Annotated in this window: 43 protein-coding genes and 2 pseudogenes (1 of these 45 running past the window's edge); 20 read left to right on the forward strand and 25 right to left on the reverse strand. The window is 61.7% G+C overall.

The features are described 5' to 3' along the window. From NWI01_RS06765 to NWI01_RS20060, 3 genes and pseudogenes are all read left to right on the forward strand, one after another. Nucleotides 1-54 carry the final stretch of a copper chaperone PCu(A)C gene (locus NWI01_RS06765; protein WP_181410401.1) on the forward strand. Its footprint begins 456 nt before the window's first position, so only the last 54 of its 510 coding nucleotides appear in the window; the start codon falls outside the window, past its left edge; the stop codon is at nucleotides 52-54. A gap of 31 nt (nucleotides 55-85) precedes the next feature. Further along, nucleotides 86-427 (forward strand): cytochrome c oxidase assembly protein, encoded by a 342-nt coding sequence (locus NWI01_RS20055; protein WP_253356581.1) that lies wholly within the window; start codon nucleotides 86-88, stop codon nucleotides 425-427. Between the two features lie 61 nt (nucleotides 428-488). After that, nucleotides 489-887: pseudogene (locus tag NWI01_RS20060) on the forward strand (cytochrome c oxidase assembly protein); the annotation flags it as partial. A 401-nt stretch (nucleotides 888-1,288) separates the two neighbouring features. Here the strand turns inward: NWI01_RS20060 and NWI01_RS06775 are convergent. Further along, nucleotides 1,289-1,774, reverse strand: a complete 486-nt coding sequence (locus NWI01_RS06775; protein ID WP_141383130.1) for an ArsR/SmtB family transcription factor — start codon at nucleotides 1,772-1,774, stop codon at nucleotides 1,289-1,291. Nucleotides 1,775-1,831: 57 nt separating this feature from the next. On the opposite strand from NWI01_RS06775, the gene NWI01_RS06780 reads away from it, so the two are divergent. The 3 genes from NWI01_RS06780 to NWI01_RS06785 all read left to right on the forward strand — a co-directional run bounded on the left by NWI01_RS06780 (nucleotide 1,832) and on the right by NWI01_RS06785 (nucleotide 3,121). Beyond that, nucleotides 1,832-2,533 (forward strand): cation transporter, encoded by a 702-nt coding sequence (locus tag NWI01_RS06780; protein ID WP_244613674.1) that lies wholly within the window; start codon nucleotides 1,832-1,834, stop codon nucleotides 2,531-2,533. Then, nucleotides 2,506-2,724: a hypothetical protein gene (locus tag NWI01_RS19575; RefSeq protein ID WP_244613675.1), complete on the forward strand. Its 219-nt coding sequence runs from the start codon at nucleotides 2,506-2,508 to the stop codon at nucleotides 2,722-2,724. Before NWI01_RS06780 ends, NWI01_RS19575 begins: the two co-directional genes overlap by 28 nt. 190 nt (nucleotides 2,725-2,914) lie before the next feature. Then, complete coding sequence (locus NWI01_RS06785; RefSeq protein ID WP_244613680.1) at nucleotides 2,915-3,121, forward strand: WGR domain-containing protein; 207 nt, start codon at nucleotides 2,915-2,917, stop codon at nucleotides 3,119-3,121. Here NWI01_RS06785 and NWI01_RS06790 read toward each other — a convergent pair. Genes NWI01_RS06790 through NWI01_RS06800 form a run of 3 tightly spaced genes read right to left on the reverse strand, consistent with a single transcriptional unit; the run spans nucleotide 3,085 to nucleotide 8,219 of the window. Continuing rightward, nucleotides 3,085-6,282: an efflux RND transporter permease subunit gene (locus NWI01_RS06790; RefSeq protein ID WP_141383132.1), complete on the reverse strand. Its 3,198-nt coding sequence runs from the start codon at nucleotides 6,280-6,282 to the stop codon at nucleotides 3,085-3,087. The two genes, NWI01_RS06785 and NWI01_RS06790, sit on opposite strands and share 37 nt — an antisense overlap. 8 nt (nucleotides 6,283-6,290) lie before the next feature. Continuing rightward, the gene (locus tag NWI01_RS06795; RefSeq protein ID WP_141383133.1) at nucleotides 6,291-7,445 is read right to left on the reverse strand and encodes an efflux RND transporter periplasmic adaptor subunit; all 1,155 of its coding nucleotides are present in this window, start codon (nucleotides 7,443-7,445) and stop codon (nucleotides 6,291-6,293) included. Nucleotides 7,446-7,490: 45 nt separating this feature from the next. Continuing rightward, complete coding sequence (locus NWI01_RS06800; RefSeq protein ID WP_244613676.1) at nucleotides 7,491-8,219, reverse strand: cation transporter; 729 nt, start codon at nucleotides 8,217-8,219, stop codon at nucleotides 7,491-7,493. 64 nt (nucleotides 8,220-8,283) lie between these two features. Between NWI01_RS06800 and NWI01_RS06805 the strand changes: the two genes are divergently transcribed. The 6 genes from NWI01_RS06805 to NWI01_RS06825 all read left to right on the forward strand — a co-directional run bounded on the left by NWI01_RS06805 (nucleotide 8,284) and on the right by NWI01_RS06825 (nucleotide 14,420). Beyond that, entirely contained in the window at nucleotides 8,284-8,697 is a 414-nt protein-coding gene (locus tag NWI01_RS06805; RefSeq protein WP_141383135.1) for a MerR family transcriptional regulator, read from the forward strand. A gap of 612 nt (nucleotides 8,698-9,309) precedes the next feature. Continuing rightward, nucleotides 9,310-9,906, forward strand: a complete 597-nt coding sequence (locus NWI01_RS06810) for a DUF6338 family protein (RefSeq protein WP_141383136.1) — start codon at nucleotides 9,310-9,312, stop codon at nucleotides 9,904-9,906. Nucleotides 9,907-9,918: 12 nt separating this feature from the next. Beyond that, a complete protein-coding gene (locus NWI01_RS06815) occupies nucleotides 9,919-10,101 on the forward strand; it encodes a hypothetical protein (protein ID WP_141383137.1) in 183 nt (60 codons plus the stop codon). A gap of 98 nt (nucleotides 10,102-10,199) precedes the next feature. Then, the gene (locus tag NWI01_RS06820; protein ID WP_141383138.1) at nucleotides 10,200-13,295 is read left to right on the forward strand and encodes a DEAD/DEAH box helicase; all 3,096 of its coding nucleotides are present in this window, start codon (nucleotides 10,200-10,202) and stop codon (nucleotides 13,293-13,295) included. Between the two features lie 13 nt (nucleotides 13,296-13,308). Continuing rightward, the gene (locus NWI01_RS20065; protein WP_253356583.1) at nucleotides 13,309-13,488 is read left to right on the forward strand and encodes a DUF2235 domain-containing protein; all 180 of its coding nucleotides are present in this window, start codon (nucleotides 13,309-13,311) and stop codon (nucleotides 13,486-13,488) included. Further along, nucleotides 13,461-14,420: a phospholipase effector Tle1 domain-containing protein gene (locus tag NWI01_RS06825; RefSeq protein WP_253356586.1), complete on the forward strand. Its 960-nt coding sequence runs from the start codon at nucleotides 13,461-13,463 to the stop codon at nucleotides 14,418-14,420. Before NWI01_RS20065 ends, NWI01_RS06825 begins: the two co-directional genes overlap by 28 nt. On the opposite strand, the gene NWI01_RS06830 is transcribed toward NWI01_RS06825, so the two are convergent. The 6 genes from NWI01_RS06830 to NWI01_RS06855 form a co-directional block, all read right to left on the reverse strand. Further along, the gene (locus tag NWI01_RS06830; RefSeq protein ID WP_141383139.1) at nucleotides 14,397-16,637 is read right to left on the reverse strand and encodes a DEAD/DEAH box helicase; all 2,241 of its coding nucleotides are present in this window, start codon (nucleotides 16,635-16,637) and stop codon (nucleotides 14,397-14,399) included. The two genes, NWI01_RS06825 and NWI01_RS06830, sit on opposite strands and share 24 nt — an antisense overlap. Then, complete coding sequence (locus NWI01_RS06835) at nucleotides 16,606-17,937, reverse strand: ATP-binding protein (protein ID WP_141383140.1); 1,332 nt, start codon at nucleotides 17,935-17,937, stop codon at nucleotides 16,606-16,608. Before NWI01_RS06835 ends, NWI01_RS06830 begins: the two co-directional genes overlap by 32 nt. Next, the gene (locus NWI01_RS06840; protein ID WP_141383141.1) at nucleotides 17,934-20,330 is read right to left on the reverse strand and encodes a TerB N-terminal domain-containing protein; all 2,397 of its coding nucleotides are present in this window, start codon (nucleotides 20,328-20,330) and stop codon (nucleotides 17,934-17,936) included. The genes NWI01_RS06835 and NWI01_RS06840 overlap by 4 nt, the downstream gene beginning before the upstream one ends. A gap of 181 nt (nucleotides 20,331-20,511) precedes the next feature. Beyond that, nucleotides 20,512-24,321, reverse strand: a complete 3,810-nt coding sequence (locus NWI01_RS06845; RefSeq protein WP_141383142.1) for a hypothetical protein — start codon at nucleotides 24,319-24,321, stop codon at nucleotides 20,512-20,514. 126 nt (nucleotides 24,322-24,447) lie between these two features. After that, complete coding sequence (locus NWI01_RS06850; RefSeq protein ID WP_141383143.1) at nucleotides 24,448-27,780, reverse strand: UvrD-helicase domain-containing protein; 3,333 nt, start codon at nucleotides 27,778-27,780, stop codon at nucleotides 24,448-24,450. Next, the gene (locus NWI01_RS06855; RefSeq protein ID WP_244613677.1) at nucleotides 27,777-30,404 is read right to left on the reverse strand and encodes a PD-(D/E)XK nuclease family protein; all 2,628 of its coding nucleotides are present in this window, start codon (nucleotides 30,402-30,404) and stop codon (nucleotides 27,777-27,779) included. Before NWI01_RS06855 ends, NWI01_RS06850 begins: the two co-directional genes overlap by 4 nt. A gap of 418 nt (nucleotides 30,405-30,822) precedes the next feature. Here NWI01_RS06855 and NWI01_RS06860 point away from each other — a divergent pair, with 418 nt between their 5' ends. The 3 genes from NWI01_RS06860 to NWI01_RS18830 are packed head-to-tail and all read left to right on the forward strand — an operon-like array spanning nucleotide 30,823 to nucleotide 31,833. After that, on the forward strand, nucleotides 30,823-31,317 hold the full coding sequence (locus NWI01_RS06860) for a hypothetical protein (RefSeq protein WP_141383145.1): 495 nt from the start codon (nucleotides 30,823-30,825) through the stop codon (nucleotides 31,315-31,317). Further along, nucleotides 31,314-31,508, forward strand: a complete 195-nt coding sequence (locus NWI01_RS06865; protein ID WP_141383146.1) for a hypothetical protein — start codon at nucleotides 31,314-31,316, stop codon at nucleotides 31,506-31,508. The genes NWI01_RS06860 and NWI01_RS06865 overlap by 4 nt, the downstream gene beginning before the upstream one ends. Continuing rightward, nucleotides 31,426-31,833, forward strand: coding sequence for a hypothetical protein (locus NWI01_RS18830; protein WP_181410403.1), 408 nt, complete (start codon nucleotides 31,426-31,428; stop codon nucleotides 31,831-31,833). Before NWI01_RS06865 ends, NWI01_RS18830 begins: the two co-directional genes overlap by 83 nt. Here the strand turns inward: NWI01_RS18830 and NWI01_RS06870 are convergent. From NWI01_RS06870 to NWI01_RS06940, 15 genes are all read right to left on the reverse strand, one after another. Then, entirely contained in the window at nucleotides 31,728-32,003 is a 276-nt protein-coding gene (locus tag NWI01_RS06870; RefSeq protein ID WP_141383147.1) for a transporter associated domain-containing protein, read from the reverse strand. The two genes, NWI01_RS18830 and NWI01_RS06870, sit on opposite strands and share 106 nt — an antisense overlap. A gap of 161 nt (nucleotides 32,004-32,164) precedes the next feature. Continuing rightward, on the reverse strand, nucleotides 32,165-34,309 hold the full coding sequence (locus NWI01_RS06875; protein WP_141383148.1) for a type IV secretory system conjugative DNA transfer family protein: 2,145 nt from the start codon (nucleotides 34,307-34,309) through the stop codon (nucleotides 32,165-32,167). Beyond that, complete coding sequence (virB11, locus tag NWI01_RS06880) at nucleotides 34,287-35,345, reverse strand: P-type DNA transfer ATPase VirB11 (protein WP_141383149.1); 1,059 nt, start codon at nucleotides 35,343-35,345, stop codon at nucleotides 34,287-34,289. The genes NWI01_RS06875 and virB11 overlap by 23 nt, the downstream gene beginning before the upstream one ends. Beyond that, nucleotides 35,308-36,657, reverse strand: coding sequence for a type IV secretion system protein VirB10 (gene virB10, locus NWI01_RS06885; RefSeq protein ID WP_141383150.1), 1,350 nt, complete (start codon nucleotides 36,655-36,657; stop codon nucleotides 35,308-35,310). The genes virB11 and virB10 overlap by 38 nt, the downstream gene beginning before the upstream one ends. 6 nt (nucleotides 36,658-36,663) lie before the next feature. Continuing rightward, nucleotides 36,664-37,467: a P-type conjugative transfer protein VirB9 gene (gene virB9, locus NWI01_RS06890; RefSeq protein WP_141383151.1), complete on the reverse strand. Its 804-nt coding sequence runs from the start codon at nucleotides 37,465-37,467 to the stop codon at nucleotides 36,664-36,666. After that, nucleotides 37,464-38,180, reverse strand: coding sequence for a virB8 family protein (locus NWI01_RS06895; RefSeq protein ID WP_141383152.1), 717 nt, complete (start codon nucleotides 38,178-38,180; stop codon nucleotides 37,464-37,466). Before NWI01_RS06895 ends, virB9 begins: the two co-directional genes overlap by 4 nt. Beyond that, entirely contained in the window at nucleotides 38,177-39,307 is a 1,131-nt protein-coding gene (locus tag NWI01_RS06900; protein ID WP_141383153.1) for a type IV secretion system protein, read from the reverse strand. Before NWI01_RS06900 ends, NWI01_RS06895 begins: the two co-directional genes overlap by 4 nt. A gap of 8 nt (nucleotides 39,308-39,315) precedes the next feature. Next, entirely contained in the window at nucleotides 39,316-39,504 is a 189-nt protein-coding gene (locus tag NWI01_RS06905; RefSeq protein WP_244613682.1) for a hypothetical protein, read from the reverse strand. Nucleotides 39,505-39,506: 2 nt separating this feature from the next. Further along, on the reverse strand, nucleotides 39,507-39,695 hold the full coding sequence (locus NWI01_RS06910; RefSeq protein WP_141383155.1) for a hypothetical protein: 189 nt from the start codon (nucleotides 39,693-39,695) through the stop codon (nucleotides 39,507-39,509). A gap of 19 nt (nucleotides 39,696-39,714) precedes the next feature. Beyond that, nucleotides 39,715-40,431, reverse strand: a complete 717-nt coding sequence (locus NWI01_RS06915) for a type IV secretion system protein (protein WP_141383156.1) — start codon at nucleotides 40,429-40,431, stop codon at nucleotides 39,715-39,717. A 10-nt stretch (nucleotides 40,432-40,441) separates the two neighbouring features. Further along, complete coding sequence (locus NWI01_RS06920; RefSeq protein ID WP_141383157.1) at nucleotides 40,442-41,338, reverse strand: hypothetical protein; 897 nt, start codon at nucleotides 41,336-41,338, stop codon at nucleotides 40,442-40,444. Further along, nucleotides 41,335-43,746, reverse strand: coding sequence for a VirB4 family type IV secretion system protein (locus NWI01_RS06925; RefSeq protein WP_141383158.1), 2,412 nt, complete (start codon nucleotides 43,744-43,746; stop codon nucleotides 41,335-41,337). The genes NWI01_RS06920 and NWI01_RS06925 overlap by 4 nt, the downstream gene beginning before the upstream one ends. A 9-nt stretch (nucleotides 43,747-43,755) precedes the next feature. Then, nucleotides 43,756-44,052 carry a type IV secretion system protein VirB3 gene (locus NWI01_RS06930; protein ID WP_141383159.1) on the reverse strand — a complete coding sequence of 99 codons (297 nt, stop codon included), beginning with the start codon at nucleotides 44,050-44,052 and terminating at the stop codon, nucleotides 43,756-43,758. Then, nucleotides 44,049-44,351 carry a TrbC/VirB2 family protein gene (locus tag NWI01_RS06935; protein WP_141383160.1) on the reverse strand — a complete coding sequence of 101 codons (303 nt, stop codon included), beginning with the start codon at nucleotides 44,349-44,351 and terminating at the stop codon, nucleotides 44,049-44,051. Before NWI01_RS06935 ends, NWI01_RS06930 begins: the two co-directional genes overlap by 4 nt. A gap of 12 nt (nucleotides 44,352-44,363) precedes the next feature. Further along, complete coding sequence (locus NWI01_RS06940) at nucleotides 44,364-45,104, reverse strand: lytic transglycosylase domain-containing protein (protein WP_141383161.1); 741 nt, start codon at nucleotides 45,102-45,104, stop codon at nucleotides 44,364-44,366. 100 nt (nucleotides 45,105-45,204) lie between these two features. On the opposite strand from NWI01_RS06940, the gene NWI01_RS06945 reads away from it, so the two are divergent. The 5 genes and pseudogenes from NWI01_RS06945 to NWI01_RS06965 form a co-directional block, all read left to right on the forward strand. Next, a complete protein-coding gene (locus tag NWI01_RS06945) occupies nucleotides 45,205-45,705 on the forward strand; it encodes a hypothetical protein (protein WP_141383162.1) in 501 nt (166 codons plus the stop codon). 1 nt (nucleotide 45,706) lies between these two features. Then, nucleotides 45,707-46,315: a thermonuclease family protein gene (locus NWI01_RS06950; RefSeq protein WP_141383163.1), complete on the forward strand. Its 609-nt coding sequence runs from the start codon at nucleotides 45,707-45,709 to the stop codon at nucleotides 46,313-46,315. Nucleotides 46,316-46,348: 33 nt separating this feature from the next. Further along, nucleotides 46,349-46,687, forward strand: a complete 339-nt coding sequence (locus NWI01_RS06955; RefSeq protein WP_141383164.1) for a single-stranded DNA-binding protein — start codon at nucleotides 46,349-46,351, stop codon at nucleotides 46,685-46,687. Next, nucleotides 46,674-47,264 carry a thermonuclease family protein gene (locus NWI01_RS06960; protein WP_141383165.1) on the forward strand — a complete coding sequence of 197 codons (591 nt, stop codon included), beginning with the start codon at nucleotides 46,674-46,676 and terminating at the stop codon, nucleotides 47,262-47,264. Before NWI01_RS06955 ends, NWI01_RS06960 begins: the two co-directional genes overlap by 14 nt. Further along, a pseudogene (locus NWI01_RS06965) lies at nucleotides 47,261-47,576 on the forward strand (hypothetical protein); the annotation flags it as partial. The gene NWI01_RS06960 and the pseudogene NWI01_RS06965, both read left to right, overlap by 4 nt.

Genomic DNA, 47,576 nt, shown 5'->3' on the forward strand with positions numbered 1-47,576 from the left:
TCCGGCGATATGAAATCAATGATGCACGGAGCGGGCGGCCCAACGAAGAAATAACCTTATCGAAACCGACCTGCGAAAGACCGGAATGAGCCCAACGCGCCGCAAGAATCTCAAGATCATAGTCCCGTGCATTGCCGTCATCGGCATCATGCTCGGCCTCGTTGCTTATTCGCCGACGCTCTACCGGCTGTTCTGCGCGGCCACAGGCTATGGAGGCACAACGCAACGGACGGCCTCCGGCTCGGATGCGGGATCGCAGCGGATGATCACGGTGCGGTTCGACGCAAATGTCGCTCCGGGCTTGCCGTGGCGCTTTGAGCCGGAGCAGAATGAGGTGAAGGTCCGGCTGGGAGAAACAAACTCGTGTTTTTCTCGGCCGAGAACTTCGGCGATCAAGCGATCGTCGGTCACGCGACCTTCAACGTGACGCCGGGAACTGCTGGCATCTTTTCAACAAGATCCGGTGTTTCTGCTTCGACGAGGAGCGGCTGGACGCGCGCCAAAAGGTCGATATGCCGGTCGTGTTCTTTGTCGATCCGGCTCTGGCGACCGACCGAGACACGCGGGACATCAATACGAATACGCTTTCTTACACGTTCTTCCGCTCAACGAACCCCGGCAACGCGAAAGACTTGTCCCGGTTCGTCGCAAGCGCCGAACCCAATCCGGTGCGGGGGCAGCAGCTCTTCAGTGAAACATGCGCCGCCTGCCATGGGCTCGACAAGAATAAGGCAGGCCCGAACCTCGCTGGCGTCTTTGAACGGAAGGCGGGATCGGCTGCCCGATACAAGTACTCTTCGGCATTGGCGCAATCGGGCATCCACTGGTCCGCTGACAATCTCGATCGGTGGCTTACCAATCCGCGCAAATTCATTGCTGGGGTAAGAATGCCGGCCCGCGTTCCGAACGCTTCGGCTCGGCGGGACATCATCGCCTTTCTGAAGCAGGAAAGCCTGGCGCGAACGCGGCCGTGGTCGGCATTCTCGGCGCCGCCCTCTACAACCCGGTCTGGACGAGTGCAGTCCTCACGCCACGCGATTTTGCCCTGGCGCTTGCCGGAGTTCTCCATCCCGTCGGCAATCCGATACGAGCTATTCGAGCCACCAGAAAATCGATGGATGCGCAGAGTCGAAAACGGTGCGAACGCCGACGCAACGCCTCAACTGCTGGCAAAAGACTGGCGTGGCTCCGTCAGAGCTCGCTACCATTTCGGTGTCGCGCGCTAAAGCTCCGACTCCCGGTCTGCTTTTGGAGGAAAGGCTTTACCGAGGTCGTTCTTACGAACGCCTCAAGCCGGCATCTCAGGCGCGTGATGGTTCAAACGGGAGCAGGTGGGGGCCCGGTCGGCGCCTCTGACGTCGTAAGAACTAAATTGCCTTTGCCGCGAGCTGGAGCGTCCGGTAGAGCAAGCTGCGACGACAAGCGCGCCTCGCCATGGCAAAGGCAATGCGCGTGGTGAACAACCCCGCTTTCCTCTGCTCGTTACAACGGTGTAGTTCTGGCACGGAGTAATACCTTGCGCTGTATCCTTCAGTAGATCGTCGGCAAGCGCCAGTAAGTGAGCAATTCGGGGGTCGCTCAGGCGGTAGTGGACGAAGCGCCCGAGTTGCTCGCCCGTAGCGAGGCCACACTCGCTCAGACAGCGCAGATGGTTTGAAGCGTTAGGCTGAGTAAGCCCGGTCGCCGCGACGATCTCTCCGACGGCCAGTGTTCTCCGCGTGGAGCGTTCAGGATTGAGAGGATGATATCTTTCTCGGTAAGGAAAGATGGTCATGAATGTAACGGCTTCGACGGACAAGCCTCAAGGACAGCGCGATATCGCGTCACCGGCATGGACTGCGCCTCGTGTGCCGCCGAGATTGAGAAAGCGGTTCGGTCGGTCGGCGTGGATGGCGTGGATAATGTGAAGGTCTCGACGGCCACCCAGATCATGACCCTGCATACCGTCACGGCGCGGTTGCGGGAGGTTGAACGGGCTGTGAACGGGATCGGCTACAAGCTCGAGCGGCTGGACCGACCAGAGGCGGAGACCGGAGACGATGACGACGATTTGCCAAAAGACTTGTCCCACATCACCTCGGCCTACAAGCGGGCGCTCTGGATCGTTGTGCTACTCAACGTAGGTTATGGCGTGGTGGAGATGGTCGGGGGCTTTATCTCGGGGTCGCAGGCCTTGAAAGCCGATGCGCTCGACTTCGCTGGCGACGGTCTGATTACCTTACTCGGCCTGCTGGCGGTCGGCTGGAGTCTGCTCTGGCGCGCCCGGTCGGCGCTTATTCAGGGCCTGTTCCTCGGTGCGCTCGGGCTGGGCGTCGTCGTCCCGACGGCCTACCGGGTGCTTGTTCTGAAACAGCCCGAGGCAGAGTTGATGGGCCTGTTCGGCGTGATCGCATTGGTGTTCAACGTGGCGGCGGCGCTCGTGCTGATCCCGCATCGGAGGGGGATGCGAACGTGCGCGCTGTCTGGCTGTTCTCGCGCAACGACGCTATTGGCAACGCTGCGGTCGTGGCTGCGGCCGGTCTGGTCGCATTGACCGGCACCGCATGGCCTGATCTGGTCGTGGCGTTCGTGATCGCCGTTGATTGTTCTGGATGCGAGGGCCGATTTGCGGGAGGCTGCGTGAACGGTCGCCGCATCGGTATAGTCTCCGCTATGGTGGCGTTCGCTCTCGATCACGGCACGAAGGCGCTCGCCCTGAACGCCTCGCGCTCGCCAGGGCGTTGAAGTCCTGCCGGTTTCTGAATTCGTTCTCGTACCCAATCAGGGGGGCAACAACGCCGCTAGGCCTTGGCTCGTCTTGAAGCCGCCGAACCGCATCGCGAGATCGCCCGCACGTTCAATATTGCTCGCAGCACGATAGCGAGACTCGCCAATGGCCGCTGAATTGCTTTATCGGATCGATGCTGATCGCAACATGGCAACCTTCTATAAGCTCGATGTAGAGCCTACGTTGTTTGGTGAATGGGCTTTCGTCGGAGAGAGAGGTCGCATTGGCCGTGCTGACACGTTCGCAGCACACTATGATACTGTCGCCGCCGGTCAGGTTGCGCGTTCCAAGCAAATCCAACTCAAAGAGCATCGGGGCTACTCTGCTGCGTGGCGCAGTGTCGTCTCATCTTGAGCAGCGTCCGTCTGATTGCTTTGGCCGAATCGCGCGAACAGTGCTGGCAGTACAAACAATGTCAGCAGAGTCGCGCTAATCAGCCCGCCGATCACGACCGTGGCGATCGGACGCTGGACCTCGGCGCCCGTGCCCGTTGCCAACGCCATCGGCACGAAGCCCAGCGATGCGACCAGTGCCGTCATGCTTACCGGACGCAAACGGGTTAAGGCACCCTCGCTTATCGCTTCAAGCTTCCCGTAGCCCCGTGCCATCAGTTGTTTGATGTAAGTAAGCATGACCAGACCGTTTAGAACGGCGATGCCGGATAAGGCGATAAAACCCACTGCCGCCGAGATCGAAAACGGCAAGCCGCGCAGCCAGAGCGCCAAAACGCCGCCTGTCAGCGCCAGCGGCACGGCGCTGAATACCAGCAACGCATCGCGCGCCGAGCCCAGGGCGCCCATGAGCAGAAGAAAAATCAGCACGAAGCATGCCGGCACCACCAGTAAGAGCCTCTGCCGCGCCGCGATCAGGTTTTCAAATTGTCCGCCCCAGGTCATCCAGTAGCCGGCCGGTAGCTTCACCTGCGCTTCAATTTTCGCCTGCGCCTCGTTTACGACAGAGGCGATATCCCGGTCGCGCATATTGGCGGTTACGACGATCCGTCGCTTGCCGTTCTCGCGGCTGATCATATTTGGACCTTCACCCAGACTCAAGGCTGCCAGTTCACCGAGTGGTACTGTTGAGGCAGCATTCCCGGCGCCGGGCAGCGCAACCGGCAGAGCGCGGATCGCGTCTAAGTCATTGCGTTTGGACTCCGCCAAGCGCACCACTATTTCAAAGTAGCGGTCTCCGTGGAATACCACGCCGGCATCCCGGCCGCCTATCGCCGTGCCGATGACATCCTGCACGGCCGCCAGGTTCAAGCCGCGGCGAGCGATAGCTGCCTTATCCACGCTGATCTCGAGAACCGAAAGGCCGCCCGCCTGCTCGACTTTGACGTCAGCTGCCCCTTTCGTGCTGCGCAGGATCTCCGCGACCTGGTTGGCCGCGCGCAACAACGGCTCGAACTCTTCGCCGAAAACTTTAACGGCTATATCGCCTCTGACGCCGGCCAGCAGCTCGTTGAAGCGCATCTGGATCGGCTGGGTGAATTCATAATTGTTGCCGGGCAGTTCACGCGCTTTGGCTTCGATTTGCTCGAGCAGCTCGGCCTTGGACAAGTTCGCGTCGGGCCACTGCGAGCGCGGCTTGAGAATGACGAACGTATCGGATTGGTTGGGGGGCATCGGGTCGGACGCAATTTCGGCCGTGCCGGTCTTCGAGAACACCAGGGCCACCTCGGGCAGGACGCCGATCTTCCGCTCAAGTTCGAGCTGCATCGCCTGCGCCTGCCCAAGGCTTGCGCTGGGAATGCGAATGGCCGTCAGGAGGACGTTTTTTTCGTCCAGCGTGGGGATGAACTCCTGGCCCAAGCGCAAAAACAGAAAGATGGCGGCGACAGACAAGGCGAGCGCGCCGGCAAGCGATGGGAGGGGTCGCCTAAGGACGCTGGCCAGTGCGGGCCGGTAGACGGCCTTTAATCGCCGCATAGCGACGTTGTCGCCTTCGCTCACGCGTCCTGTAATGCATATCGCAAGCAAAGCCGGGACGAAGGTCAGCGAGAGCACGAAAGCCGCCATAAGCGCCAGAATGACGGTCAGCGCCATCGGCTCGAACATCTTGGCCTCCATCCCGCTGAAGGTCAGGAGCGGCACGTAAACCAAGATGATGATGGCCTGGCCGTAGACGCTGGGCCCGATCATCTCCTCAGCGGCTTCCTGTACGGCTTGCAGCCGGTCCGCAATAGTAAGGCCTCGTCCGGCGGCATGCTGCTTTTCAGCCAAATGCCGTAAGGTGTTTTCCGTGATAATCACTGCACCATCAACGATAAGTCCGAAATCGAGCGCGCCGAGGCTCATCAGGTTGGCGCTCACGCGTGCCTGGAGCATACCCGCCGCGGTCATCAGCATTGTCAGCGGGATCACCAGCGCCGTGATGAAAGCCGCGCGGAAATTGCCGAGCATGGCAAACAGCACCATGATCACCAGCAGGGCGCCTTCTCCGAGGTTAGTGGCGACGGTTTCTACCGTCTCCTCAACCAGCTGGGTCCGATCGAGGACGGTCTGTATCTGAATGCCGGGCGGCAAAGTCCGACGAACCAAGTTCATCCGGGCATCGACTGCCTTGGCAACGATGCGGCTGTTGCTGCCGATCAGCATCAATGCCGTGCCGACCACTACTTCACGGCCGTTTTCGCTGGCGCTGCCGGTCCTGATCTCCCCTCCGACTGCTACTTGCGCGACGTCGCGGATATAAATCGGCACGCCTCCACGCGTGCTGACCACCACTGCGCCGATATCAGAAAGGCTTTCGAGCCGGCCGCCTGTCCGGACCACAATGCCCTCGCCGTTCCGCTCAATCACGCTGGCGCCACGGCTGGCATTGTTGGCCTCGAGCGCCTTGCCCACTTCGGCGAAGGACAGCCCGAAAGCGATGAGTTTCATTGGGTCGGGCTGGACTTGATACTGCTTGACATATCCTCCAATGGAATCGACGCCGGCGACGCCCGGCACGCTCTTGATCTGCGGCTTTACGATCCAATCCTGGACCGTGCGCAAGTAGGCGGAGCGCTCTAGCTCGCTTGTGAGTTGGGCGCCTTCCGGCGTGAAATAGGGGCTTTCTTTCAGCGCCTCGGCTGTGAACATTACGGACCACATGTAGATTTCGCCGAGGCCTGTGGCTACTGGCCCCATTTTGGGATCGACGCCAGGCGGCAGCCGAGGCCGTAGCTCGAGCAGCCTTTCATTCACCTGCTGGCGCGCGAAGTAGATATCGGTTTTTTCCGAGAAAACCGCAGTAACCTGGGAAAAGCCATTGCGCGAGATCGAGCGGGTGTTCTCAAGGCCTGGAATCCCGGCAAGAGCGGTTTCGATCCGGAAGGTCACCTGCTTTTCTATTTCCGCCGGCGACAACGCCAGGGCCGTCGTATTGACCTGCACCTGGTTATTGGTGATGTCCGGCACGGCATCGATCGGCAGGCTCGCCATCGACCAGACACCCAGCGCGATGATGGCAAAGCCCGCCAAAACGACCAGCCAACGCTTCCGGATGGAGAAGGCGAGAACGCGGCTAATCACGTTCGCTCTCAATCGTCATGGTCGATCTCGGCTTTGCCGAGCTCGGACTTGAGCGTGAACGTGTTGAAGGTTGCGACCCGTTCCCCCGCGGTCAGGCCCGAAAAGATTTCCGCCATCCGCCCATCGCGGCGGCCGACGCTGACCTTGCGTGCTTCAAAGCCTTCCTTGTTGCGCACGAACACCACGGGCTCGCCTTTGATTGATTGCAATGCTGTGACCGGTACGACCAAGTCGGCCCGCTGCTGATCGATCGGAATATCTGCCGTGACGAAGGCACCAGGCCGCCACCTACCGGCGGCGTTGTCGACCGAGGCAATGACTCGGGCCGCTCGCGTGTCTTTGTCCAGCAATGGACTGATAAACATGATGGTGGCCGGCGCGGGTTCAGCACCCGTGCCGGCGCTGATCGTGATCTGCTGGCCTTCTTGGATGTTGGCTAGTTGGCTCGTTGGGATGGCTAGATCCGCCCACATCACGCCGAGGTCTGCGATGACATACAGCTCGCTTTCCTGGCCTTCGCGGCCGACCAGCGAGCCAATCTCCACGCGGCGTTCCGCGATGCGGCCACTGATAGGCGCGCGCAGCTCCTGCAAGCGGAGGGTTTCGACAGGCTGTTGAGGCAGGGCCTCGATTTGCTCAGCATTGAGGTTCAGGGCGAACAGCTTTTGGCGGGCTGTTTCAAACTTGACGCGCGCATCCTCAAAGGTGGTACGCTCCCGCAGATAATTGTTTTCGCTAAGCACCTTGCCCTCGAATAGCTTGGTGGCGCGGTTGAACAGGGTTTGCTGCAGGTCGAAGACCAGGCGCGCCGCCAAATATTCACTATTTGCATCGGCGACCTCGCGGCTCTCAATCACCGCCACGACCTCGCCCGCTTCCACGCTGTCGCCCAAGCGCTTGCGTAGCTCCCGGACCGTGCCGAGCAACTTCACGGCTACGCGGGCGATGCGATCGCCGCTCGGGATGATCGAACCCGGCACCTTGATGCGCTTGCTCAGATCGCCAGGATGCGCGTCGTGGACCCCAAAGCGGCCGGCCTCGACCTGTTCGTCTGAGAGCTTGACCGTGGCGTTTGCTGAGTCCGCGTCTTTCTCTTCATGCGCGACGGCAGAGAAGCACAGCCCGAGCGTCAGCACGACAACGACTGGAAACAGCCGGATCATTGCAATGGTCCTTGGCGGCCCTCGGTCGGCCGTCGCTGCGGCGACTTAGCCGCGCATTCCGATATCTTTGAGCGCAATGCGCGGTTGGGCTGAATTTTGGCTGTACTCCGCCCGGGCTTGCCGCAGGATCTGCGCCGAAGACATCAGGAAGATACCCACCATGAAGCCGGCAACGGCGAGGTCAGGCCAGGGGCTTGCCGTACCCCAGACCGCAACGGCCGCCCCTATCACCACGACGTTGCCGATCGCGTCATTGCGCGAGCACAGCCAGACCGAGCGCACGTTGGCGTCGCCGTCCTTGTAGCGCATCAGCAGCAACACAGATGAAAGGTTGGCGGCAAGTGCAAGGAAGCCGATTGCGCCCATCAGGTCGGCCCGCGGAAGCCCCAGCATGAGCGTTTGATAGACGGTTGAGCCGAACACCCACAGCGACATGGCGCTCAGCGACATCCCCTTGAACAACGCAGCGACAGCGCGGGTTTTCAGGCTAGCGCCAATGACAGCCAGGCTGAGGCCATAGGTGACGGTATCGGCAAGGAAGTCGAGCGCGTCGGCTTGCAGAGCCTGCGAGCCGGCGACTTGGCCGGCGAACATCTCAGCCAGGAACATCAGGCCATTGATGCCGATCACGGTCCACAGCACCCGCTTGTAGCGCGGGTCTATGCCATCAAACAGCGGCAAGTCGCCTGAACAACAGCTTTCCGCGCACCCGGCAGCAGCGAGCGCGATGTGTTCTTTGAGGTGGTGGCTTGAGCCGCAACACTGATCGGACATCGGAGGCTTTCCCATTTTCTCGAAAGAGGCTACAACCTCTAGCGACTAGAGGTTCAAGCGAAAAATGGATGTATCGATAGGAGAACTGTCGCGGCAAACCGGCGTGAAGGTGCCAACCATCCGCTATTACGAGCAGGTAGGTCTACTTCCAGCTCCTGTCCGCACTGAAGGCAAGCAGCGACGCTATGGTCCTGGCGACATTATGCGGCTCAATTTTATCAAACATGGCCGCGAGCTGGGTTTCGAAGTCAATGATATTCGGGAGCTTCTTGCCTTGAGCGCCCAGCCTGAACGCCCTTGCGAGAACGCCGACAGGATTACCCGACGCCATCTGACCGCGGTCGATCAACGAATTGCGCAGCTGGCCGCGCTGCAGGCTGAACTGACGCGCATGCTTGGCTCTTGTAGCGGCGGCTGCGTGGCAGATTGCCAGATCCTTGAAAGCCTGAGCACGCCAACCGGCGAGAAGGTTCCATAAGATACATTATGCGAATTTAAATTCTTCAATTTGTACAATATGTTGTGGCGTTCGGCCTATTTCGAGTCTGCTTCAGTCTATTTTGAGTCCCGCGTTTAGATTTTGAGTCCCGCAGGCCCCACTTGTGAGGCACTTAGGGTCCAGTCTGGCGGTTTGTATTTGTCCAATGACGGGCACGCGTCTCCGATAGCAACAAGGCTGGCATTTTCGCAAGATGGCTGCAATTCAGTCCTGAATCGCGCCGCCTCAGAGGATGACGATTTCGAAGAACGGCACGACGGTGAAAAACCGGTGCAAGACGCCGATACCGACTAGACTTTTGTTCCCCTTACGTTTCGTATGGTCGCTCGGGTATATTGAAACCGCAGATTGATTTTGCTTTTGTGATTGCGAGCGCGCCGCTCGATTTCGCGACGGCAGACCTCTTCGACGTCTCCCGAGAATTATCAAATCGCCGCGCGGGTTCCTGATGTGATCAGATCGCCATGCGGAGAGAGTGAAAAGACAGAACGAACGTATCGTGAATCAATCACGGACGAGCATTCACGCTATGAAGTTCATGCGGTTCTGCGCAGCCCATTCGGCAAAGAATCAAGGCAGTGATGGTGAGAAATGCCGGACCTAAAGAACATCGAGTCGATCTATCTGGTTCTCGGTTTCGTCGTGCCGGGGATGATCGTCGCCTATGTCCGCGCCCAATTCTTGACCGGCCGCATCCGAACGTTGAGCGAGAACGTTCTCGCCTACATAGTGCTGACGGTCCTCTATTACGGCGTCGCCGCCCCGTTCGTGGAGTTTGTCCTCACATTCCGCGAGCCCGGCCGCCCGAAGATCTTCGCATGGCTCGGACTGATCATCGTCCTGCCGGCGTTCGTCGGTCTGGTTCTTGGAATTCTCGGACAGAACGAGTTCTTCCGAAGATTCCTGCAGTTGTGCAGGACCAACCCCATTCACGCCACGCCATCCGCCTGGGACTACACGTTCGCCAAGATCCGAGGCGACCAATTCATCATGGTCATTCTTTCGGACGGCGCGACCGTCTCCGGCATCTTCGGCAGTCAGTCGTTTGCATCTTCGGACCCGGCTGAACGCGATCTGCTCATCCAGGAGGTCTACGACGAGGAATGCGGCTCCTGGACGAAGCGTACCGAACAAACCGCCATCCTCATTCCCGCGAAAGAGATCAAGCACGTCCAGATCTGGACATAAAAGGAGTCCGACATGACCCGCACCAACGATGGATACAAGCCGCCTACTCCTCCCAACATCAGCAACAAGGGCTATCAGCCCTCGTCGATCCATCAGCCGCTCAAGCCGCAAGGCGGGCACCAGCCGACTGGCGGCTCAAGCCCCAAGGTGCCGACGACCGGAAGCGGCGTGAAGCCGCCGCCTTCGAAACCGTGATCGGTCCAAGAATTCCCGCTGCCTATGAGTGATGGCGCAGCGGGCGCCAGTCCGAGGCCTCGCAGAAAGCTTGCTTATCGAATTTCAGGGACGAGAACATGTCTTTCCGAGGATTGTTCGTTGGCATCGACCGCTATGAATCGCCGACGATCAGCGATCTGAGTTGTGCGCGGCGCGATGCCACCACGCTGGACGCGCTGTTCGCCGATACACTCGGCGGGGCGTCCCGGCTGTTGACGGAAGACCAAGCCACGCGAGCGAACATCGAAGCTGAGTTCGCTGCCTTGGCCGGCTGCGATCCCGAGGACACGGTGGTGATCGGCTTTTCCGGGCACGGTTCCGAAACCCACGAACTCATCCCGTTCGACGCCGACCCCGCGAACCTCGGCACGACGGCGATCCCGCTCGATCTGCTTCAGGATTGTTTCACGCGGATTCCCGCAAAGCGGCTGGTGTTCTTTCTCGACTGCTGTTTTTCCGGCGGGTTGGGCTCGAAGGTGCTGCAGACGGAGGTCAAGCCGCGTGATCTGAGGTCGGCCGAGGCGAAGTTGGAAAGCATTGCCGGCAACGGCCGGCTGATCTTCACGGCATCGCGCGCCGACCAACCGGCTTTCGAGAACACCAAGCAGGGACACGGCTTCCTCACATTGTATCTGATCGAGGCACTGAGGGGCGCCGAGGAAGTCGTCCAGGCGGCGCGTATTCCGATATACCGCCTGCTCGAACACGTCTCCGCGCGCGTAGCGTCGGCGGCAGCGCAGTTCGGACTGCAGCAGCACCCGACGATGAAGGGCAACATCGATGGCGATCTGCATTGGCCGGTCTTCATTGAAGGTCCCCGCTTCGCCGCTGCCTTTCCGGATCGCCGCAATGTGACGGTGACGAGCGAATTGGGAAGCCTGGCGGCCGCAGGTTTTCCCGAGCAACTGATCGCTTCCTGGGCGACCGCCATCCCGTCGCTCAATTCGCTGCAGGTTACGGCGATCAACGAGTATGGCATTCTGAAAGGCGATCATCTTGTCGTCTCCGCTCCCACGTCGAGCGGAAAGACCATGGTCGGCGAGCTTGCAGCACTCCGCACCGTGCTTGATCGCCGGCGCGCGATCTTCCTGTTGCCGCTGAAAGCTCTCGTTGCGGACAAGCGGAGACATTTCAACGCCGTCTACGGTCCATTCGGGATCCGGACCATCGAAGCGACAGGAGAGACGGACGACATTTCGCCAATCCTGCGGGGCAAATACGATATCGCTCTTCTGACCTACGAAAAATTTGCGGCGATTGCCCTCACCTTCCCGCACGTGCTCGCCGGCGCCGGCGTGATCGTCGTCGACGAAGCCCAGATGATCGCGGACAAGGGTCGAGGCGCCAACCTCGAATTTCTGCTGACCCTGATCCGAATGCGTCGGCGCGAAGGCATAGAGCCTCAGACGATCGCGCTGTCCGCCGTCATTGGCGACACCAATGGCCTCGAAAGCTGGCTCGGTGGCCGATTACTTAGGCAGACCGAACGACCGGTTCCTCTCGACGAAGGCGTCCTGCGGGGAGACGGCACGTTCCGTTTTATCGATTCCACCAACGGTCAGGAGAAGATCGAGGGCCCGATCATTCGTCAGGAATACCGCAAAGGATCGAGCCAGGATTGGGTCGTACCGTTGGTTAGACATCTGGTCGGCCAAGGCCAGCAGGTCATCGTCTTCAGGGAAGTGAAGGGAGAAGCGCGAGGCACGGCGGGATATCTAGCCGAGTCAATCGGGCTTCCTCCTGCCCGCACCGCCATGGATCGGCTGCCGATTGCCGACGCGTCTTTGGCAAATCAGGATCTCCGCAAAGCCATGGCGGGAGGCGTGGCTTTTCACCACGCCGACCTCACGCCGGAGGAACGCCGGGTCGTCGAGGAGGAGTTTCGCCGTCCTAATTCAGGCCTCCGCGTGATCGCGGCGACAACGACGCTCGCGATGGGTGTGAACACGCCTGCCTCGTCCGTCGTGATCGTCGGACTTATGCACCCTGTTGACCAGCCATATTCGGTTGCCGAATACAAGAACCTCGTCGGACGTGCAGGTCGCCTGGGATTTTCGGAAAAAGGATCTTCCTACATTTTGGCCACGGACGGTCATGCCGAATACGGGTATTGGAGCAACTACGTCACCAAGACTCCGGAAGACCTCGCCTCCAGGTTTCTGGACGACACCACGGATGCGAGGTCCCTCATCGTGCGGGTCGTGACCTCCTTAAGCAGGCTGAATCCGAAAGGGGTCGGCAGCGAAGCCATCGTCGAGTTTCTGGAGGCCAGCTTCGGAGCATTCCAGGCCGCAAGGACGCGTTCCGGCTGGAATTGGGACAGGAACGATCTGCTCACGGCCCTTCAGGATCTTGAGCGCAATGGGCTGCTCTTGCAGGCAGAAGGCCTTTATACTCTCACGGATCTGGGTCGCTTGGCCGGCGAGAGCGCCACTGAAGTCACATCGATCGTCCGCCTGGTCGAATGTTTGCGGAAGATACCGGCCAACCAATTGACCGATCCGAATCTCATCGCGGCGACTCAGATCACCTCCGAACTGGACGACTTGGGTTTTCCGATCAACAAGAAGTCGACTCAGAAAGAGCCCCAGGCCTGGATCGGCGAACTTCGGCCCCAAGTTTCCGGCGCGGTGCTCAATGCTTTCCAGAGAGAACTCATCGACAATCACACCGCAACAATCCGCGCGAAGAAATCCGTTTCGTGCCTGATGTTCGTCTCCGGCCGCCCTATGTCCAAGATCGAAAAGATTATCGGGCAATTCGGTGGTGCGTTCGGCGGCGCATCCGGACCGATCAGAAGCGTCGCAAATCGCACGTCGGACCTGGTGACGACCACCGCAAAGGTGGCGCAGATACTTCATCCGGATCTTGATCTGGGCGATCGGGTCGGCAAGCTGGTGCTGCGCCTGACCCACGGCATTCCGGGTGCCGCGACCGATCTCGCGCGGGAGTGCGGATCCGAACTTCTCCGCGGGGAATACTGCGCGCTTGTGAATGCGAACGTGTGCGAGGCCGAGGCCATCGAGGCGGCCTCGGACGCAGCTATTCTCGACTGCGTGGGCGGCAACAGAGAGAAATTGTCGGCGATACGTGACGCGGCCGCTGCGATGAAGCGTCGAAAGCAGGCGATGATGATCCTCGCTGCGCCGATCCTCGAACCCTACGTCGCATGATCGGAGGTCCAGCGTGCCCAAGAATATCGTGATCTTCTCGGACGGGACCGGCCAGGACGGCGGCGCCCGTCCGGAGCAGCGCATTTCCAACATCTACAAGATGTACCGGATTTCGCGCGACCACGCCGAGAGCGGACCTCGCCGGTTCGTATCGTCCAGAAGCTCATGGGATCCGTCACCGGTGCGGGCATAAAGCGCAACATCGCGGACTGCTACGAATTCATCATCAACCATTATGAGGAAGGCGACAGGATATTTCTGTTCGGGTTCAGCCGAGGTGCCTACACGGTCCGCAGTCTCGCCAATCTGCTGATGCTCTGCGGCGTACCGACAAAGATGCCGGACGGGCCTTTGCACCGATACCGCAAGGCAGTTAAAGACATCGCATGGGAGGCCGTGGACACCGTCCTTGAACACGGCGCAGGCCATCCGCGGGAAGACTTCGAGGGTGAGCGCCTAGAGCTCGCCCGCCGTTTCCAGACCAAATACGGCTCTGGCGACGGGACTGACGCCAACGCCGCAGCCTACTTCGTGGGTGTGTTCGATACCGTTGCCGCACTCGGCGCAGCAGGCGGCCGTCGAGTCGCGATCCAGGCCGGCCTGACGCTCGCCGTCGCCGCAGCGGCGTTTCTGGCGTCGTTGGTGCCGGCGGCGATCGTGGGCATCATCACCGCGATCATCAGCGATGCCGGTCTTCTCCGGGGCTTCATCGTGCCCGCCTGGTTCGTCACGCATATCGCGATGATCGCCGCCGTGGTCTGGTTCTGGAAACATCAGACGGCGACGTTGCGGAAGCCGATCTACGACTTTCCCAACAAGGGCGATACGCCGCGCTCCCACATCGCCGAATGGACGGGAAAGAATTTTGACCGCCTTCTCAGCAAGCACGTGAGGTTCTCACGTTCCGCAAACGCCATCGACGAGACGCGCAAGGACTTCCAGCGCGTGGGCTGGGGCGGCACGGAGCCTCCGGTCCACCCGCCGACGCCAGGCGTTCCACGCCTCATCCAGATGTGGTTCGCCGGCAATCATTCCGACATCGGCGGATCATATCCGGAGCCGGAGTCGGTATCTTATTCTGTGATTAGCCGGGGAACCAAATCAATCCAGAGAACGCGCACATGATGCGATCGCGCCGACCGCCATTTTATTCTGTTGCGCCCACAATCTTCGGGCGAGGTGTTCCGGCACGGCCTCGCGGAATTTTCCGATCTTGATGTTGGCTACGAATTCCGCGACGGCTGCCGGATCTAAATCGTGCATCGCCCCCAGCGTCGCCAAGATGGGCCGCAACTCGGTCTCATTGATCTTGGAGACCGACACGCCCAAGTCGTGCACGCCGGAGGCGAGACCCGCCATCGCAAGGGCCGCGCTGAAAACGGCAGTCACCTGCGAGCCCCTCCAAAGGAACGCGTGCATGTCCCGGTCTTCGGAGACGAGCGAGCGGCGGTCGAGACGCAATAACCGGAAGGTCGCCCTTCCCTCCGCCAACAATTCTTTTGCTTTCTCGTCAAGATAAGATGGCACGTCGTCTGCCAGATAGACCGCTCGCATCTCGGCGATCAGGCGATCGTGGGCGGGCTCGCCGGCAGACGGCTCGAACCGCGGCACGACGCCGCCTGGATGAGCCGCAACGACCAAAGTCTTCGTCTGCTCGTCAAGATCATGAATGATCCATCGTTGGCCGGCGAACACGACGAGGCCGTCCTTGTGGACGGGGTATGTGATCGGCAGCGTTCCCAAGGTCCGGCCCCCGACCGTCAATCGCCACTCCTCGCCCGACTCGAAGACGGCGAAGAAGCTGCGCGACTGGACGGTCTTTTCGCCTTCCTGCGCCAGCATCAGGGTGCCATCCGGAGCCTGCTCGATGAAGCGGACCTCCTTGGCCGCGAGGTGCCTTAACAGGTTCGCAAAGTCAGAAGCACCGACCGATGAAAACGGACCGCGCCCGCAAAGCAGATCGAATAGCGGCTTAGGCCGCACGCCGCCACGCTCCGTGATCACTGACAGGATCTGATGGATCAGCGTGGATGCGATTTCTGGAGCGGCACCCGCCTCTTCTACGAATTCCTGCAGCAGAAGCCGGACCACGGCGACCGACCTGATCGTGTTCGGTCGGAGCCTGTCCATGATTCCGGATTTCTGCGTGATTTCCGGCTCTCTCAGATAGATACGCAGAACGGACGGCGTCCCTCGGCGCCTGCCCGTCCGCCCCAACCTCTGCCGCAGCGAAGCCAGTGACCGCGGAGCGCCAATCTGCGCCACCGACTTCACCGATCCGATGTCGACCCCGAGCTCAAGCGTGGACGTGCAGACTGCCGTCGTCGGGAGCTTCCCATCCTTCAGACGCTCTTCGAGTTCTTCGCGCAGAACCTTCGATAGGCTTCCATGATGCGGATAGAATTCGTTCGGAACGTTGGACTTCTCGGACCTGAGCCGAAGCCGGTCAGCGGCGGATTCGACAGTCCGGCGCGATCCACCGAAGACGAGATTGTTCTCGCCCCGCAGTGTCGCGAATAGGTGGTCGGCAATGTAGTCTAGCGCGATCCTATGAGGTACGTCTTCTACCCCCTTCACGCCGCCTTCGGCATGGTCCGGGTCATCGAGATCCGGAGGCTCGACATATCCCCTGATCTGGAGGCGGAGCTCGGGGGCATCCGATTTGGCTTTGAGTATCTCGACGTGCTGCGGATCTGTAGGTCGAAGCCACGCGGCGGCCTGGTCGAGATCGCCGATTGTCGCGGACAGTCCGACTCGCCGGGCGGGCCGGTCCGACATCGCATCTATACGGCGCAGCAGACTGGCGACGTGGAGGCCACGCGGACCCTGCAGGAACGCGTGAACTTCGTCGATGACGATGAACTCGGCGGACGACAGCAGGCGCCTTGCATCGGCCGGCCGGCGCACCAGCATCGCCTCGATCGACTCCGGCGTGATCAGGGCGATGCCATCAGGCTTCGCCATGGCCTTCTTCTTCTCGGCCTGGGGCGCGTCGCCATGCCATTTGACGACCGGAATCTCCATGCTGTCGCAGAGTTCTTCGAGGCGTCGAAACTGGTCGTTAATGAGCGCCTTCAGCGGGCTGATGTAGAGGACGGAGAACCCCGACGCCTTTCGTTCGGCGGTCGAGGTTAGTATAGGCAGAAAAGCAGCTTCGGTCTTCCCTGCAGCCGTAGACGCCGCGATCAGAACGTCGCGATCGCTTTCGAGGACGGCGACGATCGTCCGCGCCTGGATCTCGCGAAGCTCGTCCCATCCCTGATCGCGGATCCAGCGACGGATTTTCGGATGAAGCCGGTGATAAGCGGCTTCAAGCCCCGATGCGGAGGCTTGTGAGCTCATCGCCGTCTCCGATCTGCTGATCGCCGTCCGGGGCAGTCTCCTCGTCGGCGTGCTGGTCCGCCGAGACCTGCACCAGCCCCAGAAGGTCCTGCCACTTCGCGCCCGGGTTCTGTTCGAGAACGGAGAGCATCTGCACGAAGGCCCTGACCGTCGTCCGCGGCGTCCGGAAGTAGGCCTCTCCGATCGTCTGGTCGCAATGCTCCATAAACGCCGGCAGCGCCTCGTCCGGCACCAGGTTCTTCGACGGGTCGCCGGCGGCGAAGACCATCCGGATGTTCGACAGGAGAACCAGAAGATCTTCCGGGGTCAGGCTTTGAAGCTTCATGACGGGCCCCGAGTTATTGATCAGCCCTCCGACCGCGAAACGGTTCTCCGCCAGGCGGGATTGCAGGGCTTCGTAGCTGTAAAGTCCTCGCCTGGTGTCCATGAGAAACTCAGGCGTTCCGCACATCACGAACCCGATGTTCGACGTGTTGCCCTGCAGGGAGTCGTTCACGATGCGAAGTATCTGCTCGAAATTCTGATTTCGTGCCTGGGAGTTCTGGAGCTTGTAGATGTTGACCATCTCGTCGAACATCACGAGCAGCCCGGCATAGCCGGCCACCTTGGTCAGAGAGGCAAGCGACTTCAACGAGTCGTACACGTTGTCGTCGTCGATGATGTTCCTGACACCGAGAAGCTGACGCGCCTCCGTCTTTGTCGAGAATTCGCCTCGCAGCCAACGAAGCGCTGCGAGCTTGAGCTCTTCGTTCGAGGTCTCGCTGCCCCGCCAATAAGCGTTCAGAACCGTCGCAAAGTCGTAACCGCCGACGAATTCCTGGATCGGCGCCAACTTCTCGTCGATGACGTTCTCGACCGAAACCTGACGCTCGCCCGCTTCCTTGACCGCGTCGGTGACCAGGCGCTCTACGATCGCCGCAAGGGCTCCCCCTTCCGGCTTGGTCCGGGTCGCCATGTTCCGGACAGCCTCAGAATAGAGCGACCTCGCCTGGCCGCCGCTGGCGTGGATGCGTCTGTCAGGCGCGAGGTCCGCATGCACGGTGACACATTTGCGCTCCAGCGCTATCAGCCGGATGAGGTTCGCGAAGAACGTCTTGCCGGCACCGTACTCGCCTATCACGAACCTGACCGCGGCCCCGCCGTCGGCGATCCGATCGACGTCGCGCAGCAGCGCGCCGATCTCGGCGGCTCGGCCAACCTGGATGTGCGCTAGTCCGAGGCGCGGCACGACCCCGGCGCTCAGTGCCTGGATGATCGTGTCCCGCTCCTTCGGCTTTATCGTCTTGGAGGCCTTGCTCATGCGGTCTCTCTCAGTTCGGACAGCCGCGCCCGCAGGTGCGGTGCCATCACGATTTCATCTCCATCTTCGAGCAACGCTTCATCAAAGCGATCGAACGACCAATCGTTGATGCGCTCGAGGGCGCCCTCCGCCAGCAGCTTCATCGCGCGTGCCCGCTCCTCAAATTCCAGTTTCGGGACCGTGCCTTTGATCTCAATGAGTTCAACCAGCTCGGTGTGCGACTGATCCAGCCCTTCGAAGGCTGATGAGTTTGCAGCGGCGGCGACAGGCGTCTCGACGGGCGCGGGCGCCGTCTCTTCCTCGAATATGTTCGCCAATAGTTCGGAAACCTCCGCCGTTTCCCGCTGCGCGCGCGCAAGGCGTTCGGCGTCGATCCTGATGCGCAGGACGGCGTCCGGCTTGGAGACTGGCGCTTCCTTGGGAATGGGAATGCCAGCCTGCCGCTGTTCGACCGAGATGGCGACCGGCTCATCGGACGGCGACACCTCCTTGTGCAATTCGGAGTAGACCCGCTCCTTCGGAAGCCCCAAGGCCTTGTGAAGCTTCTCGAGGAACCGAACTTCGTCGGGCTGGACGGTCCCGTTGCCGCCGACGATGGCCACGGCGGCTTTCGCGATCGCTTCCCTCTCCGCAGCGGTCCTCTCGGCCAACCGCTTCAGGACTTTCGCCTGCTTCGGGGGACTATTGAAAATCGTGACGGCGAACGAGATCAGCCTCGCCCGTTCGACACCGCCAAGGTCCGCGCCTTCCTTGATGTCGGCGATGACGCGCTGCATCTCCCCACCGGACGCCTCGCCGCCCGCTGCGGCTGCGAGAACGGCAACCTCGACCTGCGCCTTCGTCGAGCGGTAAGCGGGCCGTTCCGGATCCACCGGGCCACCCCGGGGGGCGTTGAAAAGAAACACCTGGTCGTCCGGCTGGGGAACGCCTCCCCCATAACGCCGGTCCGGTTCGATCGCGATGTCCAGGCGGTCCAGTACCTGTCCAAGCTGATCAGCAGCTGCCGGCGACAGCTTTCCGCCTTCGGGCAGATCGAAATTGGCCAGTTGCAGCACAGTGTCCATCTTCGTGCTGGCTAGTTGCTTGCTGCCCATGATCTCGGAAAGCCGCTTTCCGAACTCGCGCAGCGCCTCGAAGCCGGTCTCGGCCAAAAGGTCTTCCGGAAGCAAGAGTGCGGCCTGGACGGAATTCCGGGCTTCCGGACGTCGGCCCAGCAAACGGCTGAACCCATCGAGTTCGTCGGTACATTCCTGCAACAGCTGCCTCAACGGTTCGAGGGAAGTCTTCACCTTCGTAACGTCCGGATAATCGCGGTGCGGCCCGTCGACCGATACCTCGAATGCACCGCTTGCAGCGCGATAGGTCAAGTCGACGTTGCCTGATGTCGCGACCCTGAGCCCCTCCGGAAACCAGCTCCGGAAACGGAGATGCCACAAGGGCACGAATTCGTCGAAGCACCGGACCGCCGCGGTCCGAAGATACACGTCCGGAAGGGCGAGAACCCAGATGAGCGCGTCTTCGGACAGTATCGTGGCCGACTGCGCCAGTCTTCGACCGAGGTGCAGGAGAACGGGAGGGCTTTCGATTGAGTAAGACCGGTCGGACGAAGGCTCCGGAACGGGAAGCGGCAGTCCGGCCGCGCAACGTGCATATTCTAGGAAGTGCTGCGCGTAGCCCCGGAACGAGCCGTTATCGCCGTAGACGGCCAGCAACCTGTCCACCTCCGCTATCACGGCGGGCGTGCTCGCCACATCCCGATCCACAAAGACCCGGTGCTCCAAACCGTAGAAATATAGGAATACGTGTCCGATGCCGTACGGATTGGCCTGCCTGCCGGTCGCCATCCACTCCAGAAACGCCCGCCGGGCGGCCGGTGCGACGTCGGCATAAGACGGCCAGTAAGGCATCGAAGCGCCATCGACATCTGGCTTGGCTGACTTGGCCGAAAGCTGGGGATTCACGACGTATTCGTCGATCTCCCGGTCCTCGAAAGAGATGCCGGTGCCGAGATAGAACAGTCCTCCAGCAATCGTTGCGCCTTGGACGGTGATCGTCTCGGTTGGAAGAATCCACCTCGCATTGCCCGGCCCCGCGGCAGACCTCGTCCGAGATCCGAAGTGGACTCGGGGCTCGACGTATCCGCGCTCGGCCGGAAGCTGGATTTGCAGCTGTCCTACAGCGACTGGCCGCTCAACGGCGGTCGACTTTCGGCTTTCCAGCTTCGAGAAAAAATACCACAAAATCAGCAGCAGTCCCGCGATTGTGCCGAACACCGCGATCGTTGCTACGTTCTCGACAATGAACCGGTAAAGCGCGCTCAAGGCCGCAAAAACTAGACCCAGCACAACCAGCAGTCCCGTTCCTGCCGCAGACCCGCCCTTGCGCCGCCCCATAAGCCTTCAGTCCATCTGCCTCCGGATCGTTGTCGATCTGGCTGACACTCCTGCGACACCCTGAAAGAAAGCAGTTAGCCTCCTGAAGCTGGGGTGAACGTCTCACGGGGTGTGAAGGCCGGCAAGCACAATCGTCGCTTTCGAACATAACGAGCGTTCGAACTCCAACAATAATGGGCGGCTACATTGATATGACGGCGCCTACCTCCGGTTTGTTCGAAGAACAGACCAGAGGATCGCCGTATACCGCCATCGCCAAGTCGGTCGCAGGATTGTCGCCCAGTTCATTACGGACGGCGACGTTGGCGTCGAAGCATGCGTCGATGACGGCGGCGCCTGCGCTCCACGATTCGAGAAAGGCCGGCAGCCACCGTGGAGGAACGTTTGTCTGAAGCGGCCAGGGCGGTGCAACGACGGCTCGGCATCCATTGTCCAACAGACGCTTCGCGAGCCCCACCGTGGTGCTGGCGCCCGGATGTTGGTCCAGCCTGCCACCGGAACAGACGAAAAGAATGACGACTCCAACGCCTCCTAGCGCACCTGAGACGGTTGACGATGCGAGCGCAAGGTCAACGTCGTCCGTGACCACCCTGAAGTAACGCTTGTCTTCCGCGACGCCGCCGTGGGCGGCGACGATGACGACGTCGGCACCTTCGAGGCCGAGCGGAGGCTCCGTTCCGTTTGACAGCACAACCTCATGGCGCTCGAACGTATCGCGGAGTCGTTCCGATAGGATCGCAAGCGTCGGAAGACCCTCCTCGGGTTCGGCGTCCGGTATCCACGCCGCGATACGGCCATCCCCCTTAAACCGAAGGCGGCGCGACGCGACGAGCCATGCGAGCGAAGGCGCGGTGGCAAGGCGCCGATCACGGCCTGCAAGGTCCGGCCCTACGCGAAGAAGATCTGCTGGAAACCCTTGGAGGCCGACACCTGTCACAAGAACTGCTCGCTCCGGCAACTCCGAAACGCCGATGTTATCGGTACTGGTGAAAAACTCGTTGAAACCTAACGTGGCGCTGTAGGCATACGGATACGTCTTTTTCCAATCGGCAAGATGGCTCGAAGAAAACACCGTGGAAGGCTCGACAACGGCGGGCCCGAGTTCGCGGCCGACTGCGACGACCCGGACCAACCCGTCTTCGGCTAGTCCGAGGACAACGACCGCTAAGCCTTCTGCGGAAATCTCCCTCGCCGCCGCGGCCGGCCCGTCGGGATCGTCCAGCAAGCGATCGGATGCCGCCCCTGTCGGCAACTTGGCCGCTTGATCGGACATCGCCTCGACGGCGTAGACGGCCGTCGCGGGTTCAATGACGCCCCCCGCGTTGAGCAGGCGTCGGGCAGCGACGACGAGGGTTCGAACATCGTAGCCGGCGTTCTCTGCAAACCTTGGAGATTCCAGACGCTTTGCTAGTGAGACGACTTGTCCGATCGCAGGATCTTCGGATCCGACCGCATCGAGCAGCGCACGCATGCCGCCTCCCGCGCTGGATAGGGCCCGCGCGAGCACGTCCTTCGCCGTCGCCGGCAGATCAACGTTCTGAAGATTTGCCGTGCGTTGGATGTTCGCCAATAGAATTGTGGCTGGTGCCGGTTCGTCACCGCTGTCCAGAACGCGTTCGAGATTCTTCGACGCGCGATCTGCCAGATCGAGAAGCGCGGCGGGAGCGGCCGTTGTCGCGCCGGTGTATTCGAGATGATCCAATTGTAACTCTACGGTATCGAGACGGTCGGCGTACCGGTTCTCGGCCCCCATCTCGCGCAGAGCCAGCCGCGCAGGCTCCAACAGTGGGCGGGCCAAGGCGAGAATACCGAGGTCGCGGAAGAGACGCAGCAGCAGCAGGCTTTCGTACCAAATTTGATCCCACGTGGCTTCAGAATCGGCAGACAACGTGACGGCCGCCGCTACCAAGGCCTCGATCAGGTTTCCGGCCCGCGCGTAGATGTCAGCGAACGCAAACCAGGCAAGTCGGCGACGGTGCGGCGAGTCGCCCGCCATTCTCAATCCCTGCTCGGCCAGGTCACGCGCGCGCTGCATCCGGCCGGTAAAGGCGAGCCGGCCCGCCGTGAGACGCAACACGACGAGATCTTCGTTTGGCTCGTCTCCCAGCGGAGCAATAGCGGTGGCCATCATTAGACAAGCTTCGATCGCGCGGACGTCGCCGTCGTCGATCGCGCGCGACCCCATGTGCTCGATCATTTCGGCGAAACCGCGAACGATTGCCGCCGGCGGATCGGTCAACGCGTCCTCCGGGAATCGGAAGTGCCCCATTACGGCTCCGCCTTGTGCCATAGCGTCGAAACCGTGTCGCATAACGGCTGCCAGGCGCTCGGGAGGACAAGCTTTTTCGCGGTCGTCGATGCGTCGGCTCGGCCGGATGCCGTCCCTCACCCCGGCGATATCGAGCAAGATTTTGGCTACGGTCGGCAGACCAATGCTCCCCAAGACTTCGGGCGACACCACGCGGATCAGGTTCACGCGCATGTCTGCGTCGGACGGATGGAGAGCCAGGTATTCTATTGCGGTAGCCAGAACGTCCCGCACGACTTTTTCGTCGATCGTCTGGTCGAGCATGAGTCGACCGCGCTCCACCATCGACAACGCCGTCCGGACGAGAATCCGTTTCGGGGCTGAGCTTGATCCACTCTCCCCTAGCAATAGGCCTATGCCGATGGCTCGGTGACCACGCGCCTCCAGGTCCTGCGCGAAGAAATTGATCAGATTGGATCTTCTGGCCGGGAACCGTGGAGCGAAGCTCTCGATCGTGGCTGAGACGTCGCCGGGCGTTTCATATGAAAGCGCGCCCGCGAGCAGTTCGTAGAAGTCGGCCGTATCGCTCTCATTCGGCCCGACCTCCCGGAAGATTTTGGCAGCTTCGCGAAACTGCCGCGTGCGAACCAAAAGCTTCGCGCGATGGATGAGAAGTGCCTCGGAGGCGGGAAAGGAGGCGGAAAGCGCAGCTTCCGCGGCGGCGGCGGCGACCCGGTCTCCGAGTCGGTCGGCAAGTTCGAGACCGGCGCCTAAGAATTCCAAGCTTCTAAGCTCGGGAATCGCCTTCTGGAGCAGGATCGAGGCCACCTCGTCGGCATCCACGTCTTCCGCAAGAATCGCGACCTGCAGTGCGACATCCGGATCAATTCCGTCTAAATGTTGCCGGCCCGCCTCCAAGGTCGTTCTGGCCGCTTCGAATGCGCCGGCAAACTTGAACATCTGCGCCTTTAGAATGGTCTTGCGTTGATCCGAGGCATCCAGGCTGTCTATCTCGCGAAGCACCGGATCCAGCCTGCCTTGCTCAGCCGAGCGCCGCCAATCTTCATGTTGTAGGGCGAGGTCGAGACTGGACGACCCTTGGCGCTCGGCGTTAGTGACGGCGCCCTTAATCGTTAATATCAGGTCGCGGTTCTCGGGTCGCGTGACCATGTCCTTTCCCGCGTCGAGAACAACGTAGGACTTCGATGCTTCACATCCCTCTTCGACCAAGGCGACGACTGCGTGCAGATGTGGCGCCCACAAATCTTCTGGCAGCGATGGTCGGTACGAAGGCACTTCGACATTTTCGGCGCGGTAGAGCGCAACGTCCGCGATAACGAAACCGGTTTTTGGCAGCGCGGCGGCGACGAGATCGCCGAGGGCAACGCCCTCTAATTTCACAGCGGAAACGACGCGCACGTTACGGAAAGCTTGGTCAATCTGCCTCGGGGTGAGCGGATCCTTCAGGCGCCGCGACAAGGACTCGGAAAAGCTTCCGCGAATAGCGACGGTTTCTAGGTCCACATCGGAGTTCGGCGGCAGAACGACGACGATGTGGGTGAAAGCTGGTCCGTCGCCGTCGGAGAGGCCACGAAAGATTGAGACAAAATCTCCCAGGCGCCCCGGCCGACCAGCTTCACCTAGAAAGAACAGGTCGGCAGCCCCGTTGCATGCACCGTTGCGCTTGAAAAAATCGAGAAGCCGGAATTCCTCGACGTCTGTCTTTTCCGAGGCATCAGTCACAACAATCTCCTTGAACACCCGACCGTACGTTGGCAGATCCAGATTTCGAAGCAGTGCGCCGGTGATCACTTCGGATATTTATTGATCCAGATCCGGCCAACGTGCCCATCAAGCTTGCACAAGGAGTTAGGCCGCCACTTCAATCACTTTCCCCGAAGTCATGAGCACGACGAGCGCCCTCTTGGCCTTCGTTTGCTTGCGGTAGTCGCCGATCTGCTGGCGGTAGTGGTCGAGGGCGGCGATATCGGGCGCGACGTCGCTCTTCCAGTCAATCACCACGTCAATGGCACCGTGCTCGTCGAGAGCAACGGCGTCGGCCAACCCCGAGATCAGCGTCTCCCCGTCCCCGGTGATGGAGCTTGCGAACACCGGCAACTCTGCGACCAGTCGATGCCGCAGGTCCTTGATCTCCGGCAGCGCGAGCGTCCTCATGACCGTGGCGGATAGTTCGGCGGGCGAGACGCCGCCATGGGGATCTTGCGCTGCCTCGAGCCCAAGTTGCTTCAGCAATTCTCCGGCCCGAACTTCCACCTGCTCGGGAGTGTCTTCGGTCTCTCCGGTCAGTATCTCCTCGATCAGCTTATGCAGGATGACGCCCCGGGTTGAGCTCCCGACGATAACTGACGGCGGAAGTTCGACCGCTTCGCTCGTCACCGCAGGTTCAAGATCGTCGGATTCCCGAAGATCAAGCTCCGCTCGACTTGGACGGCGCCACGTCACAGTCTTCCTGTCGGCTATGATCTTTGCTGCCTCGGCGGCAAATATTTCACGGGTCTGCAGATTTTGCCCGGACCTCGCCGGCGCTGGTCCAGGCGCTCCGATTGAGCTCGCGTCCAATGCCGGCAATTGCTCCAAGCCCAGGTCAACGATATGGATCCAGCTTTCATCAGATAGCTTCGCAGAATGTCGCGGCAAGATCAGGAGATCCCGCGCACGCGTCGTTGCGACGTACCAGAGCCGCACCCTCTCCCTCGTCGACTCGACGGCGTTCTTCGACTTTATGCCGTCGTAGTCTGGAGGATCGTTGCCCAGCACAGGGACGGAAAACAGACTGCTCGACCTGTCGTGCGCCAGGCCGCTCTCCGCTTGCGGCCTGCCCGTCATGTTCAGCGGGATCACGACGGACCATTCAAGCCCCTTGGCGGAATGCACCGTAATCAGCGAGACGGACTGCTCTTCGGCATCTGGCCGACCTTCGACCTGGCGAACGGAATCCTCCCAGTTCGCCCTCATGTCCTTAGCGAAAGCTCGCAGCCCGCGAATATCATACGCCCGAGCTGACTCGAGAAACAGGTCGACGTTGGCAACCGCCCGCTCCGTACCTTCCTGAAATCGCTGACGCAGTTGAGTGCGAACGTGCAGAGCGGCAACTGCGTCGGAGAGCAGCGAATAAGGCGTCGTCTTGCGCCCTTGGCGACGGAGAAACGCAAGGATGCGAATAGTGTTACTCGCGGTCGCGTTGCCGATTTGATCCGGCTCCGTCCGGAGCGACAGCATCGGCAGCCGATCGGGCTGGTCCGGATCGATCGGCAACTGTTCGACGATGTCCAAAAGTTCGCTCTCGGTCATTCCGACGATCGGCCCCCTCAAAAACGCCCCGAGAGCCAGGCTGTCTCTCGGATCCGCCAAGGCGCAGGTGAGTGCGACGAGATCCTGGATTTCCTGGCGCCGGAAAAAGCCCTTGCCAGCCTGGGTCGATACCGGGATGCCGAGATCCTCGAGTGCTTCCTCGAACCTCCATAATTCCGTGCTCGCAGGTGCTAGGAGAGCGATGTCGCCAAAGCGGCACTTCCTAAGCTCGTTGGTTTGCCGATCACGCACCATCAGATTTCCCGCCAACCGGCCACAGAGGTCCGCGACCGCCACCGCTTCGGCGTCTCTGATCGTACCGGCGCTCGGCTTCTCGTCATCGACCATTACGTCGAGCGCCACGACCCCGGGATCAGCGCCGGCAGGATGAACCGGAGACAGTTCGGAAAAGCCGGGTTGCCCGGCACTCTCGGACAGCGGCTGTTCGAACTGCTTGTTCACGAACTTAAGGATCGGTTCGACCGAACGGAAATTCGCGGTGATCTTCAGGAGCGAATCCGGCGCGATCGCCGCCCTGGCGGCGATGTACGCGTTTACGTCCGCGCCGCGAAAGCGGTAGATGGCCTGCTTCGGATCACCGACGAGAAACAGCGCGCCGGGACGCAGCGAACGCGACAACGGCTCGCCCGCGCCGTCGTCGCCGCACAGCAACCATAGTATTTCGGTCTGAAGCGGATCGGTGTCTTGAAACTCATCGACCAGGACATGGCGGAAGCGCTTGGAAAGCGCTTCGCGCACTTCGGCGTTCTTGGCGAGCAGATCTCGAGCCTTGTAGAGAAGATCCTCGAAATCCAACAACGCGGCAGCCCTCTTGTAGCCGCGCCAGTCCTCGCGCAATCGTGCCATCTCGTTGCAGAGCCGCAACAGGAGCTCTCGCGAGACGGCCCCTAAAAGGATCGAAATTGCCGTATGACACGCATCGTACCGAAGCACCATGGCTTCTGATGCCAGCTTGCCCGCTGCCTTGGTCCGGCCCGCCTTCGCGGCGGCATCCTGCCACTTCCCGGAGACGCGAAGCTGTCGTCGCTTCCCCTCCTGAGTGAAGCAGGTCTCATGCCGGTGAAAGTTCAACGCCGCTACAAGCGCAGCGTTGCTCGGGTTCGGCACCGAAAGCCCATGTCCTTGAAGTATCGCGACGATCTCTCCGAGCACTTTGCAGCACTCCGAAGTCTGCTGTTCGAGGAAGTCGTAGCCGGCCAGATCCTTTTGGAATTGGCCCACGGCCGCAGTCAGGTCGGCCAATCCCTGGTGCGACCAGCCGATCTGTGCGCAGGTGGCGTCGCGGTTATCCCGGAGAAATTCAGCGACCTCCGCAACGAACTTGAGTCCGCCGTTTACGTCGGAAAGCACGATCTGAGCGACCAGACCGTCGTTGTGTTCACCGGAAAGCTGTGACCTGAGCCAGGCGTCGTAACGCTCCTGAAATGCGAGCTCGGCCTCCGCGGGATCCACGATGTCGGCACCGGGATCGATATTCGCCTCTGCGGGGTACGGTTTGATGAGCGCCTGCGCGAAACCGTGGATCGTCCCGCACATCAATTGATCGAACGCGCCTAGCGCCTTCGAGAGATTCTCCCGTTGGGCTGCATCCACACCATCAGGAAATGCTTGACGCAGATCCTTCGGCACCTCGCCGAGGGAGAGTTGGGTGGTGAACCGCTCGATCCGTTGCCGGAGCTCGCTCGCCGCGAACTCCGTGAACGTGATGGCCGCGATATGCTTCGGCTCCGCACCCTTCGACAACAGCACCGCGACGCGTCCCGCCATCACGGAAGTCTTGCCGGAGCCTGCTCCTGCCTCGACCAGCAGCGTACGGTCCACGGCGGTCAGTGCAGTCTTTCTCGCTTCTGCATCGGGAAGCATGGTCATGGCTCGCTCCAGACGTTGGCGGCTTGTCCGAGGCGCACCTGCGCGAGCGGCATCTTCCGAGGCAGATAGCCGGCGCTGGCGGGGAGCGCCAGCGCAAGGTCGTTGTACGTATCCTTCGCGTCTGTGCCGATCGCCGCGAAACCCGACATCAAAATGTCATGCGAAAGCGCCGCTGCCGCGGCCACCTTCGTCAGGGCCGCATCGACATCATCCAGGGGATAGAGCCCCTCGCCTTCCGGAGCTTTCGGAAACAGAAGAGCGGAATCGATGGCTACGCCGCTTCCGATGAGCACCTTGACCGCAAAGGCGTAGAGGCACCTTTGCAATTCAATGCCGCCTTTTATCGTCGTCTCCGACATCTTCTTGTTCAACTTGCCGGTCTTGTAGTCGATCACGCGCGCGTTCGACCGGTCCTCGGAGAGATCGAGGCGATCAATCAAGCCTTCGATCCTGAGTTTGGTGCCAGGAATCTCAACTGGCGCCTCGCGCTTCCACGGGAGACCCCGCCCATCGTCGTCATCGACATTGGACTTGCCGAACGGGATCTCCGTCCATGTTCGCTGTCCCGGCAACTGGGGAAACGAATAGGAAAGCGCCGCCAGCGAGACCGAGCGCGCTCCGTCGATGGCATCCCGCCAGATCACATCGGGCGGAATCGGCAGCTGGCTCTCCCAGTCCGAAGCGGCGGCAGCCAGGGCAGAATCGACGGCGGCGCTCAACTTCGCCCGGCCCGCGCCCGCCAATCCTCCTGCGACTTCCAACTGGTCGACCGCGCCGCGGAGCGAAGCGTGCACCAGATTTCCGAAGTGCAGTGGGCTGAAAGACAGAGGTTCGTCGTCCTCTTCCGGAGCCTTCCAGCCAAGCGCGTAGCGCCAGACGAAACGCAACGGATCGCGAAGAAGCAGCTTCAAGGAAGTGGCCGACATCGGCCGTTCGAACAGCTTGCGCAACCGTTCGTGTCCCGGTGCGATCAGTCCGTCATGAGGGGTTATGTCGTCGCGATACCAATCCCGCCAACAGCCGAGGGCGGACACCGCGATAGGCATGCCCGCGAATTCCTGCGGCCGCGCGAGCAGGCGGTCCGCCTCGCTGAAAGCATGCTCGGGAGTGCGTGCACGATCGAAATGAAGTTCTTTTATCGCCGAAATCAACGGTGACCGCCCCAGCAACCGGCCGCCGACGTCGCGTCTGCTGAACGACGTCACCACATTCGTGGCACTGGCGACGATGGTAGCAAAATCGCGCCTGTCGCCATCGGCCACTGGAAGCGGATCCAGTTCGTCGATCGGCAGAACGTGATCAGGGATCAGACGATCCTCCAATATACGGCGTGGCCAACTGCCCGCGTTCAGGCCCAGAAGCCAGACGTTCGCTCGGGGCGACGACGCGAGCGCGATGGCCGAGGTCCATAGGACGTTCGATGCAGGTTCGACACCGTCGTCCACCCGCAATCTACCTAATATCACCGGAAGCGCCTCTGCGGGCCCATCGATCAGTGCCCTTCTCCATAACGACCGCTGGGTGCCAGCGAGCAAAGTCTCTCCGACTTCGTCGGCTCGGTCCGCCCCTCCATCAAGCAGGCGAAGCACCTCCATCACTTCGGCGGAACGGTTCTGCCCATCGGGCCAGTCCGACGGATTGACGCGCTTGAACGCGGCCTCCCATCGCTCCAGGGTCGTAAGCGGCGCATCGGAAGGAACGAGACGGGTCCATTCCCGAAAAAGCTTGTGGAGCGCCGGCGTTCCTCTCGCGAGCGAAAGATATCGCTTCAAGCGTTCCTGGGAGATGCTTTTCAGCAGTATCTCCGCGAGGGCGGCGACCGCTTGTCCGTCGGCCACCGTCACGGCCTTAACGCCATGCACGAAATGGATCGGAAGTGCGCTGTCGGACGCCTGCGCGAGGACGTGATCGTCGTAGTCGCCCGGACTTGAAGCAACGATCGCGATTTCCGAAGCAGGCGTTCCGCTGGCCAGCAACGAGCGCATCCACCGGAACGCCTCGATGACTTCGTGTTGCTGGTTCGCGCAAGAACGAACGCTAACGGAGGTCCCCGTGCCTTTGATCGTTTCCACAACGACTTTCGTCCCGGCCAGCCATGGCGGTGCGTGTCGCGCTTCAGCCACCCACTTCACTGGAACAACTTCGGTCAGCAGTCCAAGGAAAGGACGCCAACACGGCGACATTTCGCTGTGGCCGTGAATCTCCACAGGACCGATCACGGATTTCGCAAGCTCAAGGCGCTGCGACGCCAGTTCGACAAGCTCCGAAGGCCTCTTCATCGAGGCGGGCAAGCGGGCCACGATTTCATCTTCCAGACGGGCCAACGCGGCAAGCCTAGGATGACCGAACTCAGACAGCCGGACGTTCGCCCGCCAGACTTTGTCGAGTGTCGCAGCGACCGCGCCCGGCATGCCGGGAAGGTCCTTGATCGGCTCAAGCTCTCCCATATCGACCGCAGATAGCGCGGCCCGTGCAGTCTCGAGAAGAACATCCGGATCGACCGGACGCAGCAAGCCGCCCGCCATGCGCGCAACCAGCTGTCCCATGGTGAGGACTTGGACACCGATCTCGCTCCGTCGCGCGAAATCGACGCGCAACATGTGGCCCGCCAACTTCGTATGCACGACTGCACTTCGCCGCAAAATTGGCATAAATCCCCCTGAACGTTCTAGTTCCAGTTGTAGACTGTTCCTTGCGCGTGGTCGAACCGGCTGCGACCACGGACGTCGTGGCGCCAACCTCTACACACTAAAATTCCGATTTTTTGCGAAACGCTTCGTTTTTATGGATTCAATGCCGCATTTTACTGCGTCGAACACCCGGAGCGCCCATGCGAACGGTCGCGACACGGATCTGATAAACGCAGCCCAAAATAACCACTCCCGATTGGCGATCGGGACGCTAAAGACGCCCGGAATGAGCAGCCACAGCATTCGACCGGCACCTTGAGAGGCGAAATAAAGCGCCTTTCCGACCCTGAGAGCGCTGCAGCTGGGCCGGACGATCCGCAGATACGCGCTGAAGACCCATATCGATTCCGCATTGTTCGATATCGAAATGCGCGGCGATAGCTATCGCCCCGGCTACCCCGCCGTAGGCGACGGGTGGCGCGACATTGTGGAGACCGCGATCGCGCGCGTCGCTGCTGCTTCAACGGGGCATGACGTCAGGATCGAACAGATCAAGCAGAAGTTCGGCTCGCTGCGCATCTATTGGACCTGCGCCGATGGCGTGCCGCAGGACGTCTCCTTGAATCTCGAGGAAGCAGTCGCGCGCGCCGAAGCGCGCTCGGAATGCACGTGCGAGACCTGTAGATCGCCCGGACGTCTGTACACGACCGGAAGCTGGGACGCGACATCGTGTCCGGAACACGCCCGCGGCGAGCCCGTCCCCGTCCGGCCGGGGTTTGAAAACCTGCACATCGTGAGGGTCGTCGTCGACGGAGAAGTCCGGGTCGTCGCCTGCAGGCGGTACGACAGGGACACGGATACTTTCGTGGACGTCGACCCCGCCATCTTAGGCGGGGTTGAAGAATGACCAGGCTCTGGATCATCTCCGATATCCATTTGGAGTCGAGCGACTGGGATCTGCCCCTGCCCTCGATGCGCCCTGCCTTCGACGTCCTGATCTGCGTTGGCGATCTTCATGTCCGGTTCGAGCGCACCGTGGTGTGGCTCGTTTCGCGCGTCGACGATCGGCCCCGTCGTGGTCGTCGGGGGAAACCATGAGTATTGGTCGACCGACATCGACGTCACGCTCGACAAGGCGCGTAAGGTCGCGGCCGGCACGAACGTCTCCGTACTCGAGCGGGATATCGCCCGCATCGGCTCCCTGACGATCCTTGGAACGACCGGCTGGACCGACTTCAAGCTCTTCGACGATCCGCAGACCGCTATGCTGGCGGCGTTCGACGGCATGAACGACTACAAGAGGATCCGGAAGAATTTCTATGCCGATCGCTTGCGGCCCGTCGACACGTTGCGTCGGCACGAAGCCACGCGCGCATTCATCGCCGCCGAGCTCGCGAAGAGGGCGGCTGCGACGAACCCGTAGCTGCGCTCGCGCCGATTCACGGTATTCGGGATGGTGCCGAATTGCTGCAGCGGGAAACCGGCAAACGTTTGGTACTGCCGGGAAGCTGGCAGAGCAATCTTAAGCAACTCGGCAAATTCGATCGCCGGCATCCAGCCGGAAACGAGATACGATCCGTCGCCGCGCCGCACGGCGGCATGACCCCAATCTGGTCATGGTACGAGGGCAGCGCACAACCGATTTAGCGGTCCTTCTGCCCGCGCATGCCACTCACCATTCGGAATGACTCGTTCGACTTGCAAGACCGATAAATCATCCACGGACCCCGCCGACAATTGCCTGACCCAAAGTACTATTTCCTGTCATCGCCAAAAGAATGATGCAAGCACGCAAGCGTCTCGACCGCCAGTCGCACTTTTGTCTTGGGCGCTGCACCGAGCACGTTCATCATCGCCCCGAAATCGTCATCCTGGCCGCTCGCAACGGAGGCCATAATGTCGCGTATGTCACAGCTCTCTCCGGCAGGCGTAGGTGGCGCCGCGCCGAGTGACAACGATTTCTGCGCCGCTTTTGGAGCGGCTGGTCGTGCGATCAGCGTAAAGGGCGAATCCCGTGGCGGGACCGGTGGGACCGACTTGACCTGCTCGGCCTTCTTTCTACTCGATCGCCGCTGCGCTTGCTTTTGGCCTGGCGGAGCTTTCGGGATGGCGACGGCGTCCGCCGGTTCGACCGCTTCCTTCAACGGACCAGGCGCTGGATTGATAGCGCCGCTCAGCACCTCATCTTGCCAAGTGCGCAGCTTGGGCAGCGCCGGCGGAGAGCTCTTCGCGCGTTCGTAATAGGCGCGATAGGGCTTATCCAAATAGTGCCGGATTTTGGTGAGTTCGAACGAACGTGAGTTCTTGACCATCAGGATCGATAGCCGCGCCGACATCTCCCTCAACTCGAGCGGACTACGCAGCGGCCGCGGCGTATAGTGAGGCGCCCAGACGCGCGGGGCAAAGATCCCCTGCCCCGGCCGCATCACCGGTGTCTTGTAGACTTGCGTCGTCTCGCCGAGCATCTCTGACACAAACTCCGATGTCTCAAGGTCGTTGATCTGGATGAACAGCTTGATCTGCGAGCCTGACACCGTCGTGATGCGGGTGTTCTTGCCGTAGAGCTCGTCGAGCTGCGCGATGTCCTGCATGACGATAGCCATTCGGAAACCATAGCCCGCGCTAATCGTGATCTTTGAGATCAATGAGTTCATGCGACCGACGTGATAGAATTCATCGAGCATCAACAGCACCTGATGCGGCTCGTCATCGCCTGGAATCTTCACCATCATCAGATCGTGGATCTGTTGGAAGAGGATGCGGATCAGTGGACGGAAAATCGAGAGCTCGGCGATGGTGCAGCCGATGAAGATCGTCGTCGGCTGGCGGCGCAGCTCGCGAATGTCGAAGTCGGAGGTTTCGGTGGCCGCAGAAATGAGCCCGTTATTCCAAAGCGACATCGCCATGTTGACGTTGAACACCGCGCTGTTGCGCGTCTCCGGCTCCAGCGCGATGTACTGATTGAAGCTGTCGATCACCCAGGTCGGCAAATGTTGGCGTTCGGTTTTCACGATCGCCCGCAGGACTGAAGAGATGTCTTTGCCCGTCGTGGTCATTCGCGCGACGGTACGCATGTGCTGCGCGCCAGCGATCAGAGGTGACGACAGGACGTAGCCGATCAGCGCGGACAGCAGCAACCGGCCCGCGCCAGCCCAAGTGTCATCGGCTTTCTCGGGGATCACGAAGGAGGCGACGACCAGGCAGTCGGTAGCCATGCGCTCGTCGCGGCGTACGAAATCGAGCGGATTGTAGCGATGGGTGTCGTTGGAACCCGGCGAGAACATGAAGACCTTGTTCCCCATCGTCGCGCGATGGTTGGCCAGCGCCTCGAAGTTCTCGCGCTTGGGGTCGAAGAACACGGCCGAGCCCTGCCAGAGATAGCCGTTCGGTAGAACGAAGCCGGTGCCCTTCCCTGAGCGCGACGGTCCGACGACCAGGATGTGAGCGGGTTCGTCGGAGCGGATCGTTGCCCCGCCCAGCGTTCCAAGCACGATGCCCTGCTTGGTCGTAAGGCCCTGTTTGGCAGCCTCCATCAGCGTGCCGAACCGCGCGGCGCCGTAAGGCATTTGCCGGCGGTTGATAAACGCGAACACCAGCCCGGCCAGCCCAAGCGCGATGACGGCAATTACGGCATAGCCTGCGCGAATGAGCGCCTCGATGCGCGTCGGCGGATACGACAGCCGCTCGTAGAAGTGCCGCCATGCAATGAGGAAGAAGTCGGCCGAGCGGTCGGCGTTTTGCATCCGGAAGAGAGCCCAGCGGCTCGCGCCTTCGCTGGGAAATAGCGTCGGCGCCCAACGGAGCGCCACAACGATCTCGTAGGCCATGCTCCACAACAGCCAGAAGGCGAGAGCGAGAAGGACCGCGATACCGATCCTATAGGCGATGACGCGCGCCATGGCGGCCTTTTCCTTTTACCCGTTCCTGCCGCCATTCTTCCACGCGGGAAAAATAGACGGCCGACGTTCCGCGCCAGCCGCCAACCTTGGTCTGCTGGATCACGATCGGCAGCACCGATTTGATGTATCCGACGATCTCGTCGCGCCGCAGCCCAAGACCCGCCTGCATCACCATGAGGGCGAGCTGCTCGAATGCGCCCGTCGGACTGTCAGCATGCACGGTGGTGATGCTGCCCGGATGACCGGTGTTGATCGCGCGCAGGAATGAGTAGGCCTCGGCGCCGCGGATCTCGCCGAGGAAGATGCGGTCGGGTCGCAAGCGCATCGAGGCTTGCAAGAGCGTTTCAACGGTGACCCGGGCCTCCCCTTGATCGCCCTTGGAAGCGACGAGCGGCAGGTAGTTTTTCTGGATTGGATTAACCTCCCGCGTATCTTCGATGGTGATGATGCGCTCCTCGACAGGTACCTCCTTGAGGATCGCGTTCAGGAACGTGGTCTTGCCCGAGCTCGTCCCGCCGGACAGAAGGATCGAATAGCGATTGACGACTGCAAGCCGGATGAACTCCTCAATGCGACCGGCCTCGAGATGTTCGCACAGACGCCGGTCGGTCTCTGAAAGCGCCCCCTCGGCCGCTGTCGTCACCCTGTCAAACGATCCGAGCTTGCGATAGTCGTCGAGCCGCATTTCCTTGATGACCTGCTTGCGGATCGCGAAGGCGCCTCCCGCTGTGGTGGCGGGCGGCATCACGCCCTGAAAGCGTTCGCCCGTCGGCAGTGCGGCGGAGAGCAGCGGATGCTCCTCATTGACGCTCTGACCCGAATGACCGGCGACGCGTTCCGCCAGATGGCGGATTGCATGCTCGGTGAGACTCGACACCTCGTGACGCTCCATCGCCGGTTGGCCGAAGCGCTCCACCCAGACCTCGCCCGGCCCATTGGCGCAGATCTCGACGACTTGATCGTCCTCGAGCCAGGGCCGAACGGGATCGAGGGCGCGGTCAATGAAGACCGTCAGACTTCGCGCTAACGCGTTCACGCTTCAGCTCCCTCAAGGCTTGCTTGACCGGGTCGGGATAGAGCGCGGAGAAATCGAGATCGCGTCGTACGAACACGATGATCCGCGTGCCCTGGTCGAGATAGATGGTGGGCGGGATGTTGATCGAATTTCTGAGTGCCTTCTGAGCAATGTTGGTCAATGTTTGCGAGACGTTCTGCGCCGCAATCTGGCGGGCCTGCAGGCTCAACTGGTTCTGGTTCACGCCCGTCTGTGTTTGCGTGACGATCCCCGTCACCGGGTCCGTGGTGGTGATGACGCTACCAACGCCATAGCCATTGGTGTTCTGGCCATAGGCGCTGAGGAACTGCGAAGCGCCGCCTACGATCGACAGCATGATGGCGGAGCCGAACCGCTCCAGATAATGATTGTCGACAAAGCCGGCATTGCCCGCGCGGCCCAAATCATCCGTACCGTTCGATCCGAGCTGCACCGAGACGCCGTCCGATCGCAGCATCCGCGTCCACACGACGAAAACGCGGGTCTGCCCCTGTGCGATGCCTGATTTGTATTCCCCGACAAGGCGGCTTCCCGCTGGGATCAGCACGCGGCGTCCATCGAACGACCACACGTTCTCGGTGACGACCGCGCGCACCATTCCCGGGAGATCGCTCTGAAGTGCCGTTTCCAACACGCCACGGATCATCGTCCCCTGCGCCACCAGCGCGTCGATCCGATTGTTCTTGGTGGCCCGGGAAACCTCGACGCCGGCCGCGGAGACGGAGGACAGGAAGCGGCGATTGGGGTCATCCTCCGGTCCGGCTCCGGCCCGGGCACCATCCTCCGCGTTGGATCGGCTCGCCGCGGCCGCGGCGTTGTCGGCAATGACCTGGGGTGCCCGCAGGCGCTCCCATTTGCGTCGTTCTTCTTCCTGTCGCACGCGCTCAAGCTCTGCCAGCCGGCGGGCTTCGTCGTCATTCGGCAGCGCCCCCGCCAGCGGCGGCTCCGGCGGAGGGGGCGCCGGCAGCGCAAGGGGCGGCGCAACCGGAGGAGGTGGCGGCGCGGGCTCGGCCGGCGCTTGCGGGATCACGATCGTGCCCTGGTTGGTCTGAATCCGAGGCGTCGACAGCGACGGCGCAGGAAACTGCGTTGTCCTGAACTCCTCCTTCTCCGGCGTCGTCAGCGTGGGCGAGCGCCGCGCGACCGTTCCGTAGATCATCCAGGCCGCGACGATGAGCGCGCCGATCGGCACCCCGAATTTCAAAAAGCTGCCGAGTGCCGTGCGCCCGCGCGCGACAGAAGTCGCGGCCGCGGCCTCGAGTTCGAACGAACGATAGTCGTCGGCACTTGGCATGTCGGGTCAACCTCCCAAAGTCGCTGACGCTCCCACACGCTGCGGCGCGTAGGGCTCGAGCCCGTTCGGCTCATGCACGTTGGTCAGACGGCGGTTGAAGACGCAGGTCGACTCCTGACCGTTGCGAAGCGTCCATTGCGGCGACACCTTGTCGACGATGACGTAAGGCCCCTCGGTGCGAAAATTGACGAGGCTTTCATTGCGGTCGGCATCGACGATGTAGATCGCCGGCGTCTCGCCTTCGAAGCGAAACCATGTCTTCGTTCCGTCGTCGAACACGGCGACCGGTCTGTTCGCCGACGAGCCTTTGTAGCCGTAGTCGCTGTTGGCGTTGGCGATGTTCAGATCCTTGAGGTTCGGATTGGCGGCACGCTCCTTGGCTTCGGCCAACAGCCTGGCGCTCGCCTCATCGTTCGGAAACCGGAACCGCACCGCGTAGATCTGCCCGCCAGGCGGCCGCGTGTTCGACCGCAGCAGGAACGAATAGATGCGCTTGTCGGTGACGACGTTGAGATTGGACTGGGCGTTCTTTTCGATCGGCTTGACGAAGATGATGTCGCCCTTGCGGTTCGGCTCGACCTTCCAGGCAATCGAGTCGCCGAGCGCCAACGTTTCGATCTTCTCGTCGGGCTGCAGCTCGATCATCGTCGAGGTACCGTAGGTCGCGTCGATCGCGGTGACGTTGTCCCGGTTGTAGATGACGTCGCGGACTCGGGAATCGATACGGCCTGGCCGCGGCAAGGCTTCCGCGCAGGCGGTCCCCGCCGAAACGCACAGAATGAGGCTTAAGGCGACGCAACGCGTGATCATTGCTGTGCGCCTACGGTTCCCGGAGACGGCGCAGTCTCCTGGTCGCGTCGATATTCGAGGACCTGGAAGCCGAGGGGATTATCGAAGCGCCACTCGTTGCGCATCGGCACCGAAGTATAACGAAAGCGAACCAGCGACACCCAGTTGTGGGTGACGATATTGGTGGACGACTTTTCCTCCGTGGAAAATCGGGCGAGTGCGGTCCGGTTGTTGGGGAACGTGACCGATTTGATGTTGACGGCGATCACCGTGTTGGTGCCATGCAGCTTCACCGGGTTGGTGGGATTGGCCGGCGAATAGATTTCCGTCAACTCACGCGCAGCATCACCTGCGGCCAGCAACTGGGCCAAGTCGAAATTGTCCTTCAGGGCCTTCGGATCATAGGTCTCGCGCGCCTTGATGTAGCGGACGACATTGAATGTCGTGACAGCCTCGTCCTGGGTCAGCGGACCCTCGGCCATCGGCCGCTTCACCTCGACGAAGCCGGTGGTCTTGTCGACGACGACCATGTACGGCTCGTAGGTCTTGAGCGGGACAAGCAAAGCCAGGGTGCCGAGCGCGCCGACGGCCACGACCGTCATCACCGCGGCAACAATCCAGGCGAGCGCCCGCGAGTTGCGGTTTCGGCGCGCGATATCCCGTTCCCACGTCGCGCCCTCCGCGTAGTAGCGCGGATCGACCCGCACGGGCTCCGCGGCGGTCGTCTCGGTCATGGCCGCCCTCCCCCACTCGACGTCGGCGGAGCGCCGGGATTGCGGAGCTGATCAGCGAGACGACGAAATTCCGCCGACTGCGCCCAGGACGCGGCGCGCAGACCGACGCGGGCGCGTTGACGGGACGCGAGCTCCTCTCGCCGCGACATCGAGGCCGGATTGAGCGGGTTACGAAACGCAAGGCGCGCCCGGTTCGCGGTCACCCCGAACCGATAGCCGGTTGCGGTGGCGAGCACCGCACCGATGCGGGGCGCGAAGATCGGCACGCCGCCGGCGATCGCCGCCGCCATATTGTTGATCTGGCTGAGCAGCAGGATGCCGATGATCGCGAGCAGCACGACCGGCCCGATGGTGGCCCAAGTCGCGGATTTTGAGCTCGCGACGCCGTTGAGGGTGTCGATGGTCTGTTGGATCAGAGAGACATAGAAGGCGAGGAACGCATAGACGAGCACCTGCACCAGAAAATACTGGACCAGCGCGCTCATCCAGCCGCTGAAGAACCGTGTCGTCACCCCAAACAGCAGCAGGATGATGAACAGCGGCGCCAGCGCCAGCAGCAGCCACATGAACATCTTCGACAGCACGATGAGGAAGATCGCGAAGCCGATCAGGATCGCCATCACGACGTAGAACACGGCCGCGAAGATATAGGGTCCCCAATTGGTGATGCCGGCGTTCTGCAGGAACGCCTCTGTGGCGCTGTTTGTGGTATCCCACATGTTCTGCAGGGCGGACTGGACTCCATTGACCGAGTTGAGATTCGCGGACGTGCCGGTGTTGTTGGCGGATGTGACTGCACTGAGCAGCGCGTTTCCGATGGCCGACGGACCGTCGTTCAGGAGATTGTACGCCAGCGTCTGGAAGTCTCCCCACTTCGTAGCCATGGCGTAGATGAGCATCGCGCGGAACATTCGGAACGCATGGTCGGCGGGGCCGCCGGTCGCGGTGCCCTGCCAGATGCCCACACCCCAAAAAATCACGTAGAGCGTCAGCAGCAAGCCGGCGACGCTGGTGGCGCCGCCCGAGGTCGCCGCATTCGCCAAGGCCTGATAGGCGGTCGACACATAGTTCTGACCGAGTTGGTCGACCGATTGCAGCAGCGTCGTGATATTGAAGGTGCTTCCCATCGCCCCTCTCAGATCGGCCGTATCGGGCCGCAGCGATCGAGGCGCCGGAAAGCCTCCGGAACGGCCGGCGTTGTAAGGTCCGAATAGGCGAGCGGCGTCCTGCCCTCATCGGGGGAGCATGGCGCCTTCAACGGCTTGTAGGCGCAGCCACCGAGCACGGCAGTCATCACCGTAACGACGGCGAATGCGGCGATCATCTTCACGGCACCAGCGCCTTGGGTTGGGTGAATGTCATGGCGCGTGACGCCGCTTTTTCCGCGCCGTCCTGCGCGCCGGTTCCCCTGGCACTGACGGCCGGAGCCGGATTTGGCGCAAGCGCGTAACGGCCGATCGCGATGCCGGCAATGAGCGCGAAAAGTGCGATAAGGATCAGAGTACGCTTGGACACGAGTCCCCCAACATTGCTGTCATTGCTGCGTGAATTTCATCGCGCGGGCGGCCGATGATTCCGCGGCGATACGATCGAGGTTTGCTTGATTGGCGGCGGCCGCCGCGTTGTTCACGACACCGTTCAGCTCATTGATGGTCTGACCGGTCTGGATCTGAACTTGCGTGTTCTGGTCGACGCTGCCTTTGAGATCCTGCGCTTTCCCGATTTGCTGCCCGCCCTGCGTGAAGGCCGACGATCGCTGCTGCACCGCGCCCTGGGTCGAGTTGATCAATCCCGACAAGGTGGCTGCGACGTTAACCGAGTTCTTGTAGGCGGTATCCGCCGGATGGGTCTGGCCGCTGACGAGACCGGTGATGGTCTGCACGAGCTGCAGACCGTTGATAAGGGTCGAGACGATGTTCTGCGACGCCGATCCCATGCCGGCGAATGACAAGGCACCGCCCGAGATCACCGAACCGAGCGAAGGCGCCTGCGCCATCGAGAAGCCGCCGCCGAGCGCCATCTGGGCCAGCGTCCCCTGCGCCTGGGACGATCGATCGCCGGTGACAGCCTGCAAGGTTTTTTGCGTGAACTGAAGGATTTGCTGATCTGCGTTCAGGATTTGCTGCGTGCTGGTCGCGATCTGCTGCGCCTTGGCGAGATTAGCGCTGTCGATGACAGGCACCTGCGCCATTGCCGGCGCGGCGCCGGCAACCGCCAGAGACAACGTGGTGAGCAAGACAATCAAGCGCATCGGGGCCTCCCTATCGACTGTTTGCAGAAATCGCGGCGAGCGCCGCAGCGACGTCAGTGACGCTCAGTGCCGTGGTCGTGCCGGCATTGCCGCTGGTCGCAGCGGCCTGGGCTTGCGCGAGGTAAAAGATGACGTTGCCGTCGCTGTCGACATAACGCGCACTGACGCACGATGGGTCTGGCGATGAACCGGGCGGTGTGGTCGAGCAGGCCGTGGGCGTCCGGCAGGGATTGCTGGCCGTCCCCGTTCCGATCATGCCCACGGGGCATGCCGACACCGTCGCGGGCTGGGTGCTGGTCACGGTCGCCCGCATCCCGATCGCAGCCCGACTCATGTCGCTGTTGAGTGCCAGGTTGAGCGCGTTCAGCGCCGTGACCCAGAGATTGGCCGAGCCGATCGCGCCGTTCCAGACGAGATTGTTCTGGAGGCGCGCCGCGCTGTTCATGTCGATCGCCGCCATCACCGTGGGAGCGGTCCCAACCTGCTGCCCGGACGCCTGAAACGCCGATTGAGCCGCCGTCATGGTCGAGCCGCTGGCGTCGAGTCCGGCCACCACGTCCCCGCTCGATTTGAACAGCGTCTGGTTGTTGAGAGCGGCGCCTTGGGCCGTTGGATCGGGCGTCGCCGGCAGGTCGGGACCGTAGGTTTGGATCGCCTGGCTGCCAGCGCCGGTTTGCGGCTGCACGGTGGGATTCGTGATGGTCGCTTTCTTGCCGGTCGTCACCGCGCATTTGACGCCGCTGTTGGCGTCCTGTCTTTGCGTCGTCACGGGCACGAGCTTCACGGTCGTGCTGGCCGTCTGCGAACGCTGGGTCAATTGCGCCGCGTCGTTGACGGGAATATCCGCCAGCGCAGGTGCCTCGCCGGACATGAGTGCCGAAGCGATGATCGCGATCTGGAGCTTCATGCCTGGCCCCTTCCCATGAAGATCGGCAGCCACACCGCCGGATCGTCTCCGACGCGTGCGCGCAGCGCGTCGAGCTCGGCCACCGTCTCGCTGCGTCCGGACAAGACCTTGATCAGGTCGGGCATGCTGGAGAGATTGAGCCGCGCCACTACGCTGTCGCGGCCGTGTTTGATCAGGAAGGATCGGCTCTCCGGCACGGTCCCTCGGATCCAGGCGACTTCGCGGGCAGAAAGGCGGAACGCCTGCTTGTAGCTTTCGTCATCCGCTTTTGGATTCGGGAAGAAGATGTTGGTGCTGGTCTGTTCGATCAGCGTGTTCGAGGCTTTGGAGCGCACGATGTCCGCTGCGGACTGGGTCCCGAACCCGACGATGCCGTTCTGCTTGCGGATGGTCTTGAGCTTGTCCCGAATGAAGAACGCGAACACATCGTCGTCGAGCAGGCGCCAGCCTTCATCGAGGAAGATCATCACGGGGTCGCCGGTCAGCAGCTCGTCTGTCCGGTGAAAGATGTACATCAACGCCGCGGTTCGAATGACCGGATCGTCGAGCACCCGCGTCATGTCGAATCCAAATACACTCGACAACGAGAACTGATCCTCCTCGTTGTTGAACAGCCAGCCACGCTGGTCTGGGCGCATCCAGCTTTCGAGCCGCGCCAGCAGATCGCCCTCTCCGGCCCGGATGCGTCCGCGCAGCAGGGTGGAGAAGGCCTTGAGCGTTCGGCCAGCCGGTCCCGCGCCGAGCGCTGCCACGGTCGCGTTGCGAATGACCTGCTCTTCCGAGGCGCTGAGGTCTCCACCATTCGCCGGCCGCAGCATGAAAGAGAAGAGCTGGTAGAGAAACTCGCGGTTCGGCGCCGTGTCCGGCAGGGAGAGCGGATTGAAGCCGGTCGGCTCGCCAGGGACCAGCGCTTCGTACTGGCCGCCGAGCGCGCGGATGAAGATCTCGGCGCCCCGGTCCTTGTCCACGAAAAGCAGCTTGGGACGCGGTTGGATGCGCTGCGTCTGTGCCGCGATAAAGGACAAGAAGACGGTCTTGCCGGACCCGGTCGGCCCGACCACCGTGAAGTTGCCGATGTCGCGGACGTGATGATTATAATAGTAGGCCGTCTGCGACGTCGTCTCGAGCACCGAGATGGCAGGTCCCCAATGGTTGCCGTCCGGCCGTCCGCTCGGATAATTGTGCAGCGACGTGAAACCGGCGAAGTTCTTCGAGGAAATCACGCCCTTGCGCGCGATATAGGCGAAATTGCCTGGAAGCTGCGCCCAGAATGCGGGCTCGCAATTGAGATCCTCGCGGGTCCAGATCACGGAACGGTCGGTGAGCGCGGCGCCGACCGCCGTCACCGCGGCTCCCACCTCGGCAAGATTGCGGCCAAGGCACATCACCGTCATGTGGTGCTCGCCATAGATCGCCTCCGAGGCCAGCAATTCGTCGCGCGCGTCGTCGAGATGCTCGGCGACGATCGATCCCGCCTCATCCGACATATCGACCTGGCGTGAAACGCGGTCGATCTGCTTGGCGGCCTCGGGGCGGTCGACGATGGCGAAGGTTTGGGTGGCGATAAACTCGTGGGGAACACGCAAGAGGTTGTCGAACGAGCCAGGGCCGGTTTGCGCTGGATATTCCCGGATCGAGACTATGGCGCCGAAGCGCGAATCCTCGGGGCCCGCGCCACGGATTTCGATCGCGTTCCTGCCGAAGAAGATGCGCTTCATCGATAACGCATCGGCGAGGTCCACTCGCGGCAGGTGCATCGCGCGTGGAAGTCCGCCGTTGAGGAGCTGAACCAGGAATTCGAGCGGTTCGGAAAACCACACGCCCTCGCGGCGCACCACGCCGAGCTGGCGTGCGCCGTAGCCAGCGAGATTTTCGCGCACCGCGGTGGCGGCATCGCGCAGTTCTGTCAGAGCGGTCTTCATGGCGACCGATTCGCCGGCCTCGTCCTTGCGGCCCAGCAACTTGGTCAACATGACATCGAACGTGCCGGCTTGCCCCTGCAGCGGGCGGCGCACGACAGTCAGATAGATATCGTTGACGAACATCCGGCGCTGGGAGAGCGCGGCGTCGTAGCGCTCGTCGAGTTCGCGGCACAGTGAATTGTCGAAGGTCGACTCGATCCGCGGCTGGACCTCGCGCCGGACGATGTGCGCGACGAGGGCGAAGCGGGAATTGGCGAGTGTGCGGATAATATCGTTGCGCCCGAGCAGACGAGAATTGACCTCGCTTATGTCGGACGTCTCAAAGGAGTAGCCGTCGAGCTTCAGAACCGTCAGCAAAAGGCCGTCGCGCGTTTTGATAATGTGATCATCGACATGGCGCGTATAGGGGATGTGCGAGGCGACAGGCCGCTCGCGCCGCGAGACGGCGCCAAACGTCAGTTCATCGAGCAGCGCACGCGTGACCATCCCGACCCCTCACGCCGAATAGCTGTCGGCTGCCCAGAAGGCGCGCGAGCGGGGTGGGCATTTCGTTGACTTCACAAACAGGATTTCGAAGATCCGGTCATCGCGCAGCGTCATCACGTAGCCGAACAGATGCAACGGGATCGCGACCAGCAGCATGAAGAGATTGTGCGTGACCAGGAAGCAGACGCTCGAGACCACACCGCTGAACATGAAATACATGTATGGCACCCCCATCAGCGTCGGTGCGCGGGTGAGCGCCTTGACCAGCGGCGTGATGAGCGGGTCCTCCAGCTCGTTCTCGGTCATTGCCCGACCGCCGATTGGAAGAACTGGACGATCTGCGCCGAACCAAACACCAGCACGATCCCGAAAATGACACTGCCGGCGATGCCCCAGGTCAGGCGACCCGACCACGCGAAAAATCCACAGGCAATGACCGCGAGTGTGGCCAGTGCGGTGGCGATCGGGCCGGTCAGCGCGGATACCAGTTGCGTGAGCGTGGATTGAACGGGCTGGAGCGTGCCGCCAGATTGCGCCGAGGCGACCTCGACGCTCAAGATCAAAAGCACTCCGGCAAGCGGCGCGTGCGAGAAAGATGTCTTCATTCAGTGCTCCCTTCAATCCACATGCATGACAAAGCCATCATTCCAGCGGGCTGGCGCGCCAGGAGGTGACGCGGAGGCTTTCGGTGCGGCGCTAACCGCTCCCAACTCGATCAAGTCCGGGCGCTCATCCTTGGAGCTCCGGCGGTCGCGTCGAGCGATCTCGCCGGGCAACGGCCAGGTGTAGAAGTCGTTGAGGACCTGGGCGACGAAGCGCACCGTTTCCGGGTATCCCGGAACGCCCCGAACTTTATCCACCGCACCTTCCCCCGCGTTATAGGCGGCAAGGATGAAAAGCGGATTCTGGTATTTCTGGTGCAGCGTTCGAAGAAGCCGCACACCGCCGCGCACGTTGTCGGCGGGATCGCAGAGGTCAACTCTGAAGCGCTGCGCCGTCTCCGGCATCAGCTGCATCAGGCCGACCGCGCCCTTGTCGGAGACCGCGATGGAATTGAAGTGACTTTCGATCTTGGCGACTGATTGGACGAATTCCGGGTAGAAGTTTTCCTCTGCCGCGATGCGGCTGACGAGCGCCCGCGCCTTGTCAGGCGCCATCGCGACAGTCTTCGTGCAAGGCGAGACCGCGGCCATGGCAGCGTCGATCCGCTCGATCGGAGACGACGCAGACTTGAGGGGAACGACACGCCCTGTGGCATCGACCGTAGCCAGCCGCGACGGTTTGGTGGCGTCCTGCGCTTGCGCAGCCACCGCGCTGGCCAAAATGCTCACTCCGATCGCCAAGATGCGAATCGACATGCCTGCCCCGTCGTCATTTTCCAATAGACAATATATTAGATGTTGGTATGTTGGCAACAGCCTAAGCGATCTGTCCGCAGCTATGGCGCCCGGAGGATGGATGAAGCACGCAGCGGTCCGTGTGATGGCCTTGGGTCTCGGATGTGCGCCGGGGATCGCGTCTGGCGCATACGCGCAAGACGCGTCATTCGGGTGCAAGGTCTTGCTGTGCGCGGCGGCGGCCGCGCCAGGCTGGTCCGGCATTCCCTATTGCGTGCCGGTCATGCAGACTCTGTTTCGGCAATTGACGAGAGTCGGAGGCTGGCCCTCTTGCCTCGAAGGAAATGCCAGCGGGTTCGGTTACGAGCCCTACCAGGCGTGTCCCGCCGGGCTAACGCCCGTTCGATCAGCGTCTGATGGCGTCCTCGGTCTGTCCGCAGCGCCTAATGGCGATCTTTGTGCTGATCTGTCGAAGCCGCAACAGGTCTGTGCAGGCGGCGATGGCGGTTGCAGCACGACCTATCCAACGACCGTGCGAGATCCGCGGAGCGATCCTTATTACGTCGACATCAGTTCGACGAACGGCACCCAGCGCTTCTATTTTTCGTTGCAGGGTGACTGACATGGATAGAGTTGGGGTTCTCGCTGCAGTCGTCGCACCCGTGCTGGCGTTGAACGCGGCAATCGCAGGACCGGCCGCATCGCGACGGTTCCCGGTCCCCGTGAATGCGCTCTATCTGACTGGCGACAGCTGGTCGGACGGCGGCGTCACCTATCGCCTCTATGGCGTCCAATCCTGCCTTCGCGGAACGAACTTCACCAACGGGCACGGTCTCCAGCGCGATTGCGGAGAGGCGTCGCTTGCCATGCTGGTGGCGCTCACCCGCGATCTGCGACCGCAATGCTATGACGCTGCCGAGCAGCCCGAGACCCGAACCATCTTCGTTTTCTGCGTCTCAAGCCGCACCACCGGTGCCGGCGCGGGATCCCGCATTGATCTGGGCACGGCACTGATCGCGACGGGCTTTGGGTTCGCTGCCTTGAAGCCGGATGGTCAGCCTGTGCACGCGCCGTATTTCGTCGCCCAGCTTGTGGCACAACGCGCCAAGGCCGGTCTGTGGGCTTTTCCCGACCTGCCCGACCCGAACACCATCATCTTGCGCGCGCTGCGCGAGCAAGCGCCGCCAGCCTCATCTCTTTCGACGTCATCCCAGCAAGTCCCAACACCCTGACATCCATCCAACGACCCAAGAGGAGGAAGCATCATGAGAACGACAAACCTGTTCATCCTGCGCGGTCGCGTCGGCCAGACGCCGAAAGTCCTCAACAAGGCCGCCAAGATCAACGTCGCGACCGACCGCGCATGGACCGACGGTAAGGGCGAGCGCCGCGAAGAAACGGATTGGGTGACCGTGACCATCCTCAACGAAAAGGCAGCAGAATGGGCGATCGCCAACATCGCCAAAGGCGACGCCGTCTATGCCGAATGCCGGGTCGCGGATGGATCGTACAAGAAGGATGGCGAAACGGTTTACACGACCGACATCATCGCCAACGTCTTCCACAAGTTCGATCTCGGATCGCGCGACGATGCCGCGGCCTAAACTCGTTGTTGGTGTGCTGTCGGGTCTGGCGGTCTTCGCCAGCCAGACGAGCTTCGCGCAAACGCCTCAGGCGCCTCCCGGCATCTATTCGCCGAAGGCTGCCGTCCAATCGCCGCCGCTGCGCGTGGAGGTGATCGACGGCACAGGCTTTCGCGATATCGAGACTCACGCCGTCTATCGGCTTTATGGAATCGATACCTGCGCGCCCGATCAAACCGCCCGTCTCGGCCGCCAGCCCTGGCCGTGTGGCACGATGGCGACGGCCTGGCTCGTGAAGGTGACGCTCAACACCTGGCTTGCCTGCAGAACCTTGCGCGAAGAGGCCGGTGAGCATCTGGCACGATGCGCCTCGGCCGGTCATCCCGATATCGCGGCGGACATGGTACGGGAGGGCGTCGCCGTCGCCCGTCCGCCGTCGGCCGATGACAGCGGCATCCGCGCTTATGCGCTCGCCGAGCACGACGCGCGCAAGGCCTATCGTGGTCTGTGGTCGAGCACTTTCCAAATGCCGTGGGACTGGCGCGCCAATTATGATGCCAAGCGGCAGGCTGCGGCGCAGGGCGAGGCGACGCCGTGATCCGCGCATCTCATATCTTGTTCGTGCCGCTGTTGATCGTTCTGGCCGGCTGCGCCGCACCGGCGGCGCCTGTCGCCGAACTCGGACTGCCGGCACCGGAGCCGCTCTATAGCCCGGAGCAGGTCAAACCAGGCCGCCTCGAATATGCCCCGGATCGCTCGACCTTCGCGCCCGTGCTGACGGAACGATTCGTTTACCCGACACAATCCGAGGCAAACGCAGCCTATCTTCGTCTGCTCGCAGCAGCGCCGGGCGACCGCAGCTACCCTGCCTCTATCTGGTTGTTTGGATGCAAGCCCGGCGCGCTCGATG

Origin of the sequence: Nitrobacter winogradskyi (assembly GCF_006539545.1) — a bacterium.
Taxonomy (GTDB): Bacteria; Pseudomonadota; Alphaproteobacteria; order Rhizobiales; family Xanthobacteraceae; genus Nitrobacter; species Nitrobacter winogradskyi_A.

Bases quoted from the DNA above. Each gene is read 5' to 3' on its own strand.
- NWI01_RS06915 (WP_141383156.1), bottom strand. From the start codon at position 40,431: ATGCGCTTGATTGTCTTGCTCACCACGTTGTCTCTGGCGGTTGCCGGC.
- NWI01_RS06795 (WP_141383133.1), bottom strand. From the start codon at position 7,445: ATGATCCGGCTGTTTCCAGTCGTTGTCGTGCTGACGCTCGGGCTGTGC.
- NWI01_RS06950 (WP_141383163.1), top strand. From the start codon at position 45,707: ATGGATAGAGTTGGGGTTCTCGCTGCAGTCGTCGCACCCGTGCTGGCG.
- NWI01_RS06895 (WP_141383152.1), bottom strand. From the start codon at position 38,180: ATGACCGAGACGACCGCCGCGGAGCCCGTGCGGGTCGATCCGCGCTAC.
- NWI01_RS06785 (WP_244613680.1), top strand. From the start codon at position 2,915: ATGGCAACCTTCTATAAGCTCGATGTAGAGCCTACGTTGTTTGGTGAA.
- NWI01_RS06850 (WP_141383143.1), bottom strand. From the start codon at position 27,780: ATGACCATGCTTCCCGATGCAGAAGCGAGAAAGACTGCACTGACCGCC.
- NWI01_RS06820 (WP_141383138.1), top strand. From the start codon at position 10,200: ATGTCTTTCCGAGGATTGTTCGTTGGCATCGACCGCTATGAATCGCCG.
- NWI01_RS06940 (WP_141383161.1), bottom strand. From the start codon at position 45,104: ATGTCGATTCGCATCTTGGCGATCGGAGTGAGCATTTTGGCCAGCGCG.
- NWI01_RS06930 (WP_141383159.1), bottom strand. From the start codon at position 44,052: ATGACCGAGAACGAGCTGGAGGACCCGCTCATCACGCCGCTGGTCAAG.
- NWI01_RS06920 (WP_141383157.1), bottom strand. From the start codon at position 41,338: ATGAAGCTCCAGATCGCGATCATCGCTTCGGCACTCATGTCCGGCGAG.
- NWI01_RS06830 (WP_141383139.1), bottom strand. From the start codon at position 16,637: ATGAGCTCACAAGCCTCCGCATCGGGGCTTGAAGCCGCTTATCACCGG.
- NWI01_RS06865 (WP_141383146.1), top strand. From the start codon at position 31,314: ATGACCAGGCTCTGGATCATCTCCGATATCCATTTGGAGTCGAGCGAC.
- NWI01_RS18830 (WP_181410403.1), top strand. From the start codon at position 31,426: ATGTCCGGTTCGAGCGCACCGTGGTGTGGCTCGTTTCGCGCGTCGACG.
- NWI01_RS06800 (WP_244613676.1), bottom strand. From the start codon at position 8,219: ATGTCCGATCAGTGTTGCGGCTCAAGCCACCACCTCAAAGAACACATC.
- NWI01_RS06925 (WP_141383158.1), bottom strand. From the start codon at position 43,746: ATGGTCACGCGTGCGCTGCTCGATGAACTGACGTTTGGCGCCGTCTCG.
- NWI01_RS20055 (WP_253356581.1), top strand. From the start codon at position 86: ATGAGCCCAACGCGCCGCAAGAATCTCAAGATCATAGTCCCGTGCATT.
- NWI01_RS06775 (WP_141383130.1), bottom strand. From the start codon at position 1,774: ATGACCATCTTTCCTTACCGAGAAAGATATCATCCTCTCAATCCTGAA.
- NWI01_RS06955 (WP_141383164.1), top strand. From the start codon at position 46,349: ATGAGAACGACAAACCTGTTCATCCTGCGCGGTCGCGTCGGCCAGACG.
- NWI01_RS06810 (WP_141383136.1), top strand. From the start codon at position 9,310: ATGCCGGACCTAAAGAACATCGAGTCGATCTATCTGGTTCTCGGTTTC.
- NWI01_RS06840 (WP_141383141.1), bottom strand. From the start codon at position 20,330: ATGGGGCGGCGCAAGGGCGGGTCTGCGGCAGGAACGGGACTGCTGGTT.
- NWI01_RS06875 (WP_141383148.1), bottom strand. From the start codon at position 34,309: ATGGCGCGCGTCATCGCCTATAGGATCGGTATCGCGGTCCTTCTCGCT.
- NWI01_RS06780 (WP_244613674.1), top strand. From the start codon at position 1,832: ATGGACTGCGCCTCGTGTGCCGCCGAGATTGAGAAAGCGGTTCGGTCG.
- NWI01_RS06905 (WP_244613682.1), bottom strand. From the start codon at position 39,504: ATGATCGCCGCATTCGCCGTCGTTACGGTGATGACTGCCGTGCTCGGT.
- virB9 (WP_141383151.1), bottom strand. From the start codon at position 37,467: ATGATCACGCGTTGCGTCGCCTTAAGCCTCATTCTGTGCGTTTCGGCG.
- NWI01_RS06945 (WP_141383162.1), top strand. From the start codon at position 45,205: ATGAAGCACGCAGCGGTCCGTGTGATGGCCTTGGGTCTCGGATGTGCG.
- NWI01_RS06900 (WP_141383153.1), bottom strand. From the start codon at position 39,307: ATGGGAAGCACCTTCAATATCACGACGCTGCTGCAATCGGTCGACCAA.
- NWI01_RS06960 (WP_141383165.1), top strand. From the start codon at position 46,674: ATGCCGCGGCCTAAACTCGTTGTTGGTGTGCTGTCGGGTCTGGCGGTC.
- NWI01_RS06835 (WP_141383140.1), bottom strand. From the start codon at position 17,937: ATGAGCAAGGCCTCCAAGACGATAAAGCCGAAGGAGCGGGACACGATC.
- NWI01_RS06935 (WP_141383160.1), bottom strand. From the start codon at position 44,351: ATGAAGACATCTTTCTCGCACGCGCCGCTTGCCGGAGTGCTTTTGATC.
- NWI01_RS06825 (WP_253356586.1), top strand. From the start codon at position 13,461: ATGGGATCCGTCACCGGTGCGGGCATAAAGCGCAACATCGCGGACTGC.
- NWI01_RS06805 (WP_141383135.1), top strand. From the start codon at position 8,284: ATGGATGTATCGATAGGAGAACTGTCGCGGCAAACCGGCGTGAAGGTG.
- virB10 (WP_141383150.1), bottom strand. From the start codon at position 36,657: ATGCCAAGTGCCGACGACTATCGTTCGTTCGAACTCGAGGCCGCGGCC.
- NWI01_RS06815 (WP_141383137.1), top strand. From the start codon at position 9,919: ATGACCCGCACCAACGATGGATACAAGCCGCCTACTCCTCCCAACATC.